This window comes from Pseudomonas sp. M47T1 (assembly GCF_000263855.1).
Taxonomy (GTDB): domain Bacteria; phylum Pseudomonadota; class Gammaproteobacteria; order Pseudomonadales; family Pseudomonadaceae; genus Aquipseudomonas.
Genome location: NZ_AJWX01000006.1, coordinates 111785 through 169455 on the forward strand (window position 1 = coordinate 111785; position 57671 = coordinate 169455).

Genomic DNA, 57671 nt, shown 5'->3' on the forward strand with positions numbered 1-57671 from the left:
CAGGCGGCGGGCGATTTCGGTCTTGCCGACGCCGGTAGGGCCGATCATCAGGATGTTCTTGGGGGTCACTTCAACACGCAGCTCGGCAGGCAGCTGCATCCGGCGCCAGCGGTTGCGCAGGGCGATGGCGACGGCGCGCTTGGCATCGTCCTGGCCGATGATGTGGCGGTTGAGTTCGTGGACGATCTCGCGGGGGGTCATGGACATGATATGTGGCGGTCCTCTAGCGGTGGTTCCAAGCGTGGAAAAGCCCGACAGCGATAGCCAGGCGCCAAAACAGCCTGTTACTCCGCGAGGTCCTGCTCCTCGATGGTCAGGTTGTGGTTGGTGAACACGCAGATGTCGCCAGCGATGCCCAGGGCGGTCTCGGCGATTTCGCGGGCCGACAGGTCGGTTTTCATCAGCAGGGCGCGGGCCGCGGCTTGCGCAAAGGCGCCACCGGAACCCATGGCAATCAGGCCGTCTTCGGGTTCCACCACGTCACCGTTGCCGGTGATGATCAAGGACGCGTCCTTGTTGGCCACGGCCAACATGGCTTCCAGGCGGCTGAGGGAGCGGTCGGTACGCCATTCTTTGGCCAGCTCGACGGCGGCGCGTACCAGATGGCCCTGGTGTTTCTCCAGTTGGCCTTCAAAACGCTCGAACAGCGTGAAGGCGTCGGCGGTGGCACCGGCGAAGCCGGCGATGACCTGGCCGTGGTACAGGCGACGCACTTTCTTGGCGTTGCCTTTCATCACGGTATTACCGAGGGAAACCTGGCCGTCGCCGCCCATGACGACTTTGCCGTGGCGGCGTACTGAAACGATGGTGGTCAAGGGGAGAGTCTCCACGCAGCGGGGCGAAAATGCCCTGATGGAAACTCATATGGGGGTGGGTGCAGGTATTTCAACCTTGGGGGATGAGCGGCATGTGTGGCAGGAGGGTATGTGGGAGCGGGCTCTGCCCGCGAAGGCCGCACCGCGAAGCGTCGGAGACTGCCCGGTGTCCTCTTCGCGGGCAGAGCCCGCTCCCACAGATATCAGTCGAGGATTATTGGCGGGTTTGGCGTTGCTGTAACAACAAGTTGCTGAAACCGCTGCCTGCCAGTTGTTTCTGCGCCACGGTCAGTTGTTCACGGTTGCTGAACGGACCTACCAGTACCCGGTACCAGGTATCGTCTTTCACCGTGCCCGACTCGACCGACACTGCTTGGCCCAGCAGGATGATCTGCGCACGCACGCGGTCGGCATCCGACTGCTTGCGGAACGAGCCGGCCTGCAGGAAGAACTGCGTGGTCGCCGCTGGCTTGATCACCGCAGGTGCCGGTGGCGGGGTCTGGCCCGACAAGGCAGCCTGGGCGCGCGCGGTATCGATCTTCGCCGCTTCAGCCGGGGTTACCGGCGGTTGCGCCGGCACCGGCGGGGTTTTCTCCGGCACGGCTTCAGGCGGCACGATCACTTCCGACTCGGGCAGCAGGGTATAGAAGTCATACTTGGGCTTGACCGGGGCCTGTGGGCTTGGCGGCGTCTTGTTGGCCTCGGCGATCTTGTCAGCCTTGGCCTGTTCGGGTTTAACCCGCTTGACGTCGTCGTGACCCGGCTCCAGCTTCATCAGGAAAACGATGAACGCGCCGACCGTCAGGCCGACGGCCATCCATACCCAACCCGGGATCGGCTTTTTCGCTGGAGCGGAGTTTCGGCTGGCGCCACGCTTGGGAGCAGGTTTTTTCTTGGCAACCAACTTACATTCGCTCCAGAGTTTCCAGGCCCAGCAATTCCAGGCCTTGCTTGAGGGTGCGACCGGTCAGGGCAGCCAGGCGCAAACGGCTTTGCTGCTGCTCGGGCGTTTCGGCGCCGAGAATCGGGCAGTTTTCGTAGAAGCTGGAGAACAGCCCCGCCACATCGTACAGGTAGGTGCAGAGTACGTGCGGGGTGCCTTTCTCGGCCACGTTATTGAGGATTTCGCCGAACTGCGCCAGTTTGGCGGCCAGTTCGTGTTCCTGCGCAGCGTCCAGCACGATCTGGCCCTCGACATCGGCAAAGCTCTTGCCCAGCTTGCGGAACACGCCGGCCACGCGGGTGTAGGCGTACAGCAGGTAGGGCGCAGTGTTGCCTTCGAAGTTGAGCATCAGCTCGAAGTTGAAGCTGTAGTCGCTGGTGCGGTGCTTGGACAGGTCGGCGTATTTCACCGAGTCGATGCCCACCACCTTGGCGATGGCGCGCAGTTCTTGCTCGGCCAGATCCGGGTTCTTTTCCTTGACCAGCGCGTAGGCGCGCTCCTGCGCTTCGGTCAGCAGGTCGATCAGCTTCACGGTGCCGCCGTCACGGGTCTTGAACGGACGGCCATCGGCGCCGTTCATGGTACCGAAACCCATGTGCTCCATGTCCATCGGGTGGCCGACGAAACCAGCCTTGCGGGCCACGGCGAACACTTGCTGGAAGTGCAGGGCCTGGCGCTGGTCGACGAAGTACAGGGCACGGTCGGCCTGCAGCGTGTTGCTGCGGTAGCGCACAGCGGCAAGGTCAGTGGTGGCGTACAGGTAGCCGCCGTCGGCCTTGACGATGATCACCGGCAGCGGCTCGCCTTCGGCGTTCTTGAACTCGTCGAGGAACACGCACTGGGCGCCATTGCTCTCAACCAGCAGGCCGGCGGCCTTGAGGTCGTTGACCACGTTGATCAGGTCGTCGTTGTAGGCGCTTTCGCCCATCACGTCGGCCATGGTCAACTTGACGTTCAGCAGTTCGTAGATCTTTTGGCAGTGCGACAGCGAGATGTCCTTGAACTTGGTCCACAGCGCCAGGCAGTCGGAGTCGCCAGCCTGCAGCTTGACCACCAGGCCGCGGGCGCGGTCGGCGAACTCCGGCGACTCGTCGAAACGTTGCTTGGCGGCGCGGTAGAAGTTTTCCAGGTCTGACAGTTCGTCGCTGGCGATGGGGTTTTCCTGCAGGTAGGCCATCAGCATGCCGAACTGCGTGCCCCAGTCGCCCACGTGGTTTTGGCGAATAACCGTGTCACCGAGGAATTCCAGCACGCGCGCCACGCCGTCACCGATGATGGTGGAGCGCAGGTGGCCAACGTGCATTTCCTTGGCAAGGTTGGGGGCCGAGAGGTCCACCACCACGCGCTGGGTGCTGCCGGCCTTGGTCACGCCCAGGTTGGCGTCGGCCAGGGCTGCGTCCAGGCGACCGGCCAGGGCCTGGGTGTTCTGGAAGAAATTGAGGAAGCCGGGGCCGGCGATCTCGACCTTGCTGATCTGCTCGTCGGCAGGCAGGGCGGCAATCAGCTTTTCGGCCAGGTCACGCGGCTTCATGCCGGCCGGCTTGGCCAGCATCATGGCGATGTTGCTGGCGAAGTCGCCGTTTTTCTTGTCGCGCGCGTTTTCCACCTGGATCGCTGGCGTCAGCCCTTCAGGCAACACACCTTCCGTGACGAGTTGGGTGAGGGCTTGTTGAATCAGCTGGCGAATGGTGTCTTTCATGGTCTTCTCGTTCGTCCGCGTGGGCGGGCGGCGCTTGGAAGCGCGGGTGGAAAAACTGGATATTATCCGGTGCGGGTGGGGCGTTGCCAACCTTTGCTGGTAATGCGGTGAATTCTTCGCGGGCACGGCCCGCTCCTACCGGGTGGCGCAGGCCTGCTGGAGCGGGCCGTGCTCGCGCTAGTAGAGGTCCACCGGGTCCACGTCCAGCGACCAGCGCACCTGGCGGCCGCTGGGCATTTGCTCCAGTTGCAGCATCCAGCTGCTGAGCAGCCGGTGCAGCGGCGCGCGGCTGGTGGCCTGCAACAAAAGTTGGGCCCGGTAACGGCCGGCGCGTCGCTCCATGGGCGCCGGTACCGGGCCGAGCAGTTCGATGCCTGAAAGCTGCAATTGTTCCAGCAGGCGCTCGGCTTCGCTGCACGCTTCGTCGAGAAACCCTTCGGCCTGCCCGGGCTTGTGCGCTTCGGCGCGCAACAGCGCCAGGTGCGCGAAGGGCGGCAGGCCGGCGGCGCGGCGCTCGCTGAGGGCCTGCTCGGCAAAGGCGAAATAGCCCTGCTCGGTGAGCTGTACCAGCAGCGGGTGGTCGGCCAGGTGCGTTTGAATAATGACCCGGCCTGGCTCCTCGGCGCGCCCGGCGCGGCCGGCAACCTGCACGATCAACTGCGCCATGCGCTCGCTGGCCCGGAAGTCGCCGGAAAACAGGCCGCCGTCGGCATCAAGGATGGACACCAGGGTCACGCGGGGGAAGTGATGGCCCTTGGCAAGCATCTGCGTGCCCACCAGGATGCACGGCTGCCCTTTCTGGATGGTGGCAAACAGCTGATTCATCGCGTCCTTGCGCGAAGTGCTGTCGCGGTCCACGCGCAATACTGGGTAGTCGGGGAACAGAATGCTCAAGCGCTCTTCCGCCCGCTCGGTGCCCGCGCCCACCGGGCGCAGGTCCACGGTGCCGCATTTGGGGCACTGGCGTGGCACGCGCTCGACGTGGCCGCAATGATGGCAGCGCAACTCGCCGGAGCGCTGATGCACCGTGGTGCGGGCGTCGCAGCGTGGGCATTCGGACAGCCAGCCGCAGTCATGGCATAGCAGCGTTGGCGCGAACCCGCGGCGGTTCAGGAACACCAGCACCTGTTGGCCATTGGCCAGGGTCTGGCCGATGGCCTGTTGCATCGGGCCGCTGATGCCGCTGTCCAGTGGCCGGCTCTTGACGTCCAGGCGCAGGAACTTGGGTGGTTTGGCGCCGCCGGCGCGGTGCTCCATTTTCAGCAGGCCGTAACGGCCGATATAAGCGTTGTGCAGGCTTTCCAGCGAAGGCGTGGCCGACCCCAGCAGGATGGGAATGTTTTCCTGGCGCGCCCGCACCAGCGCCAAATCGCGGGCGTGATAGCGCAGGCCTTCCTGCTGTTTATAGGAGCCGTCATGCTCTTCATCGATGATGATCAGCCCGGGGTTCTTCATCGGCGTGAACAGCGCCGAGCGCGTGCCTATGATGATGTCGGCCTCGCCATCACGGGCGGCCAGCCAGGCATCCAGGCGCTCGCGGTCATTGACCGCCGAGTGCAGCAGTGCGATGCGCGCGTTGAAGCGTTGCTCGAAGCGCGCCAGAGTCTGGGGGCCCAGGTTGATCTCGGGGATCAGTACCAGCGCCTGCTTGCCGGCTTCCAGGGTTTCGCGGATCAGTTGCAGATAGACTTCGGTCTTGCCGCTGCCCGTGACGCCGGCCAGCAGGAAGGCATGAAAATTGTCGAAACCGGCGCGCACGGCCTCGAAGGCGGCGCGCTGTTCGGTGTTCAGAGGCAGTTCCGGCTGGGCCAGCCAATGTTCGTGGCGCCCGCCCGGCGCATGCCTGCGCACTTCCACCTGCACCAGGGCCTTTTCCAGCAGCAGGTCGAGGCTGGTCTTGTTCAGCCCCAGCTTGCTCAGCAGTTGATGCGCCACGCCGTGCGGGTGCTGGGCCAGGGTGGCGAGGGCCTCGCGCTGTTTGGGCGCATTCTTGATGCGCGGGTCATCCTGACGGGCATTGGGTGCGGCCAGCCAGAAGCGCTCCTGGCGGGCCTCGGCCGGTTCGCCCTGGCGCAACAACACCGGTAGCGCCCAGTTGAGGGTGTCGCCAAGGCTGTGCTGATAATATTGCGCGGTCCACAGGCACAGCTTGAACAGCGCTGGGGGCAGCGGGCTGACCGGGTCCAGCAGGGCGACGGCTGGCTTGAGCTTGTCGGCCGGCACTTCGCTTTGCTCGGCCACTTCCACCAGAATGCCAATCATCTCCCGGCGGCCAAACGGCACGCGCAGGCGCATGCCTGGGCTGAAGGCGCTGGCCGGCATGCCTGCCGGGGCCCGGTAGTCGAACAGGCGTCGCAGCGGCGAGGGCAGGGCGAGGCGCAGGATGACGTCGGGCACGCGTGCTTCTCTGGGTAAGGAGTCTATGGGGGCTGGCTTGCCAGCAAGTTTTTGAGGCCGTTGAAAAGCTCGCTGGCAAGCCAGCTCCCACAGGTCTCATCAATCAATGAAGGGGCGCAGCCTAGCAGACGACAGCCGGTGCGAGCGATAACTTGCGTGTTTGACAGCGTCTGGTAACATACGCGGCCTAATTACGTGCGGTATTCAACAATGGTGTTGGATGGCGGCACGCAGCCTGAGGAAGTAGCCATGAAACCAGAAATTCATCCAGCATACGAAGCCGTTGACGCCACCTGCAGCTGCGGCAACGTCATCAAGACCCGTTCGACTCTGTGCAAGCCACTGAGCCTGGACGTTTGCTCCGAGTGCCACCCGTTCTACACCGGTAAGCAGAAAACTCTGGACACCGGCGGCCGTGTTGACCGCTTCCAGAAGCGTTTCGGCGGTTTCGGCGCTAAAAAGGCCTGATCGAACGATCGAGCTGGTAAAGAAAGGCGTCCTTCGGGGCGCCTTTTTTTTCCTGAAATTCAAGATGGTTCACAATAATATGGTTTAATTGTGCACATTAAATAAATTTATTGTGAGCAGTTACAGGCCCCGGATTCCGTGGCCCTGCGGCCAAAGTCCAATAGGCAGGCGCTTGGGGCAAGTGACCAGCCAGTCTTGTCGCCTGTTTGCAGGGCGAGTATCCTCGGCGCTTCAAAAAGTCCTAGCACAAGCGGAACGCCAAAATGTCAGATTTGAAAACTGCCGCTCTCGAGTACCATGCCCAGCCGCGTCCTGGGAAACTGAGTGTCGAGCTCACCAAACCTACCGCTACTGCCCGTGACTTGTCCCTGGCCTACAGCCCGGGTGTTGCCGAGCCGGTTCGTGAAATTGGTCGCGACCCCGAGCTGGCTTACAAGTACACCGGCAAGGGCAACTTGGTAGCAGTCATTTCCGATGGTACTGCCATCCTCGGTCTGGGTAATCTGGGCCCACTGGCTTCCAAGCCGGTGATGGAAGGCAAGGGCGTTCTGTTCAAGCGTTTCGCTGGCATTGACGTATTCGACATCGAAGTCGACTCCGAAAGCCCTCAGGCTTTCATCGACACCGTCAAGCGTATCTCCATCACCTTCGGTGGTATCAACCTGGAAGACATCAAGGCGCCAGAGTGCTTTGAAATCGAGCGCGCGCTGATCGAACAGTGCGACATCCCGGTGTTCCACGATGACCAGCACGGTACCGCCATCGTTACCGCAGCCGGCATGATCAACGCCCTGGAAATCGCCGGCAAGACCCTGGAAGACGCCAAGATCGTTTGCCTGGGTGCTGGTGCCGCCGCCATCTCCTGCATGAAACTGCTGGTGAGCATGGGCGCCAAGATCGAGAACATTTACATGATCGACCGTACCGGCGTGATCCACGCTGGCCGCGACGACCTGAACCAGTACAAGGCCGTGTTCGCCCACGCCACCGACAAGCGCACCCTGGACGACGCCGTTGAAGGCGCTGACGTATTCGTCGGCCTGTCCGGCCCGAACCTGCTGAGCGCCGAACAACTGAAGCGCATGGCGCCGAACCCGATCGTGTTCGCCTGCTCCAACCCGGACCCGGAAATTTCGCCAGAGTTGGCTCACGCCACTCGCAACGACGTGATCATGGCCACCGGCCGTTCCGACTACCCGAACCAGGTCAACAACGTACTGGGCTTCCCGTTCATCTTCCGTGGTGCCCTGGACGTTCGCGCCAAGCGCATCAACGAAGAAATGAAGATCGCCGCCGCCAACGCCCTGCGCGAACTGGCCAAGCTGCCGGTTCCTCAGGAAGTATGCGACGCCTACGGCGGCATCTCGCTGGAATTCGGCCGTGAGTACATCATTCCGAAGCCAATGGACCCACGTCTGATCACCCTGATCTCCGACGCCGTCGCCAAGGCCGCCATCGAGACGGGTGTTGCTACCCTGCCGTATCCGAAGAACTACCCGCTCAAGAGCGTGGATGACGTGTTCAACGGCTAAGTAGCCGCTCGCAATAAAAAAGCCCGACTCTAGGAGTCGGGCTTTTTTGTGGTTGCCGATTGTATCTGGCACACCGCAGCGTTTGTGACGCAGCCTGCGGCAGCTACGAAATCCCGGGGTGCCTACATCAGAACAGGTCGATTGGCGCCGACTCGTCCGCTGGCAGCGGGCTGCCTGGGGCGCTGCCGTTGCCCAGTTCATTGACCGATGGCGGCGTGTCTTCGCTTTTGAACAGTTCGAAGTAGGCGTTCGGCGTGCTCGGCGATGCCGCGCGGCCGCTGACCGGGTCCACGCGCAGGCTGACGATGCCTTCGGGCTCTGCCTGGGTGTGGGGCGGCTTGTCCTTCAGCGCGGCGCCCATGTAGTCCATCCAGATAGGCAGGGCCACGGTGCCACCGAACTCGCGACGGCCCAGGGTTTCCGGCTGGTCGAAACCGGTCCACACGGTGGTCATGTAGTCGGCGTTGTAGCCCGAGAACCAGGCGTCCTTGGAGTCGTTGGTGGTGCCTGTCTTGCCCGCCAGGTCGCTACGGCCAAGGGCCATGGCGCGACGGCCGGTGCCTTTCTTGATCACGTCCTCGAGCATGCTGTTGAGGATGAACGTGGTGCGACCGTCAACCACACGGGTAGCCACCGCCGGTGCCTGGGTCAGGGCCGGGCTGCTGGCGTCGGTGATCAGTGATTTTTCGGGTGCGGCCACGCCAGGTGCCGTAGCGGCAGCCGAAGTGTCGGCCGGCACGCTTGGCGGGTTGGCGACGAACAGGGTGTCGCCGTTACGGCTTTCGATCTTCTGGATCAGGTACGGCGAGATCTTGTAGCCGCCGTTGGCGAAGGTGCTCCAGCCGGTAGCGATCTCGATCGGCGTCAGGGTGGCGGTACCCAGGGCCAGCGACAGGTTGGGCGGCAAGTCCTGCTTGTTGAAGCCAAAGCGGGTGATGTAGTCGATGGTCGGGTTCACGCCCATCGCCTGCAACACGCGGATCGACACCAGGTTGCGCGACTTGTACAGCGCTTCCCGCAGGCGGATGGGGCCCAGGAAGGTGTTGGTGTCGTTCTTCGGCCGCCACACGTTGTCCAGGTTGGCGTCGGCAAACACGATGGGGGCGTCGTTCACCAGGCTGGCCGGGGTGTAGCCGTTGTCCAGGGCTGCGCAATAGATGAACGGCTTGAAGCTGGAGCCCGGCTGACGCTTGGCCTGCACGGCGCGGTTGTAGTTGCTCTGCTCGAATGCGAAGCCGCCCACCAGGGCGCGGATGGCGCCGTTTTGCGGGTCAAGCGACACCAGCGCGCTTTGCACGGTGGGTACCTGGCTGAACTTCAGCGTGCCATCGGGCTGCGGCTGCACGCGGATCAGGTCGCCCACCTGGGCCACATCCGAAGGCTGCGACGGTGCGCGGCCCAGGCTGTTGGTATTAAGGAAGGGGCGCGCCCACTTCATGGAGTCCCAGCCCACGTGCTGCTGTTCGCCGCTGCGGTTCAGCACGCTCAGGCCGGCCTTGTCCACCTGGGTGACAATTACAGGCTCCAGGCCGTTGAGCGGACGCTGCTTGGCCAGTTCCTGCAGCCATGCGTCGCGGGTCTTGCCCGGCAGGCGCGACTCGGGGCCACGGTAGCCGTGGCGCTGGTCGTATTCGATCAGGCCGGCGGAAACGGCGGCGTTGGCATCCTCCTGAAGGTTGCTGGGCACCGTGGTGGTTACGCGGAAGCCTTCGGTGTAGGCATCGCTGCCATAGCGGCCAACCATTTCGGCGCGGGCCATCTCGGCGATCCACGGCGCGTTCACTTCCGGGGTGGGCACGTGGTAGCTGGCGTTGATCGGCTCGGCCAGGGCTACCTGGTACTCGTCCTCGGTGATCTTGCCCAGCTTGTACATGCGGCCCAGGATCCAGTCGCGGCGCTCCTTGGCGCGTACCGGGTTGGCCAGCGGGTTGAAGCGCGAAGGTGCCTTGGGCAGGCCCGCGATCATGGCCATCTGCGCCAGGCTGATGTCGCGGATCGACTTGCCGTAGTACACCTGCGCGGCGGCGTCGATGCCGTAGGCGCGGTTGCCCAGGTAGATCTTGTTCACGTACAGCTCGAGGATTTCATCCTTGGTGAGCTGGCGTTCGATTTGCAGGGCAAGAAGAATCTCGGTGGCCTTGCGAGAGAAGCTACGCTCACTGCTCAGGAAGTAGTTTTTCGCCACCTGCATGGTGATGGTGCTACCGCCCGTCTGAATGTGGCCGCTGCTGAACAGTTGGCCGGCTGCGCGCATCAGGCTGCTGGGGTCGACGCCGTAGTGATTGGCGAAATTGTCGTCTTCTGCCGACAGCAGCGCCTGAATGAAATGAGGCGGGATTTCGGCGAATTTGATGGGAGAACGGCGCATCTCGCCGAATTCGGCAATCAGCTTGTTGTCGCTGCTGTAGACCCGCAGGGGGATCTGCAACTGCACGCTCTTCAGGGCATCAACAGACGGCAGGCTGGGGCTAAGATACAGGTACGCACCGCTCAGACCGAGCAGCAGGCCACAGAAAATAGCGACGAAGGACCACCAGAAAAACTTCAGCAGGCGTATCAAGGCTTTTGGATTTCCAGATAAAAGAATGGGTTACGCGCAAGGCACGGCGGCAAGGGCAAAGTGCTGGGCATTATAAGCATTTTTCGACACAGAGCGTTATTTGCGCTTCTGTCAAGACTGCTATTAAATGCTGAGCACTATAAGTGGTCCGTAAGTCACGGATAATGATAGGGAATCGGGCGTGCTTGGACTCTTCGGCAAGAAAGCTAATTCGCTTCTGGGGATCGACATCAGCTCGACATCGGTAAAGCTTCTGGAGCTCAGTCGCTCCGGCAACCGGTACAGGGTTGAAGCCTACGCGGTGGAGCCACTCCCGGCCAACGCGGTGGTTGAAAAAAATATCGCGGAACTGGAGGGCGTCGGCCAGGCACTCGCACGCGTGCTGATCAAGGCTCGCACCAGCGCCAAGACGGCCGCAGTGGCGGTTGCCGGCTCCGCCGTGATCACCAAGACCATCGAAATGGACGCTGCACTTTCCGAAGACGAAATGGAAAACCAGCTCAAGGTCGAGGCTGATCAATACATTCCCTATCCCCTTGAAGAAGTAGCCATCGACTTCGAGGTACAGGGCATTTCAGCGCGCAACCCCGAGCGGGTGGACGTGCTGCTGGCGGCTTGCCGCAAGGAAAACGTCGAAGTGCGCGAGGCGGCCCTGGCCCTGGCCGGCCTCGGTGCGCGCGTAGTCGACGTCGAGGCCTATGCCCTGGAACGTGCGTTCGGCCTGCTGGAGCCCACCCTGATGGACGGCGACGGCCCGCTGACCGTGGCGGTGGTGGATATCGGCGCCACCATGACCACGCTCAGCGTGCTGCATAACGGCCGCATCATCTATACCCGCGAACAGCTGTTTGGCGGCCGTCAGCTCACCGAGGAAATCCAGCGCCGCTACGGCTTGTCCATGGAAGAAGCCGGCCTTGCCAAGAAACAGGGTGGCCTGCCCGATGATTACGTGATGGAAGTGCTGCAGCCCTTCAAGGACGCCGTTGTGCAGCAAGTGTCGCGGTCCCTGCAGTTCTTCTTTGCCGCTGGCCAGCACAACGATGTGGACTACATCCTGCTGGCGGGCGGCACCGCGTCCATTTCCGGGCTGGACCAGCTTATCCAGCAGCGTCTCGGCACCCCGGCCATGGTTGCCAACCCCTTTGCCGACATGGCCCTGAGCAGCAAGGTCAACGCCGGTGCGCTGGCCAGTGACGCGCCAGCGCTGATGATTGCCTGTGGCCTGGCGTTGAGGAGCTTCGACTGATGGCGCGCATCAACCTGCTGCCGTGGCGCGAACAACTGCGCGAAGAGCGCAAGAAACGCTTCCTGCTGGCCCTGGCCGGTGTGGTAGTGGGAGGCATCGGCATTATCCTGCTGGCCGACCAGTACTACAGCCACGCCATCGACCAGCAGAACGCACGTAACGCCTACGTGCAGACCCAGATTGCCGCCCTGGACGAGCGCATCAAGCAGATCTCCGAGCTCAAGGCGCGGCGCAAGCAGCTCATCGAACGGATGAAGATCATTCAGGACCTGCAGTCCAACCGCCCCATCATCGGCCACCTGTTCGACCAACTGGCGCGGACCTTGCCCGATGGCGTGTATTTCACTGACGTGAAGATGACCGACAAGATCATTGCGGTCTCAGGCTCTGCCGAATCGAACAATCGTGTATCGGACCTGATGCGAAACATGGAAGCCTCCGCCTGGTTGGCAGCGCCAAGCCTTACCGAGGTCAAGGCCAAGCAGGGTACCGACCCGCAACAGGCGCAGCAGAGCAACAATTTCCAGCTATCGGTACGCCAGACCGTGCCTGGCACCGAGGAGAATCCGAAATGAATTTCTCCGAATGGCTGGAAGGCCTGCGCCAGATCAAGCTCAGTGAGCTGGACATCAACAACCTGGGCAGCTGGCCGGCGGCGATCAAGACCATTGCCGGGGTATTGCTGATGGTGTTGATCCTGGCCCTTGGCTACAACTTCCACATCAGCGACCTGGGCGACGAGCTGGACCGAGCCCGCGCCCAGGAACAGACCCTGAAGGATCAGTACGCCACCAAGGCGTTCCAGGCGGCGAACCTGGAGGCCTATACCCAGCAGATGAAGGACATGGAAATTTCCTTCGGGGCCATGCTGCGCCAGTTGCCCAGTGACACCGAAGTGCCTGGCCTGCTGGAAGACATCACTCGCACGGGACTGGGCAGTGGCCTGGAGTTCGAAGAGATCAAGCTGTTGCCGGAAGTCACCCAGCAGTTCTACGTGGAACTACCTATCCAGATCACCGTGACCGGCAACTACCACGACTTGGGTACCTTCGTCAGCGGCGTGTCCAGCCTGCCGCGCATCGTTACGCTGCATGATTTCGAGGTTAAACCGGTGGTTGACGGCAACACGACGCTGCTGCGCATGAATATCCTGGCCAAGACCTACCGCTATCACGACAGCGACAAAGGCAAGGGGCCGGGTGCCGCCGGGCAGGCCCAGGACAAAGGGGCCGCCAAATGAGGGCACTGTGCAGCCTTGTGCTGATCGCGTTCATGGCCTTGCTGTCCGGTTGCGGCAATGATGACTTCGCCGACCTCAAGGCCTATATGGCCGAAGTCAAGGCGCGCCCCAAGGGTGCCATCGAGCCCATTCCCAAGTTCGCCCCCTACGAGCCTTTCACGTATCAGGCGTCGGCGCTGCGCAGCCCCTTCCAGCCGCCGGTGAAGGTTGACCTGGCGCACCGCCAGAAGGGCGCCAAGCAGGTCAAGCCGGATCCCACCCGGGTCAAGCAGTTCCTGGAAGGCTTCAATATCGAACAGTTTGAAATGGTCGGCACGTTGGCCAACGACACCGGCAAGTTCGCGCTGATGCGCGGCGCCGGTGGGGTCTACCGAATGAAGGTGGGTGATTATCTGGGCCGTAACGAAGGGCGAATCGTGTCGATAACCGACTCGCAGGTCGACATCGTCGAGATAGTCCCCGATGGCGAAGGCGGTTGGCTGGAACGGCCGCGCTCCATCACTTTGAAAGAACGCTCATAACGGGCCTGGTCACGCACGCATAGTGGAACTCGATAATGAATAGGATGCTTTCAGCCCTTGGTCTCTCGCTATGGATGGCGTTGCTTTCGCCTGCCTTGATGGCGGCCACCCTGAAAACACTGGATGTAGCGGCGTTGCCAGGGGATCGGGTGGAGCTCAAGCTGACGTTCGACACCCCGGTGCCGGCGCCTCGTGGCTATACCACTGACCAGCCCGCGCGCATTGCCCTGGACCTGCCGGGCGTGAGCAACGGCCTGGCCACCAAGACCCGTGACCTGGGGGTGGGTAACGCCCGCAGCGTGACGGTGGTCGAGGCCAAGGACCGCACCCGGCTGATCATCAACCTCACCAACCTGGCGCCCTATGGCACGCGGGTGGAAGGCAACAACCTGTACGTGATGATCGGCCAGGGTGCCAACAGCCTGGTGGGCGGCAATGCACCGGCCACGGCCGCAGTTGCCGGCGCCGCGCCGCGTGCAGCCGTGGCCAGCGCTGCGCCGTCGCGCCCGGTCTACGCGCAAGCGGCGGGGCGTGCCATCCGCAACGTCGATTTCCAGCGCGGCGAGCAGGGTGAAGGCAATGTGGTCGTCGACCTGAGCGACCCGTCCATCAGCCCCGACATTCAGGAACAGGGCAACAAGATCGTCCTGACCTTCCCCAAGACCCAACTGCCTGACCCCTTGCGCGTGCGCCTGGACGTGAAGGACTTTGCCACGCCGGTGCAGTTCGTCAACTCCACGGCCTCCGCCGATACCGCCACCGTGACCATCGAGCCGGGCGGTACCTTCGACTACTCGGTGTTCCAGACCGACAACAAGCTCACCGTCAGCGTGCGCCAGGTTACAGCCGAGGACATTGCCCGCAAGAACGCGGACCGCTTTGTCTACACCGGGCAAAAGCTGTCGCTGAACTTCCAGGACATCGACGTGCGCTCGGTGCTGCAACTGATCGCCGACTTCACCAACCTCAACCTGGTGGCCAGTGACACGGTTCAGGGCGGCATCACCCTGCGCCTGCAGAACGTGCCATGGGACCAGGCGCTGGACCTGGTGCTCAAGACCAAGAACCTGGACAAGCGCAAGGTCGGCAACGTGCTGCTGGTAGCGCCGGCGGCGGAAATTGCCGCCCGCGAGCGCCAGGAGCTGGAATCGCAGAAACAGATCGAAGAGCTGGCGCCGCTGCGCCGCGAGCTGTTGCAGGTCAACTACGCCAAGGCTTCCGACATTGCCAAGCTGTTCCAGTCGGTGACCAATTCCAAGACCAAGACGGACGAACGTGGCTCCATCACCGTCGACGACCGTACCAACAATATTATTGCCTACCAAACCCAGGACCGTCTCGACGAGCTGCGCCGTATCGTTGCCCAGCTGGACATACCGGTACGCCAGGTAATGATCGAGGCGCGTATCGTCGAAGCCAACGTCAACTACGACAAGAGTTTGGGCGTGAGCTGGAGCGGCGCGACGAACGGTTCGGGCAGCAACCGCTGGACGGTTTCGGGTACCCAGACCACCAGCACCAACACCTTTGTTGACCTGGGTGCCACCAGTGCCACCTCCGGCATCGGCCTGGGCTATGTGTCCAACAACCTCACCCTGGACCTGCAGCTCAGCGCCATGGAGGCCACCGGCAACGGTGAGGTGGTGTCCCAGCCCAAGGTGGTGACCTCGGACAAGGAAACCGCGCGCATCATCAAGGGCACCGAGGTGCCGTACCAGGAGTCGTCGTCCAGCGGCGCCACGTCGGTGGCGTTCAAGGAGGCTTCGCTGTCGCTGGAGGTGACCCCGCAGATCACGCCCGACAACCGCATCATCATGGACGTGAAGGTCAACAAGGATGAGCCCGACTACGCCAACGAGCTCAACGATGTGCCGCCCATCAAGAAGAACGAGGTGAAAGCCAAGGTCCTCGTCAATGATGGCGAAACAGTGGTAATTGGCGGTGTTTTCTCCAATACGCAAACTAAAACGACGAGCAAGGTGCCCTTTTTGGGTGATGTGCCGTATCTTGGCCGCCTGTTTCGATCGGATACCGTGTCTGAGGCAAAAACCGAGCTGCTGGTGTTCCTCACTCCGCGTATCATGAATAACCAGGCGATTGCTGTGAGTCGTTGATTCTGTGCGAAATTTGATACTTGTTGGGCCAATGGGTGCCGGTAAGAGCACCATTGGCCGATTGCTGGCCAAAGAGCTCCGGTTGCCGTTCAAGGATTCCGACAAGGAAATTGAACTGCGCACCGGCGCGAACATTCCCTGGATATTCGATCAGGAAGGCGAAGCCGGTTTCCGTGACCGCGAGCAGGCCATGCTGGCCGAGCTGTGCGGCCATGACGGGCTGGTGCTGGCCACAGGTGGCGGCGCGGTCATGCGCGGTGAAAACCGCGTGGCCCTGCATGCCGGTGGTCGGGTGGTGTACCTGCATGCCTCGGTAGAGCAGCAGGTAGGCCGTACGGCCCGCGACCGCAACCGTCCGCTGCTGCGCACTGCCGACCCGGCGGGCACGCTGCGCGCGTTGCTGGCCGTGCGCGACCCGCTTTACCGCGAGATCGCCGACCTGATCGTGGAAACCGACGAGCGGCCGCCGCGCATGGTGGTGCTGGACATTCTCGAGCGCCTGGCGCAGTTGCCACCACGCTGACGCAATCGTCATTGAGCATGGACGCAAATAGGCTATTCTCGGCATCCCCCATGGCTTGCCAGCCAGGGGGCATGTCGACAAATAATAAATACTGAGACAGGGCGACGGGCCCGGCTTCATTGTGGGGAAACATGCAGACAATCAAGGTCGAACTGGGTGAGCGCAGCTACCCGATCTACATTGGCGAAGGCCTGCTGGGCCAGCCTGAACTGCTGGCACCGCACATTGCTGGCCGACAAGTGGCCATTGTCACCAACGAGACCGTCGGTCCCCTTTACCTGGAACAACTGAGCCGCGCCTTGGGTGCCTACTCGGTGATGTCGGTGGCGCTGCCTGACGGCGAAGCCCACAAAAACTGGGAAACCCTGCAGACCATCTTCGATGCGCTGCTGACCGCCCGTCATGACCGCCGTACCACGGTGATTGCCCTGGGCGGCGGCGTGGTCGGCGACATGGCCGGTTTTGCCGCCGCCTGCTACCAGCGCGGTGTCGATTTCATCCAGGTGCCTACCACGCTGCTGTCCCAGGTCGATTCGTCGGTGGGCGGCAAGACCGGCATCAATCACCCGCTGGGCAAGAACATGGTTGGCGCGTTCTACCAGCCCAACGCCGTGCTGATCGATACCGCCAGCCTCAAAACCCTGCCACCGCGCGAGCTGTCGGCCGGCCTGGCGGAAGTGATCAAGTACGGGCTGATCTGCGACGAGCCGTTCCTGGGCTGGCTGGAAGACAACATGGACGCCCTGCGCGCCCTGGACCAGGCCGCCCTCACGCATGCCATCAAGCGCTCGTGCGAGGCCAAGGCCGAAGTGGTGAATGCCGACGAGCGGGAAACCGGCGTGCGCGCCACCCTCAACCTGGGCCACACCTTTGGCCATGCCATTGAAACCCAGATGGGCTATGGTGTGTGGCTGCATGGCGAAGCCGTGGCAGCTGGCACGGTGATGGCTCTGGAAATGTCCATGCGCCTGGGCTGGATCAGCCAGCAGGCTCGTGATCGCGGCATTCGCCTGATGCAGCGCGCAGGTTTGCCGGTGGTGCCGCCGGCCGACATGACCCCTGAACAGTTTCTCCAGCACATGGCCGTTGACAAGAAAGTCATCGATGGCCGTATGCGCCTGGTGTTGTTGCGCCACCTCGGTGAAGCCGTGGTGACCGACGATTATCCGACTGAAGTTCTACAAGCCACGCTGGCGGCGGATTACCGCGCCATCGCGGCTTCGCTTTGAGGTTAAGAGAGTTCGATGACACTGCACGCCGATGAGGCCTTTCTGGGCCACTACCAACTGGACCATGACCCCTTTGCGGCCCGTGTGCCGGGCTTCAAGTTTTTCCCTGCCCAGCGCAAGCCGGTGCTGGGGCAGTTGCACCACCTGGCGCGCTACAGCCAGCTGTTGCTGGTAGTAACCGGCCCTGAAGGCAGCGGCAAGACCCTGCTGCGCCAGGCGCTGGTGGCCAGCACCAACAAGCAGTCGGTGCAGAGCGTGGTGGTTTCGGCGCGTGGCGCCGGTGACGTGACCAGCGTGCTGGCCCAGGTGGCGCAGGCGCTCAACGTTGCCAAGGCCGACACCCAGAACATTCTGGCACAGGTGGTGCAGCTTGCTCTCACCGGCCAGGAGGTCTACCTGCTGGTGGACGATGCGGAACAACTTGACGAATCCGCACTCGAAGCCCTGCTAACGTTGGCAGCCGGTACGCCGGAAGGTCGCCCGCACGTGTTCCTGTTCGGCGAAGTGTCGGTAATCGACGGGCTGGAGCACCTGAGCGGCGAGCAGGAGCTGTTCCACGTTATCGAGCTGCAACCGTATAGCGTCGAGGAAACCCGCGAATACCTGGCCCAGCGACTGGAAGGGGCAGGGCAGGGGATCCAACTGTTTACCAATGACCAGATTTCCGACATTCACGAAAACTCAGAAGGCTGGCCAGGCGCAATCAACCAGGTCGCCCGTGATGCAATGATCGAGGCCATGATCGCTAGCCGCTCGGCGGTTAAGCGTCCATCTATGGGGTTCAAAATGCCGAAAAAACACGTACTGGCACTGACCGGGGTTGTCGTCATCGCCGTGGCAGCGGCGGCATTGCTGCCGGGCCGCAAGACGGCCAACGCACCCACCGCGCCCGCCACCGAGCAAGCGCAGCTGCCATTGGGCCAGGGCACGCCAGGCAATGCCCAGCCGAACCAGGATGGCAGCAACGCCGCCATTGAGTTCGCCGGCAATTCCAAGCCCATGCCATTGCCGCTGGTCGGCCAATCGCAACCTGTGATGCGCGGCCCGCTGGCCGAGGCCGCCGGTGCAGGCGAGGGCGACGAAGGTACGCCGATTGCCAACGGTTCCACCCCGCCACCTACGGTGACCACGTCCGCGCCGCCACCTGGCGTGCCGGCAGGCCCTGCCGCCACACCTGTGCCGGTCCCTGCGCCGGCACCGGTTGCCGCCGCTCATCCAGCCCCAGCTCCTGCCCCAGCGCCGGTGCACAAGGCGCCGGTACAGGTGGCCAGCGTCGCCAAGCCAGAGCACAAGGCCGTTGAGAAGAAAGCCGAGCCAGTGGCTGCCGCCAAACCTGCCGTAGGCAGTGGCTGGTACAAGGGCCAGGCCGCCGGCAACTACGTGGTGCAGATCCTGGGCACCAGCAACGAAGCCACCGCGCAGAACTACGTGAAAGAGCAGGGCGGCGAGTACCGCTACTTCAAGAAAACCCTGCAAGGCAAGCCGCTTTACGTCATCACCTACGGCAGCTTCCCAAGCCGCGATGCAGCCGTTGCCGCCATCAAGAACTTGCCAGCGAAGGTCCAGGCTGGTAAACCTTGGCCTAGAAGTGTCGCCAGCGTCCAACAAGACCTGGCATCGACGCGCTGAATGCCTCCAGGTTGCAGCCCGATAGCGGTTGCAGCCTGGCCCGGTGGCACCACCCCGCCACCCTCGCTGAGCGTCTCCTGATACGACCCAAGCCTGCTGCGTAAAACGCGGCAGGCTTTTGTGTCCCAGACTGTCCATGGTTACCCCCCATTGCAGTCCAGGCTGATAAGCTTCAGACTCAAGCAACGTTGCTACCACAACCCTTTGCTTAAAACTTATAGAATTGCGACATGATTTTGCGCGGTATCGCCGCTCGAATTTGTGGGCGACCCTGTCGCTGTGTACAATGACCTCCCTTTTGCCCCTGCAAAGCTGGCGTACGTTCGGCGCGGTTGGTAAGCGGTTGAATTGAAAAGAAATTTGTCCCCTCAGGGGGCAGCCTGGTGAGAAAGTGTCTATGAAAACAGGTCTGTACCAACCCGATGAATTCAAGGACAACTGTGGCTTTGGGCTAATTGCCCATATGACTGGCGAGCCCAGTCACCACCTGTTGGAAACAGCCATCGAAGCGCTGACCTGCATGACCCACCGCGGTGGGATCAACGCGGATGGCAAGACCGGTGACGGTTGTGGCCTGCTGATGCAGAAGCCCGATCAGTTCCTGCGCGCCATCGCCCAGGAAACCTTCGGCGTCGAACTGCCAAAGCAATATGCCGTGGGCATGGTGTTCCTGAACAAGGACGACGCCCGCGCCGATGCTGCGCGCGAGAACATGAACCGCGAAATCCTGGCAGCCGGCCTGAACCTGATCGGCTGGCGCCAGGTGCCCATCGACACTAGCGTCCTGGGCCGCCTGGCCCTTGAGCGCCTGCCGAAAATCGAGCAGGTGTACATCGGCGGTGAAGGCCTGAGCGACCAGGAGTTCGCGATCAAGCTGTTCAGCGCCCGTCGTCGCTCGTCCGTGGCCAACGCCGCCGACACCGACCACTACATCTGCAGCTTTTCGCACAAGACCATCATCTACAAAGGCCTGATGATGCCGGCGGATTTCACCGCCTTCTTCCCGGACCTGAGCGACGAGCGCCTGAAGACTGCCATTGCGGTATTCCACCAGCGCTTCTCCACCAACACCCTGCCGAAGTGGCCACTGGCTCAGCCCTTCCGCTTCCTCGCCCACAACGGCGAGATCAACACCATCACCGGCAACCGCAACTGGGCCCAGGCCCGTCGCACCAAGTTCGCCAACGACCTGATTCCGGACCTGGAAGAGCTGGGCCCGCTGGTCAACCGCGTGGGTTCGGACTCCTCCAGCATGGACAACATGCTGGAACTGATGGTTACCGGCGGCATCGACCTGTTCCGTGGCGTGCGCATGCTGATTCCGCCAGCCTGGCAGAACGTGGAAACCATGGACCCCGACCTGCGGGCGTTCTATGAGTACAACTCCATGCACATGGAGCCGTGGGACGGCCCGGCCGGCGTAGTGCTGACCGAAGGGCGCCATGCTGTGTGCCTGCTGGACCGCAACGGCCTGCGCCCGGCGCGCTGGGTGACCACCAAGAACGGCTACATCACCCTGGCGTCGGAAATCGGCGTGTGGAACTACAAGCCTGAAGACGTCATTGCCAAGGGCCGCGTAGGCCCGGGCCAGATCTTTGCCGTGGACACCGAAACCGGCCAGATCCTGGACACCGACGCCATCGACAACCGCTTGAAGTCGCGTCACCCGTACAAGCAATGGCTGCGCAAGAGTGCCCTGCGCATCCAGGCCACCATGGAAGACAATGACCACGGTTCGGCTTTCTACAATGCCGAGCAGCTCAAGCAGTACATGAAGATGTACCAGGTTACGTTCGAAGAGCGTGACCAGGTGCTGCGCCCACTGGGCGAGCAGGGCTACGAGGCCGTGGGTTCCATGGGCGACGACACGCCAATGGCCGTGCTGAGCCAGCGCGTGCGTACCCCGTACGACTACTTCCGCCAGCAGTTCGCGCAGGTCACCAACCCGCCAATCGACCCGCTGCGCGAAGCGATCGTGATGTCGCTGGAAATCTGCCTGGGCGCCGAGCGCAACATCTTCCAGGAGTCGCCTGAGCACGCTTCGCGGGTTATCCTCAGCTCGCCGGTCATTTCCCCGGCCAAGTGGCGCTCGCTGATGAACCTGGACCTGCCAGGCTTCGAGCGGCAGATCATCGACCTGAACTACGACGAGAGCGTTGGCCTGGAAGCGGCCGTGCGCAACATCGCCGACCAGGCCGAAGAAGCCGTGCGCGCCGGTCACACCCAGATCGTGCTGAGCGACCGTCACATTGCCCCGGGCAAGCTGCCGGTTCACGCATCCCTGGCCACCGGCGCGGTGCACCACCGCCTGACCGAGAAAGGCCTGCGATGCGACAGCAACATCCTGGTCGAGACCGCCACTGCTCGCGACCCGCATCACTTCGCCGTGCTGATCGGCTTCGGCGCCTCGGCTGTCTACCCGTTCCTGGCCTACGAAGTGCTGGGCGACCTGATCCGTACCGGTGAAGTGCTGGGCGACCTCTACGAGGTGTTCAAGAACTACCGCAAGGGCATCACCAAGGGCCTGCTCAAGATCCTGTCGAAGATGGGCATCTCCACCGTGGCCTCGTACCGTGGTGCGCAGCTGTTCGAAGCCATTGGCCTGTCGGAAGAAGTGTGCAACCTGAGCTTCCGTGGCGTGCCAAGCCGCATCAAGGGCGCGCGTTTCGTCGACATCGAAGCCGAACAGAAGGCACTGGCCAATGAAGCCTGGAGCGCGCGCAAGCCAATCCAGCAAGGCGGCCTGCTGAAGTTCGTGCACGGTGGTGAATACCACGCCTACAACCCTGACGTGGTCAACACCCTGCAAGCCGCCGTGCAGCAGGGCGACTATGCCAAGTTCAAGGAATACACCGCGCTGGTGGACAACCGCCCGGTGTCGATGATCCGTGACCTGTTCAAGGTCAAGGAACTGGACACCCCGCTGGCCCTCGACGAGATCGAGCCGCTGCAAGCCATCCTGCAGCGTTTCGACTCGGCGGGTATCTCGCTGGGCGCGCTGTCGCCAGAAGCTCACGAAGCCCTGGCCGAGGCCATGAACCGCCTGGGCGCACGTTCCAACTCCGGCGAGGGCGGCGAAGACCCGGCCCGCTACGGCACCATCAAGAGCTCCAAGATCAAGCAAGTGGCTACCGGCCGTTTCGGTGTAACCCCCGAATACCTGGTCAACGCCGAAGTGCTGCAGATCAAGGTAGCCCAGGGCGCCAAGCCGGGCGAGGGCGGCCAGCTGCCAGGCGGCAAGGTCAACGGCCTGATCGCCAAGCTGCGCTATGCAGTGCCAGGCGTGACGCTGATCTCGCCACCGCCGCACCACGACATCTACTCCATCGAAGACTTGTCGCAGCTGATTTTCGACCTCAAGCAGGTCAACCCGGCTGCCCTGGTCTCGGTGAAACTGGTGGCGGAAGCCGGCGTGGGTACCATCGCCGCTGGCGTGGCCAAGGCCTACGCCGACCTGATCACCATTTCCGGCTATGACGGCGGTACCGGTGCTTCGCCGCTGACCTCCATCAAGTACGCGGGCGCACCGTGGGAGCTGGGCCTGGCCGAGACCCACCAGACCCTGCGCGGCAACGACCTGCGCGGCAAGGTGCGGGTACAGACCGACGGTGGCCTGAAAACCGGCCTGGACGTGATCAAGGCAGCCATCCTGGGCGCTGAAAGCTTCGGCTTCGGCACCGCGCCGATGATAGCCCTGGGCTGCAAATACCTGCGTATCTGCCACCTGAACAACTGCGCCACTGGTGTAGCCACTCAGAACGACAAGCTGCGCAAGGACCACTACATCGGCACCGTCGACATGGTCATCAATTTCTTCACCTACGTGGCAGAAGAGACCCGCGAGTGGCTGGCCAAGCTGGGCGTGCGCTCGCTGGGCGAACTGATCGGCCGTACTGACCTGCTGGAAGTGCTGGAAGGCCAGACCGCCAAGCAGAACCACCTGGACCTGACGCCGCTGCTGGGCAGCTCGCACATTCCGGCCGACAAGCCGCAATTCTGCGAAGTGGACCGCAACCCGCCGTTCGACAAGGGCCTGCTGGCCGAGCAAATGGTGGAATTGGCCAAAGGCGCCATCGCGGCCAAGTCCGGCGGCGACTACCGCCTGGACATCTGCAACTGCGACCGTTCCATCGGCGCACGTATCTCGGGTGAAATCGCCCGTGCTTACGGCAACCAGGGCATGGCCAACGCGCCGGTGACCTTCCGTTTCAACGGCACCGCCGGCCAGAGTTTTGGCGTGTGGAACGCCGGTGGTCTGAACATGTACCTGGAAGGCGACGCCAACGACTACGTGGGCAAGGGCATGACCGGCGGCAAGCTGGTGATCGTTCCGCCAAAAGGCAGCCCGTTCAAGACCCAGGACAGCGCCATCATCGGCAACACCTGCCTGTATGGCGCCACTGGCGGCAAACTGTTCGCCGCCGGTACCGCAGGCGAGCGTTTCGCCGTGCGTAACTCTGGTGCCCACACCGTGGTGGAAGGCACTGGCGATCACTGCTGCGAATACATGACCGGTGGTTTTGTCTGTGTACTGGGCAAGACCGGCTACAACTTCGGCTCCGGGATGACCGGTGGTTTCGCCTACGTGCTGGACCTGGACAACAGCTTCGTTGACCGCGTCAACCACGAACTGGTGGAAATCCAGCGCATCAGCGGCGAGGCGATGGAAGCCTACCGCAGCCACATTCAGCGCGTTCTGGCTGAGTACGTGGAAGAAACCGACAGCGAGTGGGGCCGTAACGTCTGGGAGAACCTGGACGACTACCTGCGTCGTTTCTGGTTGGTCAAGCCCAAGGCTGCGAGCCTGAAATCCCTGCTGACCAGCACCCGTGCCAACCCCCAGTAAAAGCAGCTGCAAGCTTTAAGCTGCAAGCTGCAAGCTGGGCAGTGTTGAGTGTTGCGGAACGTGATTGTCTTGCAGCTTGAAGCTTATGGCTTGAAGCTGCATTTAAGAGGTTTTAGAAATGGCTGAACGTCTGAATAATGACTTCCAGTTCATCGAGGTCGGGCGCAAGGATCCGAAGAAGAAACTGTTGCGTCAGCGCAAGAAAGAGTTCGTGGAAATCTACGAACCCTTCAAACCCCAGCAGTCGGCCGACCAGGCCCACCGCTGCCTGGGTTGCGGTAACCCGTACTGTGAATGGAAGTGCCCTGTGCACAACTTCATTCCCAACTGGCTGAAACTGGTGGCCGAGGGCAACATCCTCGCCGCCGCCGAGCTGTCGCACCAGACCAACACCCTGCCCGAAGTGTGTGGCCGGGTGTGCCCGCAAGACCGTCTGTGCGAGGGTGCCTGCACCCTTAACGACGGCTTCGGCGCGGTGACCATCGGTTCGGTGGAGAAGTACATCACCGACACCGCGTTCGCCATGGGCTGGCGCCCGGACATGTCCAAAGTCCAGCCAACCGGCAAGCGCGTCGCCATCATCGGCGCCGGCCCGGCCGGCCTTGGCTGCGCCGACGTGCTGGTGCGTGGCGGTGTGACCCCGGTGGTGTTCGACAAGAACCCGGAAATCGGTGGCCTGCTGACCTTCGGCATCCCCGAGTTCAAGCTGGAAAAGAGCGTGCTGAGCCATCGTCGCGAAGTCTTCACCGGCATGGGCATCGAGTTCCGGCTGAACACCGAGGTGGGCAAGGACGTCACCATGGAGCAACTGCTCGAAGAATACGATGCCGTATTCATGGGCATGGGCACCTACACCTACATGAAGGGCGGCTTCCCGGGCGAAGACCTGCCGGGCGTGCACGATGCGCTCGATTTCCTGATCGCCAACGTCAACCGCAACCTGGGCTTTGAAAAGTCGCCGGAAGATTTCGTCGACATGAAAGGCAAGAAGGTCGTGGTACTGGGCGGTGGCGACACGGCGATGGACTGCAACCGCACCTCCATCCGCCAGGGCGCCAAGGCGGTTACCTGTGCCTACCGCCGTGACGAAGCGAACATGCCGGGTTCGCGCAAAGAGGTGAAGAACGCCAAGGAAGAAGGCGTGAAATTCCTCTACAACCGCCAGCCTATCGCCATTGTTGGTGAAGACAAGGTTGAAGGCGTCAAGGTCGTCGAAACTCGCCTGGGCGAGCCCGATGCCCGTGGCCGTCGCAGCCCCGAGCCTATTCCGGGTTCCGAAGAGATCATCCCGGCAGATGCCGTGGTCATCGCGTTCGGTTTCCGCCCAAGCCCGGCGCCATGGTTCGAGCAGTTCAGCATCCAGACCGACAGCCAGGGCCGCGTTGTTGCGCCGGAACAAGGCAAGTTCAAGCACCAGACCAGCAACCCGAAGATCTTCGCCGGGGGCGACATGGTGCGCGGTTCCGACCTGGTGGTAACGGCCATCTTCGAAGGCCGCAACGCCGCCGAAGGGATCCTGGACTACCTGGAAGTGTGACCGCTGTAGCCGCTGCCGCCAGGCTGCGGCTACAGGGTGAGTCAAATCGCCCCAATAGATAAAAGGCACGGCGCACGCCGTGCCTTTTGCGTTCCAGTCTGGGAAAATGCCGGTACTTATCTGCCGGATGCGCCCATGACTGCCCTGAAGAACGACCGTTTCCTCCGTGCCCTGCTCAAGCAACCCGTCGACGTCACCCCCGTGTGGATGATGCGTCAGGCCGGTCGCTACCTGCCTGAATACCGCGCCAGCCGCGCCAAGGCCGGTGATTTCATGAGCCTGTGCATGAACCCGGCGTTCGCCTGCGAAGTCACCCTGCAGCCGCTTGAGCGTTACCCGCTCGACGCCGCCATCCTGTTTTCCGACATCCTCACCATCCCCGACGCCATGGGCCAAGGCCTGTACTTCGAGACTGGCGAAGGCCCACGCTTCAGGAAAGTGGTCAGCACCCTGGCCGACATCCAAGCGCTGCCCGTCCCCGATCCGCAAAAGGACCTGGGCTATGTGATGGACGCGGTCAGTACCATCCGCCGCGAGCTCAACGGCCGCGTGCCGCTGATCGGCTTCTCGGGCAGCCCCTGGACCCTGGCCACCTACATGGTTGAAGGCGGCTCCTCGAAAGACTTCCGCAAGACCAAGGCCATGCTCTACGACAACCCCCAGGCCATGCACCTGCTGCTGGACAAACTGGCCCAATCGGTCACCAGCTACCTCAATGGCCAGATCCTGGCCGGCGCCCAGGCGGTGCAGATCTTCGACACCTGGGGCGGCAACCTGTCGGCTGCGGCCTACCAGGAGTTCTCCCTGGCCTACATGAAGAAAATCGTCAGCGGCCTGATTCGCGAGCACGAAGGCCGCAAGGTGCCGGTCATCCTGTTTACCAAGAACGGCGGCCTGTGGCTGGAAAGCATCGCCGACGCCGGTGCCGACGCCCTGGGCCTGGACTGGACGTGCGATTTGGGCGAAGCCCGTCGCCGCGTGGGCAGCAAGGTGGCCCTGCAAGGCAACATGGACCCTACCGTGCTGTACGCCAAGCCCGAAGCCATCCGCGCCGAAGTGGCACGCATCCTGGCCAGCTACGGCAATGGCACCGGCCACGTGTTCAACCTGGGCCATGGCATCACGCCGGAAGTGGACCCGGAGCACGCCGGTGCGTTCATCAACGCGGTGCACGAGTTCTCGGCGCAGTACCACCAGTAAAGCGTTTCGCTTGAACCAAAAACGCCCGGCCCGTGCCGGGCGTTTTAGTACGCGGGTCATAAAAACTAATGATCAAGAAGTATTTTCATCCTCATTTGCGGTAGCATGCCGGTCTCGCAAGAAGGGTGGCCTAATCATGGCATCTACACACTACACTCCAGCCCAGCTAGCCCTGCACTGGCTGTCCGCGGCGTTCATCATCTGGGCGCTGGTGATGGGCTTTTCGGTAATGCTGCTCGACGTGACGCCCACGTTCAAGGCCACCATTGCCGGCGTCAACGTATCCCTGTCGATTCTGTTCATCCCCGTGTTCGCCGTGCGCACCTGGCTGCGCCTGCGCCACTTGCGCGACCACGGGCACCGGCCGGGCGAGCGGCTGGCGGGAGTTATCCACAACGTCATCTATGCCGTCACCGCCTTGGTTCTGGTGACGGGCGTGCTGATGATGGACCGGCCCATCCAGGTGTTTGGCTGGGTGACCCTGCCGCAGCCGATTACGGACCCGGTGTGGGACCATCGTTTCCATACCCTGCATGCCGGGTGCAATGGGTTGCTTGGGATGCTGGTGGCGCTGCATGTGCTGGCGGTGGTGAAGCATGAGGTGGTGGGCAAGCCGGTGTTGCGGCGGATGTGGGTGGCGCGCTGACAGGGTGTGCCGCCGCCGCTAGCGCAGCGCCTCCCCGGCATGGCTGCGCTGATCAAGGATGTACAGCGCCGCGCAGCCTGGCTCCAGTAGCAGATAGGCCGCCAGGGCAAAGTGGCTGAGGTCGGAATCCTCAGTGGCGTTGGCGTTCAGGCACGCCAGGCTCTTGAGCATGTTGTTGGCGGCGCGCATGCGCACGTCGGTGAACTCCAGCAGGTCGGCCATGGGGGCTTGGGCGTCGAGGTGGAGGATGGGGTGCGAGGTGAAGTTGCTGGCAACCGAAACGAAACGTGACATCGTAAAATTCCTTTTTGAGTGAATGGCGCCACTGTCCGCTGCTAAAACGAATCGGGTGGCAACTGCATGCGGGTTAGCAGACCGGTCACACTCATCCCGGCGCACCCACAGGTGCCCCGCACACAGTCGCCATAGAAGGTCTAAACGCTTCCAGTAAGCGAGCTGCGAAAGATAAATGTGATTTGGACTGCTAAATCCAAGCCGCAAAAAGCGCGACGCTGCGGACTATGCGGCTACGCTTCCCCCTCAACAACCCCACTTCCGGCCTTTGGGAAATGTCCTTCAAGACTTTCGGATTCTATAAAGATTTTGTAGGACCAACCCGCCTCCAAGCGTGAGCAGATGTAACCCCCCGCACTTTGTGAACGCCTGCTGCCGCAGGTTGCGCTGTTTTCAGTGCACGCGAAGGCACCCCCAGTCTGGCGGCAGCGGTGGGATGGATGGCATCGGCGAGCGGACGGGGGGGGGCAGAAACGAGAAGGCCCTGCAATGCAGGGCCATGACATACCTAGTCTCTTCACCGTTTCTTCAGCCCGGGAGTGGAGGTGCTAGGGCAGTAATGCAAGGCTACTGAGTCCCGTCAGGATAGTCAAACTCTCAAATAATTTGAAACAGCTTCACTCTAGCATTAGGCATAGCGTGCGTATGATTATTGTAATTATCAATATTGAAGCGCTTAGGAGTTTTGGTGGTCAATGGCATGGCAAATATTAGAAGCAAGGCTGTCAACGCCGAGGACGTCTCGGTATTTGAACTGTCATGATGGTGAGGTTGGCCATGCTGTTGAGGCATATACTCACAACATGAGACTGGCTGAATCTTTAGTGTGTATATTTCACGTGCTGGAAGTTGCTGTTCGGAACGGTATTCAGAAAGAAATGATCTTTGAGTATAAGCGCTCGAATTGGTACGAAGAGTGGGCAGATCTCGATATGCCGGCTTTTCAGGCGTTATACCGTAAAATTGGTGAGGCAAAACGGGATTTGGGACGTCGTCGTCGGAGTTTTGGTCACGATGATATCGTCGCAGAATTGAGTTTCGGATTTTGGACTACGCTGTTCAATCGTTCATCAATAACGCATATTTCCAAACCGCTGATGAGGGTGTTTCATTATTGTCCGAGTCACCGTCGTCGCCCTGATGTTATTCGATCTCGCTTAAATGCGGCTAGAACTTTTCGTAATCGTTGCTTCCATCACGAGCCGTTGCTGTGGAATCCACTACACGCTCTGCATGAGGATATTTTGGAATTAATTGGGTGGATTGACCCAGCATTGAGGAGGTGGACGGAGCAGCACGACCGATTCCCGTCGGTGGTCGGTGATTGGATGGCGTGGCGCGAAAAAAGATCTCAAGCAATGGGCGAGCGCCCCTCGGTTGCTCAGTCCAGACCTTGAAAATGGCAAAGGCGCCATACGCGCCTTTGCAATGAAGCCGGGCTGGTAGTCGCAGCACTCGCTTAGCACGTCCGAAGGTGATCTTCGAAAGGGGTCGAAAGCCAACCGATGTTGCCGGTTGCCGCTACCTCAAGGCCGGCGAGCCTTGCGCATCCGCAGTACTGAGTCGATATCGCCGTGACACCCAGTACCCCTGCTCTGTAAGAGCCCGAGGCCGAACCTTAGCAAGGGGGGCAGTACCGTTCAAGTGACTTTGCCCAACGGCGCCAACCTGGCCAACCGCGCCGCCACCATCAACGCCACCACCAACAACCCACCAATAAACACCCCAACCCCATTCCACCCTGCATAATTCCAGGCCACCCCACCCAAGGTGCCCGCCACGCTCGACCCCACGTAATAACTGAACAGGTACAGCGAAGAAGCCTGGCCCTTGGCCTTGGTCGCCCGCCGGCCAATCCAGCTGCTGGCCACCGAGTGGGCGCCGAAGAAGCCGAAGGTGAACATCAGCATGCCGACAATGATCACCGGCAACGGGCTGAGCAGGGTGGCCAGCAGGCCGGCGAACATCAGGGTGATGCTCATCCAGAACACTTTGCGGCGGCCGTGCTGGTCGGCCAGGGCGCCGACCTTGGCCGAGCTGTAGATGCCGGCCAGGTACACCACCGACAACAGGCCCACCAGGGCCTGGCTCATGTGGTATGGGCCGGCCAGCAGGCGGTAGCCGATGTAGTTGAACAGGGTGACGAAGGCGCCCATCAGCAGGAAGGCTTCCAGGAACAGCCACGGCAGGCCGGCGTCCTTGAAGTGCATGGTGAAGCCTTCCAGCAGGCCGCGCGGGTTCATTTTGCGCGGGCGGAAGTTACGCGACTCAGGCAGGATTTTCACGAACACCAGCGCCGCGATGAGCGCCAGGCCACCGATGACCATCATTGCCGTGTGCCAGCTGACGAAGTCGATCAGCACGCCGCTGATCAAGCGCCCACTCATGCCGCCAATGGCGTTGCCACCGATGTACAGGCCCATGGCCAGGCCGATGTGCTGCGGGTGAATCTCTTCGCTCAGGTAGGTCATGGCCACGGCGGCCAGGCCGCTCAGGGACAGGCCGGTCAGCGCGCGCATCACCAGCACGCCCTGCCAGGTGGGCATCATGGCGCTTGCCAGGGTACACAGGGCGGCGGCGAACAAGGCGAAGACCATCACCGGCTTGCGGCCGATGGCGTCGCTGATGGGGCCGGTAATCAGCAGCCCGATGGCCAGCATGCCGGTGGACACCGACAGGATCAGGCTGCTCTGGGCGGCGTTGATGGCGAACTCCTTGGACAGGATCGGCATCATCGGTTGTACGCAGTACAGCAACGCGAAGGTGGCGAATCCGCCGGAGAACAGCGCCAGCACGGTGCGCATGAACAGCGGCGTGCCTTTCTCGATGTAGGCTTCGCTCAGGTGCGAGGCAACGTCGGCAAGGGTGGTAGAGGGGATTTCCTGGTGCTGAGGTGCAGCGGCAGTTTTCACGCAAGGCCTCGGAAGGGCAATTGAAAGAGTCAGTACAAAAAGCTTATAGCGGGCTAATCATTCTTTCCAATATATTGTTCGACCTGTTTGATAGCTTTAACGACCTAATCGAGGCCGCCATGGAACTGCGACATTTGCGTTATTTCATTGCTGTGGCCGAAGAGCTGCATTTTGGCCGCGCCGCAGAGCTGCTGGGCATTTCCCAACCACCCTTGAGCCAGCAGATCCAGGCACTGGAACAAGAAGTGGGGGCTCGGTTGTTCGAGCGCACCAACCGTCGGGTGGCGCTGAGTGAGGCCGGGCGGCTGTTTCTGGAGGAAGCACGCCTGGTGTTGGCGCAAGTGGACAAGGCGGCGAATGTCGCCCGCCGCGCGCAGTTGGGTGAGCTGGGTGAAATGAAGATCGGCTTTACCTCGTCGGCGCCGTTCAATTGCGGTATTCCCAAGGCCATTTACGCGTTCCGCCAGGCCTTCCCGGCGGTGCACCTCAACCTTGAGGAAATGAGCAGCAAGGGCGTGGCCGACGCGCTGGTGGATGAAACCATCGAGGTGGGCCTGATTCGCCCGTTGCCGCTGCCCGACTCGCTGACGTGGGTGGAGCTGTTCAGCGAGCCGCTGGTGGCGGTGCTCAATGCTGACCATCCGCTGGCCCAGGGCAGCGACGCCGGGTTGTACATGCGTGAACTGGCCCAGGAACCCTTCGTGTTCTTCCCGCGCAGTTACGGCAGCGGCCTGTATGCCCAGTTGATCAGCCTGGCAACCCAGGCGGGGTTCAGCCCGCACTTCGCCCAGGAAGCCGGGGAGGCCATGACCATCATCGGCCTGGTGTCGGCCGGTCTGGGCGTTTCGGTATTGCCCGCCTCTTACCAGTCGATGCGCATCGACGGCGTGGTGTATCGCAAGCTGCTCGACCCGGAGGCCATCACCTCGGTATGGCTGGTGCAGCGCAAGGCTAACACCTCGGCCATGGCCAAGGCGTTCGTGGATATCGTCACGCGGCAGTCAAGTGTTTGAAAATGGTCGAAACGGTACGTTCAAGTTGTAGTCCCCCAGGCCGATGACTACAGGGCGAGTTATCCCCCTGGAGCCCCCAATGAACGTTCGTCAGCTGCGCATCTCGACCCGTGCTTTCCTCAGTTTTGGCCTGATCAGTCTGCTCATGCTCGGTTTCGGTATTTTCTCGATGAACCAGATCACGCACATGCGCGAGGCGGTCATCCATACCGAGGAAGTGTCACACGCCGGTACGCGCTGGCTGGGCAGCATCCGCGATAACTCGCTGGGCATTCGCGTACTCACCTTCCGTTTGATGCTCAATCGTGACCCGGCGCAAGTGCGCCCGGTGCTGGACCGCATGACCTTCCTGCGCGGCGAGCTCGACAAGGCCATCCAGGGTTATGCGCCGATCGTGCCTGAGGCTGCGCGCTCGCAATTCGCGCAGTTGCAAAGCGTGGTTTCCCGCTACCAGGAGCAATTGTCGCGCTACCAGGCGTTGTCTGACCAAGGTGACACCCAGGGCATGATGGCGCTGCTCAACGGTCAGATCCAGGACTTGTCCAACCAGACCGGCGACCTGTTCAACGAGCTGGTGAAAATCAACCTGCAGGAGTCGGCGCTGTATACCGCGGCGGCCAAGGGCAGCTACGACACCGCCATCCAGACCACCATCGCGGTGCTGGTCATTGTGTTCCTGCTGACCGTTGCGCTGGCCTGGCTGCTGACCCGCAGCATTGTCAAACCGCTGGAAGAAGCGGTGGTGGCGGCCGGTCGTATCGCCAAGGGCGACCTCACCGGGCGCATCAACGTCGAAGGCCAGGACGAGGCCGCCGAATTGCTGCATTCGCTGGTGAACATGCAGAAGAGCCTGATCGACACCCTGCGCCTGATCGGTGACTCGTCGCACCAACTGGCGGCAGCGTCGGAAGAAATGACTGCCATCACCAACCAGACCTCCGGCGACCTGAATAACCAGAATGCCGAGATCCAGCAGGCCGCCACTGCGGTCAACGAAATGACCGCGGCGGTGGAGGAAGTGGCGCGCAATGCCGTGTCCACGGCCGATGCCTCCAACGACTCCACCAAGGCCGCACAGCTGGGACGCCAGCGTGTCGACAGCACTATCATTGCCATTCAGCGGATGGGCGAGCGGGTAGAGGACGCCTCCGAGCAGGTCAAAGAACTGGCGGCCCATTCCCAGGACATCGGCAAGATCCTCGACGTGATTCGTGGCGTGGCCGAACAGACCAACCTGCTGGCCCTCAACGCGGCCATCGAAGCGGCCCGTGCCGGCGAGGCGGGGCGTGGTTTCGCGGTGGTGGCCGACGAGGTACGAGCGCTGGCCGGGCGTACCCAGACCTCCACCCAGGAAATCGAACTGATGGTCGCGGCCATCCAGCAAGGCACGGCCAAGGTGGTCGAAACCATGCAGGCCAACAACGATCAGGCGCTGACCACGCTGGACGCCGCCAAGACGGCTGGCACCGCGCTGGATGAAATCAGCGCGGCGATTTCCCTGATCCACGAGCGCAACATGGTCATTGCCAGCGCCTCGGAAGAACAGGCCCAGGTGGCCCGCGAAATCGACCGCAACCTGGTCAACATCCGCGACCTGTCGATCCAGACCTCAGAAGGCGCCGGGCAGATCGATGAGGCGAGCCAGTCGCTGTCAGGCCTGTCCCATGACCTGAAGAACATGGTGGGCCGCTTTCAGCTTTGACCCGGAGCCGCCGCCAGGCTGCGAAGGCCCGCCCCGCAGCGCCTGCGGCATTACCTCCCGCAAGTATTACTGTGCCTTGCCCTGCAGCTCGGCCAAATCGTGTTCGTCCTGGGCGTCGCTGGCGTCGCCCTGCAGTTTGCGCAGGATGCTACGGTCGAGCAGGATCACCCAGCGGTTGTAGTTGCGGTTGATCTTGCCGTCCTTGTAGCCCAGGTCCTGGCTGTCGCGGTAGCTGATGCGGTAGTGCCCGGCGGCGTAGGCGATGTCGACCTTGGCGGTGTATTTGGCGCGTACGTTCACCTGGGCGTGGATGACGTCGCTGTCAACGCTTTCCACGGTCCACTTGCGCGCGGCCAGGGTGCTGAGGACCGCTTGCTTCACCTGTTCCTTGCTGGCGGTGACGCCGGCAGGCACGGTGCGGTCGGGGGTGATGATCTTGCGGCTGGTGCAGGCAGTGACACTGGCAAGCATCAGGGCAACAAGTAGCAGGCGTAGCATGGAAGACATTCCATTTTCTCCAGGGTTATGAAATCAGGCCCAGCGGCGCAATACCAACGAGGTGTTGACGCCGCCGAAGGCAAAGTTGTTGTTCATCACGTACTGATTGTTCATGTGGCGGAACTCGCCACGCAGGTAATCCAGCTCACCGCACAGCGGGTCGATGACGTCCAGGTTCAGGGTGGGCACGTACTGGTCGCGGTTCATCATTTCGATGCTGAACCAGGACTCCAGCGCCCCGCAGGCGCCCAGGGTGTGGCCCAGGAAGCTCTTCTGCGAACTGATGGGCATGCGCGCGCCGAACAGGCTGCTGGTGGCCAGGGTTTCGGCGATATCGCCTTGCTCGGTGGCGGTACCGTGGCCGTTGACGTAGCCAATGGCATCAGGCGCCAGGCCGGCGTCTTCCAGGGCCAACTCCATGGCCCGGCGCATGGTGGCCTGCTCCGGGCGCGTGGTGTGCTGGCCATCGGCGTTGCTGCCGAAGCCGACAATCTCGGCATGGATGTGCGCGCCGCGCGCCAAGGCATGCTCCAGTTCTTCGAGCACCAGCATGCCGGCGCCTTCACCAATCACCAGGCCGTCGCGGCCGCTGTCGTAAGGGCGCGGGCTAGTCTGCGGGGCATCGTTTTTCAGGCTGGTGGCGTACAGGGCATCGAAGACCATGGCTTCGGTGGGGCACAGTTCTTCAGCGCCGCCGGCCAGCATCAACGGCAGGCGGCCGAACTTGATGGCCTCGTAGGCATAGCCGATGCCCTGGCTGCCGCTGGTACAGGCGCTGGAGGTGGGAATCAGGCGCCCGGTAAGGCCGAAGAAGATGCTGATATTGGCGGCGGTGGTGTGCGGCATCATGCGCACGTAGGAGTTGGCGTTGAGGCCCTCGGCCACCGAGTTGAGCAGCATGTTGCCGAATGCCTTGATCTCGTCGGTGCTGCCGGTGGATGAGCCGCAGGCCACACCCATGCGCCCGTCGCGAATGATCGGGTCGTTGAGCAAGCCGGCGTCGATCAGGGCCTGCTCGGCGGCGGCCACCGATAGGCGGGAGACCCGGCCCATGCTGCGCAATTGCTTGCGAGTCCAGTGCGCGGGCACCTTGAAGTTATCGATGGGGCCGGCCAGGCGGGTGTTCAGTTCTTCGAACCGGTCCCATTCGTCCATGCGCCGAATGCCGCTGCGCCCGGCACTGAATTGCGTGGCGATGCTGGCCCAATCACTGCCCAGCGAGGTGATACCGGCCATGCCGGTGACGACGACGCGCTTCATCAGCACAGTCCCCCGTTCACGGCCAGCACCTGGCGGGTGATGTAGCCGGCCTCGGCCGACATCAGGAAGTTGACCGCGCCCGCCACTTCTTCGACGGTGCCCAGGCGCTGCGCCGGGATCATCTTCATCAGCTCCTCCACCGGTACGTTTTCGTCGAGCATGGCGGTGTCGATCAGGCCGGGGGCCACGCAGTTGACGGTGATCTTGCGCTTGCCCAATTCGATAGCCAGGGCCTTGGCGGCGCCTATCACGCCGGCCTTGGAGGCGCTGTAGTTGACCTGCCCGCGGTTGCCAATCATGCCCGACACCGACGTGATGCAGACAATGCGCCCCGGGGCGCGGCGGCGGATCATCGGCATCATTACCGGGTGCAGCACGTTGTAGAAGCCGTCCAGGTTGGTGCGCATCACCAGGTCCCAGTCCTCCTCGCTCAGGGCCGGAAAGGCGCCGTCGCGGGTCAGCCCGGCGTTACACACCACGCCGTAGTAGGCGCCGTGGGTTTCCACGTCATCCAATAGCACGTGCGCGCAGGCGGCGCGGTCGGCCACGTCGAATTGCAGCACGCGGGCCTGACGGCCCATGGCCTGGACTTCGGCCTGCACGGCGTCGGCCTCGCTGCGGCCGCTGCGGCAATGCAGCACCAGGTCAAAGCCGGCCTGGGCCAGGCGCAGGGCAATGGCGCGGCCGATGCCGCGGCTCGAACCGGTGACCAGAATGGATTCAGACATGTGAAGGCTCCTGTGGCGCGCCCAGGTACTGCGCGGCCTGGGGTGGGCGATAAACGTTCAGGCGGGCACTGGCCTGGATGCCGGGGCCGCTAAGGTGGCATTCGAATACACCCATGCCGCTCTCGTCTTCCAGCGAGCGCAGGGCGTGTATATGCAGGGTGCTGCCCAAGGGGAAATGCTCGACATTGCATTCGTACTTGCGGCTGCCCAGCAGGAAGCCGAGTTCCACCGGCTGGCCGTTCTGGCGCGCCCGGCAGCCGGCGTAGGCGGCGACCGTCTGGGCCATCAGTTCCACACCCACCCAGGCGGGCAGGCTGCCGTCCTCGCGGCTGAACAGGCCACCGGCGCGCACACTGACGTGGGTATGGATGTTGTCTTCGTCGAACGATTCGACGTGGTCGATCAAAATCATGTCGCCGGCATGGGGCAACAGCTCGGCGACGGGCCAGGCAATCATGGGGCGTCTCCAATTATCAGGCTGACGTTGTTGCCGCCGAAGGCAAACGAGTTGCTCATCAGGTGGCGGCTGCCAGTGGCGGCCAGTGGCTGGCCGGGCACTACCCAGTCCAGCGTCGGCAAGGAGGCATCGGCCTCGCCGTCCCACACGTGGGGAGGCACGGCGTTCTCGGCCAGGCTCAGGCAGCAGAACGCCGCCTCCAGTGCGCCGGCGGCCCCCAGGGTGTGGCCGCTGAGCGGTTTGGTCGACGAGCACGGCAGCCCCGCCGGGAACACCTGGGCCACTGCCAGGCTTTCCATGGCATCGTTGTGTTGCGTGGCGGTGCCGTGCAGGTTTAGGTAGTTCACCTGGTGGGCCTGGAGGCCGGCCTGGCGCAGGGCCTTGTTCATGGCGTCGATGGCCCCGCGCCCAGACGGCTCGGGGGCGGAAATATGGTGCGCATCGCTGCTGGCGCCGGCACCCAGCAACGCCAGGGGCCGGGCCTGCTCGCCGAGGTTTTCCCGGGTCATCAGGAACAGCACCGCTGCTTCGCCAATATTGATGCCCTGGCGGTTGCGCGAGAACGGGTTGCAGCGTTCCTGCGCCACCGCCTCCAGCGCGCTGAAGCCGTTCAGGGTCAGCTTGCACAGGCTGTCCACGCCGCCGCAGATCACCGCGTCGCACAGGCCCAGGTCCAGCAGGCGGCGCGCGCTCATCAGGGCGCGGGCGCTGGAGGTGCAGGCAGTGGAGATGACATAGGCCGGCCCCGACAGCTGCAGCCACTGCACCAGGAAGTCCGCCGGGGCGTTCAGCTCCTGCTGCCCGTAGCGATAGTCGGGCGGGAACTGGCCATCGCGCAGGTAGGCGGCGATATGCCCGCTGGCTTCGTCGATGCCCGAGGTACTGGTGCCCAGCACCACGGCCACGCGGTCGGCGCCATGGCGCTGGATGGCTGCCTGTAATTGCGGCTCGATCTGCAGGGCGGCGTCCAGTAGCAGTTGGTTGTTGCGACTACGGTGGTTGGCCAGGTGTTCAGGTATTTCCGGCAGGTCACCGGGCACGGCGCCCACGGGCGGGTTGCGTTCTGGCACCCAGCCAGGCTGCGGGCGCATGCCCGGGCTTGCGCCAGCGAACAGGGCGCGGGCCACCTCGGCCTGGCCCCGGCCCAGGGCACAGGTAAGGCCCAGGGCATTGAGGTAGGCAGTCATGGCGAGACCTCGACGGGCAAGGGGCTGATTTCATAGCGCAGGCCCTGGGCCAAGGTCAGGGTCAGGTCATCGCCGGCGCGGTAGCGCACCGCCCAGCGCTCGCCCAACTGGCGGGTCTGGCCAGCGGTGGTCGCTGATGGATACATCGACGACAACTGCTGCTGGTTGGTGAGGGCAAACAGCAAGGCCGCAAACAGCTCGCGCGCCGCCGGGTTGGGCGGCAACAGGCCGTCGGCCTGCCATTGGCCGTTGACCAGCAACTGGCGGGCGACGGGAATACCCAGCGGGTCGATCATGGACCAGCGCAGCCCGGCATCCTGCTGCTGGATGACCAGCAGCCAGTCCTGGCGCTCGCTGCCTTGCAGCCGCTGCACATGCAACTGCATCGGCAACGCCAGCTCCGGCAAGCGCGCAGGCAGCGGCGGACGGGCGGCGCACGCACTGAGCAGCAGGGCACAGGCCAGCCACAGCAGGCGTTTCATGGCTGGCCACCGAGGGGCTTGCGTGCCACCACGTTCACCAGTGTTTCTTCACGCTGGCCGAAGGGTTTGGGCTTGCGCAGGCGCAGGCGTTCCAGCAGGCCGAAGTCCTTGGCGCGGCTCCACCACAGGTACGGGTAGGAAACGTTCTGCGGGCCGAACTCGAAGCCTTGCTGACGAATCATCTGCAAGTAACCCGCGGCGCTTTTCTGCACGTGCATGGGGTGGCGGAACAGCCAGCGGATAACCCAGGTGTCGATGTACGCCTCGGTGGATTCGGCGAACAACAGGTAGCCGCCCGGCTTCAGTACGCGATAGAACTCGGCCAGTGCCTGTCCTTGTTCCACCAGGTGGTGGAAGGTCTGGTGACAAAACAGCAGGTCCACGCTGGCGTCGGCGTGGGGCAGGCTGGCGCAGTCGGCGCCCTGTACCTGGGCATTGAGCCCCAGGCGCGCCGCTTCCAGGCGAGTAAGGTCGACGCTATGTGGGTCGGCGTCGCTGCCCAGCAGTTGACCGGGGGCAAACACCTTGTTCAGGTACTGGAACGACTTGCCTTGCCCGCAGCCGGCGTCCAGCACTACCGGGGCGAGGGGCAGCGGTTCACTGAACAGGCTGCGCAGGTCGTTGATCGCCACGCGCAGCACATGGTGCTGCCAGGTGTGGCTGCGCAGGAACCAGAAGCCGAAGCGGGTTTCTTCGACATAGCTGTCGCTCAGGTACGGGCCGTTCATGCTGGCACCCGCGCGCAGACTTCGGCCAGCATGCGCAAGCGCCGCTTGGGTTCGGCCACGAAGGGGTTGCGCTCATCCCAGGCGTAGCCGGCCAGGATAGAACTGATCATGCGGCGGATTTCTGCCGAGCTGCCGGGGTGGTAGATCACGTCCTGGAAGCTGCCGTCATACCAGCCTTCCACGTAGGCACGGAAGGTGTCCACGCCGCGCTTTAGTGGCTCGGCGAACTGGGTTTGCCAGTCCACGGCCTCGCCGTTCAGTTGGCGGTCGAGCAGCCCGGCGGCCATGCTCGCCGAACGCATGGCGATGGTCACGCCGGACGAAAACACCGGGTCGAGGAATTCCGCCGCATTGCCCAGCAGCGCGAAGCCGGGGCCATGCAGCACCTTGACGTTGGCCGAATAGCCGCCAATGGTGCGCGCCGGGGTGTCCCATTCGGCGAACTGCAATACCCGCGAAAGACTCGGGGTCTGCGCCACGAATTCCTTCAGGCAGGCGTCCAGGTTGTCCTGGCCCTTGAAGTGCTCGGCAGCGGCCACCACGCCAAGGGAGCAACGGCCGTTGCTGAACGGAATGGTCCAGAACCACACGTCCCGATGAGTGGGGTGGGTGGTGATCAGGATCTTGTCGCGGTCAAACGCCTGGCAGTCGATACGGTCTTCGATGTGGGTGAAGATGGCCTGGCGCACCGGGAAATTGGACGGTGCTTCCAGGTCCAGCAGGCGTGGCAGCACGCGGCCATAGCCGCTGGCGTCGAGCACAAAGCGGGCAGCCACGCTGTACTCGCTGCCGTCCAGGCGGCGAACCTGCAAGCGCCGGTGCGCGCCGCTGAAGTCGACGCTGACGATTTCTTCTTCGTAGCGAATTTCCACGCCTTGCTGCTCGGCCTGGTCGGCCAGCAGCTTGTCAAAGTCGGCGCGCTGCACCTGGTAGGTGCTGGGCTTGCCCTGGGTGAAGGTATCGCCGAAGTCGAAGGCGCTGTATTCCTCGCCCCAGGCGAAGGCCGCGCCGTTCTTGCGCTGGAAGCCTGCAGCCTGAACGGCTTCGAGCATGCCGGCTTCTTCGATGAAGTCGATGCAATGCGACAGCAGGCTTTCGCCAATGGAAAAGCGCGGAAAGCGCTGGCGTTCGATGATCAGTACATCATGGCCGCGGCGCTTTAGCAGGGCGGCAGCGATGGCACCCGATGGCCCCGCGCCAATCACCACCACCTGGCGTTGTTCCATCTCAGTGTTCGGCATGATGCCTCCTTGCAGGTTGAGCAGTATTCAGGGGAATCGAGGGTAGGCCGGCCAGCGCTGGCAGCAGCGTGGCTATCGGCATCCAGCCCAGGCTTTGCAGGGCGCACTGAACATCGATCTGGACGATACGCAAGGCCATGATCAGCGGCATGGCCACGCCGTTTTGCACGGTTTTCATCCAGACCGGGTTTAGCGGCAGGCGCGGCTCTACCTTGAGGCGTTTCGTGCACAGCAGGTAGGGCAGGCCGAAAATCAGTGTTTTGAATTTGAAATGTTCGGCGGCCAGCAGCAATGTCATGAACATCAGGGCGTCAATCATGGGCAGGCGCAGGGTATGCAGCAGCCAGAAACACGCGACCATCATGCCGCCGCCTTATGCGGGTGTTCACCGGCCCAGGGTGCCAGCAGGAAGCTGAAGCCCAGGCCCAGGCTCACCGACAGGCCGAAGTTGCTCACCGCCGGTGTGCTGGACACGGCCAGCAGGCCGAACGACAGCCAGGTGGTGGCCGCCGCCAGCAGGGTGCCCAGCAGGCTGACGGCAGCCCCGCCAATGCGTTCGCGCATGAGGATGGCGTAGTCGACGCTGATGGCGGTAACCAGCAGCAGGCCGAACAGGCTGAACAAGGTCAGTGGCTGCCCCAGCCAGCCCAGGCTTGCCAAGCTGCACAGCGCGGCCAGCAGCGGCAGGGCGACAATGCGCAAGGCGCCGCGCCAGCCAAATGGCAACACCAGCAACAGCACGATCAGGGCGCAGGACAGCAGCTTTAGCTCGGCGGCGCTGACTTGGGTAGCCGCGAATACCTGGTTCAGGGCGCCCAGACGGTCTACCAGTTTCACCCCCGGCAGGTCCTGTGCCACCGACTGCAATAAGGCACTGTTGGCCAGCCCTTGCAGGCTGACCATGGCAGCCACGCCGTGGCCATCACTGCCCAGCCACAACGGCCGCCAAGGCTCGCTCAACGGCCCTTGCAGTGCTTGTTCGATGGTCTGGTCGGGCAAGGCCAGCAGGGTTGCCAGCTCGCCGCGCAAGGCCGCTTCGGGCACGCCCAGCGCCAGCAGCGGTTGCCAACGCTCGGGCAGGCGCGCCAGGGCGTCGCGCACTTGCGCCTGTTGCTCGGCCGTGGCCAGCAGCTGCGCCAGGCCCAGGTAGCCCTGCAGTTTGCCCTTGGCGACCAGCACGTCAAGGCGCAGGTCCAGGGCCTTTTCCCGTACCAGCAACTGTTGCGGGTCAGCGGCCTGCACCAGGAAGAACTGGCTGGTGGGCTGGTAACCGGTGATGCGCGCCACGGCCTGGGCCTGTTCCAATAATTGTGGCGGTGCGCCAACCCACTGGCGAATGTCATTCTTGACCGTCAGGTGCCACAGGCCACCGGCGCAGAATGCCAGCAGCAGGGCCAGCAGCCACGCGCTGGCGACCCGGGCCAGTAGCGCCTGGCGCACGTCCACCAAGCGCTGGGCCATGCTCAGCGGCCATTGCGCCGGTTGCAGTTGCACGCCCTTGAGTAACGCCGGCAGCAGGCACACCGCGGTCAGGTAGGCACCCAGCAACCCGGCGGCGGAGAAGCAGGCGATCTGGGTCAGCGCCGGAAACGGCGTGGCGGCCAGGGCCAGGTAGCCGATGCAACTGGTGGCCAGGCTCAGGCTCAGCCCCGGCAGGGTCAGGCGCAGGGCCTGCCAGCTGTGCCAGGGGCGCAGGCTCCAGCCTTTGGACAGGTAGTGCAGCGGGTAGTCCACGGCAACGCCGATCAGGCTGGAACCCAGCACCAATGTCATCACGTGCATGTGCCCGAACAGCGCGATGCAGCAGGTGGCGCCGAACAGCATGCCCACCAGCACCGGCAGGAACGCCAGCAGCACTCGCCAGCGGCGGAAGGCCAGCAACAATAGCAAGAGAATACCCAGCGTGGCGCCGCCGCCCACCCAGGCTATTTCCCGGCTGGCTTCGCGCTGGCCATTGGCGGCATACAGCAAGCCGCTGGCCGCCAATAGCTGACCGTGCGCGGCCGCGCTTTGGGTTCGGGCGCCGCTCAGCAGGTCATCAACCTTGAGCGGCAGTTGCATGTCGAAGGCATCGCCCAGGGTTCGGGCGCGTAGCAGCACCCAGTAATTGCCGTCCGCTTGGGCCAGCAGCGCACCGCTGCCAATGTCCAACTGCACCGCGCCGTGGTGCGGCTGGCTGTTCTGAATGCGTGCGGTAAGGCCCAACCAGTCGTCCTGGCTGGGCACCAGGCTGAAGCCGGTGAACGGGTCGAACAGGGCGCTTAGCCGTTGCTGGATGAAGGCGTCGGGGTGATTGATCAGTTGGTCGCGGTCGGCACTGGCCAGCATCGACAGCCGCCCTTGCAGCAGTTGTTTGCGCAATGCGGGCAGGTCGGCCTGCAGGGTCCACTGCACCTTCTCGAACAGCCCGCTCGCCTGCCACTGCCCGGCCAGGGATTGCGCCAGAGCGATGGCCTGATGTTTGTCAGAATGGCCAACCAGCACCAGTAATTCGCGGTTCAGCGGTTCTTGCACGCGCTGTTCGGCACGCTGCTCCAGGGCGTCGGGCGCGCCGCCGGGTACCAGCTCCATCAGGTTGGCAGACAGCGGCGAGGCGCCATGCCATTGCCAGGCCGCGAGGGTCATGACCGCCAGCAGCAACAACAGGAACAGCCGTGGCAGGTGCCGTTCACTGAACAAAATCGTGTTGCTCCGAATCGCTCAAGGCCATGGCACTGATGCTGTGGGGCATGCGCAGCACGGTGCTGTCGCCTTGGGTTTCACTCAGCTCGATGCGCTCGACGTAATGGCCGCCGCTGATCTGGATCTGCGTGAAGATTTGCTTGAGCAACAGCGAACGTGGGGTCAGGCGCAGTTGCCAATGGTCGCTGGCGCCGCTGAGCTGAAGTTCGAAGTCACGCTCCAGGGCGCTGGTGTCGCCTTGCAGCACGGCGAAGAACAGCCGGTTCTGCTCACTGCCGGCATTGCGCTCGGGCAGCATCTGCCAGCCGGTGGCGTCGCGCCGGGCAATTCCCTGTGCGGTGATGCGGTAATCCTGTTGCAGCGGTGTCTTGAGCAGCCACAGCAGGCCGAAGTCCCTTGCCAGCACGAAGGTGCCCTGGCTGGTCAACGGCATGGGCAGGGCGCGCAGGTGTTTTTCCTGAATGAACGGGCCGTGCACCACCGCAGGGTTGGCCATTTGCGCGCTCAGTTCGTGCAGGTCGAACGCCTGGGCCCCGCACGCCAGCAGCATCAGCGCCAGGGCCGTGATCAGTCGGCGCATGGCAGGCTCCGGTTCACGGCGTCGATAAACACCTGCGGCGAGGCCAGTTGCATCTCGCGGCTGGCGATTTCGACCGCCACCTGTACCGAGCTTGCGCGGGTCAGGCGTTCGCCGCTGGCCGCGTCGCTGATCAGGTAGTTGATCTTCAGGCGGTTCTCCCACTCCACCAGGCTGGCGCGCACGCTCAGGCGCTGGCCGAAGGTGGCACCGCGCACATAGCGTAGTTGCAGGTCGATTACCGGCCACGCATAGCCGGATTCGAGCATGTGCGTGTAGTTGTGGCCAATGTGGTCCAGCAGGGCGCAGCGCGCCACTTCCAGGTACTTGACGTAATGGCCGTGCCAGACGACGTTCATGGTGTCGATGTCAAAGAATGGCACCAGGACTTCGGTATCGGCGTGAATGGCACCCTGACTACGCATGCAGCCTCCAGTGTTGCTCGGCGATACGCGTCAGGCACAGGCGCAGTTCGCCTTCCAGGGCGCGGTCTTCCAGCACCGGAGGGAAGTCTTCGGCCAATTGCCGGTGCATGGCGGCCAGGGGCGCGGGCAGCGGCCGCGCACCCTCGCCACGGCCGCGCAGCCAAACGCCTTGCTGGGCGGCCAGCAGTGTGGCGGCGGCCACCTGCTCGGTCAGTTCCAGCACGCGCAGGGCATCGCGGGCAGCAATGGTGCCCATGCTCACCTTGTCCTGGTTGTGGCATTCGGTGGAGCGCGAGAACACGCTGGCCGGCATGGTGTTTTTCAGGGCTTCGGCGGTCCAGGCGCTGGCGCCGATCTGCACGGCCTTGAAGCCATGGTTGAGCATGGCCCGTTCGGCGCTGGCGCCGGACAGGTTGCTGGGCAGGCCATGGTTGTAGCGGGTGTCCACCAGCAGGGCCAACTGCCGGTCCAGCAGGTCGGCGACGTTGGCCACCAGGTTCTTCAGGCTGTCCATGGCGAAGGCAATGTGACCACCGTAGAAGTGCCCGCCATGCAGCACGCGCTCGGCCTCGGCGTCGATGATGGGGTTGTCGTTGGCGCTGTTCAGCTCGGTCTCGATAAAACCGCGCAGCCAGCCCAGGCTGTCCGCCAGCACGCCCAACACATGGGGGGCGCAGCGCAGCGAGTAGCGGTCCTGCAGGCGGTGCAGCGGCGCGGTGGGGGCGTCGATGGCCAGGTCCTGGCGCAGCCAGGCGGCCACCTGCATCTGCCCCGGGTGCGGCTTGGCGGCAAACAGGCGCTCGTCGAAGTGCTCGGGGTTGCCTTGCAGGGCAACCACATTGAGCGCGGTTATGCGCGTGGCCAGCTTCAGCAGGTACTCGGCGCGGCCAAACGCCTGACAGGCCAGGCCGGTCATCACGGCGGTGCCGTTCATCAGTGCCAGGGCTTCCTTTGGGCGCAGCACCAGGGGTTCCCAGCCCAGTTGGCGGTGCACCTCCAGGGCGCTGAGGCGTTCGCCCTGCCACAGCACTTCGCGTTCGCCGCACAGGGTGGCTGCCACGTAGGACAGCGGCGTCAGGTCGCCGCTGGCGCCCACCGAGCCTTCCTCTGGAATCAGTGGCAATACGTCGTGGGCCAGGAACGCGTGCAGGCGTTCCAGCAACTCTATGCGTACCCCCGACACGCCGTGGCACAACGACTGCAAGCGCGCCGCCAGCACGGCGCGGGTGGCCTGCGGGCCCAGCAGTTTACCCAGGCCGCAGCCATGGAAGGTGTACAAATGGCGAGGCAGGGCCTCCACGTGTTCCAGGGGCACGGCCACCACGCACGAGTCGCCGTAGCCGGTGGTGACGCCGTAGATCACGCCTTCCTTGTCCAGTAGCGAGTCAAGGAAGCGTGCGCCATTGGCGATGCGCTCGCGGTACGCGGCGTCGGCCTGCAGGCGGCTTTTCACCTGGCGGTTGGCCACGGCCAGCAGGGCTTCGATACTCAGGGGGGTGGCACCAAAGGTTACCGGCTCAAGCACGGGAGTCGTCATCGGTCTTCCAGAATGGGTAGAAATTGAACCATTGCCACGGGGCTTGCAGGCAGTAGTGGCCGAGCCGGTCGGCGTAGCGGGCAGCCCAGTGGGCAATAACCTGGTCGCGGTCGCTGCGGCGCCATTGAATGGTGTCGGCGAAAGGTTCCAATACCACGCGATAGCGGCCTTCGCTTTTGAGGCAGAACATCAGGTTGAGCGGGCACTTGAGCAGGCCCGCCAGCAGCCACGGGCCCTGGGGGAAGGCGGCCGGGTGGCCGAGGAAATTCACCCGCACGTGGCGGCCACCGTGCAGCGGCACCCGGTCGCCGGCAATGGCCAGCCACTCGCCGCGGTCCAGGCGCTGGCTCAGTTGCAGCATGATGGCCGGGTCCAGCTCGCTGACCTGGATCAGCCGCAGGTTGGTAGCCCCGGCTTCGCCCAGCAGGCGGTTGAAGCGTTCGGCATGCTTGGTGTGCACCAGCACGTTCATGGTGACTTGCTCGCCCAGCTCGGCCAGGGCCCGGCACACTTCCAGGTTGCCCAGGTGGGCGCCCACCAGCATCTGGCCGCGTGCGCCGCGCAATTGGGCGCGCAGGTTGCCCGGGTCGACAATCTCGATGTGGTTGATGTCGAGTTTGCCGTTCCATACGTCGAGCTTGTCCAACAGGGCGTCGGCAAAGGCCATGAACTGGCGGAACACTCGCCAATGCCCGGGCTTGAGCTGCGGCCTGGCCGACCAGGTGGCCAGGTGTTGCTGGTACTGCCAGGCACTGCGCCGGGCGCTGCGGCCGAACAGGAAGAAATAGAACACGATGCCGTACAGGATCGGGCTCAGCACGCGCCGGCCCAGTACGCGGATGCCGAAGGCGGTCAGTTTCATCAGCCAGAAGCTGCCGCGCTCCTGGTGGGCAGCCCAGTGTTGCCGTTCACTCACGCCAGCCACCGTCGCCAGAGGATCAGCGGCCAGCGCAGCAACATGCCGAAGAACAGCTTGGCGTGCATTTTCGAAATTAACGCGTTGTCGTGGAACAGGCGGAAGTGCGACAGCCCGTCCTGGGGGTAATGCACCTTGGTGGGCAACCAGCGCATGGCCTGATTTTGCCAGGCCAGGCGCACGAGGATTTCGGGGTCGAAATCCATCCGCCGGCCCAGGCGCACACGGTCGATCAGGCGCAGGGTGGGTGGCAATGGGTAAATGCGAAATCCGCACATGGAGTCGGGGATGGCCAGCGACAGGCTGTTGATCCACACCCACACGTGGGTCAGGTAACGGGCGTACAGGCGCCCCTTGGGCACGCTGGCGTCATATTGCGGGTAGCCGCACACCAAGGCTTCGGGGTGCTGGCGCGATTGTTCGATGAAGCGGGCGATGTCCTGCAGGTCGTGCTGGCCGTCGGCGTCCACCTGCAACGCATGGCTGAAACCCAGGCGAGCAGCCTCACGCAAGCCTGCCATCACGGCGCCGCCCTTGCCCTGGTTGGCCGGCAGGCGCACCAGCCACACCTGGGGTTCGGCGGCCAGATGCTCCAGCACCTGAGCGCAGGCCGGACTGCTGGCGTCGTCCACCAGCACGCAAGGCAGGCCTGCGCCCAGCAGTTCGGCGACCACGGCCGGTACTGCGCGCTCGTGGTTGTACACCGGAATTACCGCGCAAGGCTTATGCATGGGCGGCCTCCAGCAGTATGCGGCCGCTTGAGCAGGGGTTGCCGCCATGGCGGTAGCTGAAGTGCAGCTTGCCGCGTTCGTTGTCCAAGCGCAGGGTAAGGTCCAGCAGGTCGCCGGGACGCACCAGTTGCTGGAACTTCAAGACTTCCATGCCAGCAAAACGCGGTGGCAAGGCCAGCCATTGCTGCCCCAGTGCCAGCGCCCAGTCCACCTGGACCACGCCGGGCAATACCGGGGCGCTGGGGAAATGGCCGCTGAAGAAGGCCAGGTCCACGGGCACGGCCAATTGCAGTTGCCACTCATCGCCCTCCTGGCGGCAGGCCAGCAACTCCGGCGCCTTGGGCCGGGGTGCCAGCAGCAGGTTGTTCACCTCGGCCTGGGGCAGTTTGCCCTGGCTGTTGAATGGCAGCTCGCGCAGCAGTCGCCAGCGGCGTGGCAAGGCAATGGCTTCGCAGTGGCCGGCAAGGTGCTGACGCAGCTGTTCGGTCAGCGCCCGCCGGCCGCCGCTGTGCAACGCTTGCAGGCCTTCGGGGCTGAGCACCAGCAGGGCGCCGAGGCTGGCCCGGGCCTGCTGGATCATGCCCAGGCGTACGTCCTGTACCCAGGGATGCTCAAGCAGAGCCTGTTCGAGCATGGGCAGCGACACGCGTTTTTCTTCCAGCTTGACGATACGGTCCAACCGACCCAGCAGGTTGAAACGGCCATCGGCGGCAAACTCGACGGCGTCGGCGGTTTGTTCCACATGGCCTGGGGCAAGGTAGGGCGACTCGATGCACAAAGCCCCTTCGGCATTCTGGCTCAGGCGCACGTCGGCGAAGGCTTGCCACAGGCTGTCCTGCTGGCGCCAGGCGATGCCGCCGGTTTCCGAGCTGCCAAGGATCTCGGTAGGGCGCTGGCCGATGCGCTCGGCCAACAGTGCTGCGGCGTCTGCCGGCAGGGCGCCGCCGGACGAGAACACCCGCTTGACGGCGCTCATGGCCTGCCAGTCGAGGTTTTCGCCCATGCGCTTGAGCAGCGCGGGGCTGGCCACCCAGGCAAACGCCGGGTACTCGCGGCTGTGGCGTTGCATGTCTTCGGCAAACGGCAATTGCCGGCGCAGGAACGGCCGGCCCGCACACAGCGGCCACAGCACACGGAACAGCAGGCCGTAGATGTGCTGGGTGGCCACGCTGCCAATGATGCAGGCATTGCCCAGGTCCGCCGACCACAGGGTGTGCAGCGCCTGCACTTCGTTGGCCAGTTGCCGGAGTGTCTTGTCGATACCCTTGGGTGCGCCAGTGGAGCCGGAGGTGCACAGCTTCAGTTGCAGGCGGTCCAGGTCCAGCGGGGCGCCAGGCAATGGTTCGGCGTATAGCTCGCCCAGCCCTGGTCGCTCGTCGGTCAGCCACAGGTCCACCTCGGCCGACCAGCGCTGGCGCGTCTGCGCCTGCAAGTCGGCGGGCAGCAGCACGCTGGCGCCTGCGCGCCAGGCGCCCAACAGCGCGATAGCCAGTTCGCCGGCGTCCTCCAGGTACACCGCCACGCGCTTGATGCCGCGCGCTTGCAGGCCTGCGGCCAGGGCCAGCGCGCTTTTGCGCAATTGCTCAAGGCTCATGGCCGGGGCGAAGGTCACTTCGCGGTTTGGCTCGGGCTCGAGCAGCAGGTGCTCTAGGGGTATCCAGCTCATGCGCGGCCTCTTACGCGTTGTCGAATCAACCATTCGGCGGCGAACAGCAGGCCCATCAACCCGTAGGCGATCAGGCCGGTGTAAAGCGTCCACCAACTCAGGGGCGCCCACAGGGTCAGGGCGGCAGCGATCAGGCCGTTGCCCAGGAAGAACAGGCTCCAGGCCTGGGTGACCTTGCGGGTGTAGGCAATGGCCACGTCCGGCAGCGTCGGCTCGCTGAGCCGTGCCAGGCGCTCGGCCATGGGCATGCCGTGGCGCAGGCTCAGGCCGAACAGCGCCAGCAACAGGCTGCTGATGAGCACGGGGTACCAGCGCAGCAGGTGCGGGTTGTCGAACAGCGCCAGCACCAGGCAGAAGCCGAGGACCAGCGCGGCCATCCACAGGTTGCCGGCTCGCCGTTCACCGGTCAGGGCGCGGCCCAGCCACAGGCAGCCCAGCAACAGGCCGAACTGCCAGGGTGCGAAGTGCTCCATGCCGAAATACACCGCGAAGGGGTACACCAGGCCGGCCACAACCAGCACCAGGCCAATCAGCTGTTTCATGCGGCGGCGTTGACCAGGCGGTACACGGCTTCGACCACGTCATCGACGGTGCGCACGGCCTTGAATTCATCGGCGGCGATTTTCTTGCCGGTCTTGCGCTTGATGTGATCGATCAGGTCCACGGCGTCGATGCTGTCGATTTCCAGGTCCTGGTACAGGTTGGCCTGAAGGGTGACGCGCTCGGGTTCCAGTTCGAACAGCTCGACCAGGGCATCGCGCAGGGTGTTGAAAATGTCTTCACGGGTTTGCATGGTACTGCCTCACGCGGCCTTTTTTGCCGTGACGAAAGCCGCAAGGCTGGTCACGCTGCTGAAATGATTGCGGGTGTCCTTGGCGTCGGCGTCGATCTTGATGCCGAAACGCTTCTGGATGGCCAAGCCCAGTTCCAGGGCGTCGACCGAGTCCAGGCCCAGGCCTTCGCCGAACAGAGTCTGGTCGTCGCCGATGTCCTGGGCGCTGATGTCTTCGAGCCCCAGGGCGTCGATGATCAACAGCTTGATTTCATGGTTAAGCTCGGGGTGCAGAGCGCTCATTGAGGGCGAGCTCCTTGATGAAGTAATGGTGCAGATGATCGTTGAGTGCGCGCGAAGCCTTGGGTGCAGGGCCTTGCGCGGCGAACGCCTGTGGTTCTATATCGGCACCTACGCGCAAACTGAAATGCACGCGGCGCGATGGGATCCGGTACCAGGGCTCGGCCTTGGTCAGAGTGGCGGGGTTGACCGTGATCACCACCGGGGTAATCACCTGGGCCCCGCGCAATGCAATGGCCGCGGCGCCGCGATGAAAACTGGGCGGCTGGCCCGGGCAGGTGCGGGTGCCCTCGGGAAAGATGATCAGGGTCTGGCCCTGTTCCAGCGCGCCCACGGCGGTGTCGAGCATGCCCATGCTGCCGTCGTTGCTGATATAGCCGGTGCCGCGTACGGCGCCCCGGGTGAACGGGTTTTGCCAAAGGCTCTGCTTGACTACGCAGTTGGCGTCGCGCACCAGGCCTATCAGGAACACCACGTCGATCAGCGAGGGGTGGTTGGCGATGATCATCTGCCCCGGCCGGCCCAAGCGCTCTGCGCCACTTACCTCATAGGTCAGCACGCCGGCGCGGGCCATGAAGCGGATGAACAGCCAGAAAAGCTGGCTGACGGTGCGGCGAGCGCGGCGGTGGTGGGCCTCGGAGCTGCCCGGCAGCAGGGCCAGCAAGGGCAAAATAAACACGCGCAGGCACAGGCCGCCCAGCCCGAACAGGGCGAAGCTGGTGGCCGTGGCAATCAGGCGCCACAGCCAGGTAGTGCGAGCCTTGCTCAGCGGTTGCGTTGCCAGTTCCATGCGCGGCGTTTCCATACGTGGTGGCAGTGAGATTGCTGTGTGGTCAGGGCGCGCAGCAGGTTCAGCGCATGGGGCCATTGGCAGGTCGCTGCATCCTGGGCGGCGGGCGCAAGCGCCAGGCTCCAGTCGTCGCCCGGCGTAATGACCAGGCCTACGGCGTAAGGAAAGGGGACGTCAGTGATCCATTGCGAATAGGCCGCAGGCGGCTGTTCCTCGCAGATCACCAGCAGCACGGCCTCGGCGCCATCCCCCAGCAATGCCGCCGCTTCCAGCAAGCCATGTTCCAGCCCGTCACCGGCGGCGGCGAGTGCCGTCATTTCACTGGTTTCGGCGCGCAGTATCGACCACAGGCCAATGACCGCGTTGTGCACGGACAGGCTGAACTGGGTAGGCGACAGTGGCTCGCGCGCGGCCAGGTCACCCAGTATGTTGAAGGTAAGCGGCGTTTCGCCGTGGCGGGACATAAACACCAGCGGCATGGCCGGGCGGTCGTCGGCCAGCGGCCAACCCACGTGAAAGGCCATGCGGGCCAGCCTGCCAAGACGGCGCCGTTGCATGGCTGGCAGGAATGACACGTCGGGAGCGGCATCGCCACAGTCGAGCGGGCAGGGCGCCCGGCTCCATTTCAGCCAGTCGTCGCCCGTGGTCAGCCCTGGAGCCCAGGCCCGCCATTGTGCGATGTTGAAGTTGATCACTGTACGGTTTTCCTGCCCTTGCGGGCTTCCATTCCATGGGAATCGACTCGCGTCTGCGGCTCGCCATGTAACGGCGTAGTATCGGAGTGGCGCGCATTATCCGGATGAGGGCTGTTAGTAGCAAACATTGGTTACATCGCGGCTACAAAACATTACAGACGGTCGTGTAGGTATCAATCAGTCACGGCGACACGACCATTCGGCAATGATATCAAAAAGCCTGCTTTCAAGCTGGCCAGGCTGGCCCGTCGGGTGGGCAACAATAGCCTCGGCGGCTGATCAGGCATAGTTGGCCACTTCCGAAAAACCGGTAGGACTCCTCTGATCCAAAGGTGCTGGCTTATGAGCTGGCTGGCCATCTACACTGGCTCATTCACTGGTACACGGAGGTCTACCCATGCGGCGCGTGGTGTTCAATCAGAAAGGTGGCGTGGGCAAATCGAGCATTGCCTGCAATCTGGCGGCAGTCAGCGCGCAGGAGGGCTTTCGCACCCTGTTGATCGATCTGGATGCGCAAGCCAACTCGACCCAGTACCTCACCGGGCTGACGGGCGAAGACATTCCCATGGGCATCGCCGATTTCTTCAAGCAGACCCTGTCCTCCGGGCCGTTTGCCAAGAAGAACACCGTGGACATCTACGAAACGCCTTTCGATAACCTGCATGTGGTCACGGCCACCGCAGAGCTTGCCGATCTGCAGCCCAAGCTTGAGGCCAAGCACAAGATCAACAAGCTGCGAAAGCTGCTGGATGAGTTGGCCGAAGACTACGACCGCATCTACATCGACACGCCGCCAGCGCTGAATTTCTACGCGGTATCGGCGTTGATCGCCGCCGACCGCGTGCTGATCCCCTTCGACTGCGACAGCTTCTCGCGCCAGGCGCTATATGGCCTGATTGCCGAGATCGGCGAACTGCGTGACGACCACAATGAAGACCTGGAAGTGGAAGGCATTGTCGTCAACCAGTTCCAGGCCCGGGCCAGTTTGCCCCAGCAGATGCTCGACGAACTGATCGCCGAAGGCCTGCCAGTGCTGCCGGTGTACCTCAACAGCTCGGTGCGCATGCGCGAGTCGCACCAGGCGAGCATGCCGCTGATCCATCTAGACCCGCGGCACAAGCTGACCCAGCAGTTCGTGGAACTGCATCACCTGCTGGAACACAACGCTGTCTAAATCCCCTGGGACGTGAGCCATGCCACCAACTGCGGCAGTGGAAACGCGCCGCTCTGGCGTGCCACTTCGCGGCCGTTTCTGAACAGGATCAGGCTGGGAATGGAGCGAATGCCCAACTGCCCGGCCAGTTGCTGGTTGGCTTCGCTGTCCAGCTTGGCCAGGCGGCAACGCCCGCTCAATTGCGTGGCGGCCTGCTGGAAGATCGGTGCGAATGACTTGCAGGGCCCGCACCACTCGGCCCACACGTCCACCAGCAGCGGCAGGTCGCCCTTGATCTGGCTGGCGTAGGCGCCCTGGCCGAGATCGAACGGCTTGGCCAGGATCACTGCACTTTTGCAGCGGCCACATTTGGGCGAGTCGCCCAGGCGTTCGGCGGGTATACGGTTGAGGCCGTTGCAGTGGGGGCAGGGGATAACCAAGGGTTCGGACATGTCGGTTCCTGGATTGGGTAGTGTCCTCATTCTACTCTCAACCTCAAAGTGGCTGCCGCAGGCGGTGCAACTGTGCCGGTGCATCCCTGCGTTGTTGTACCTGCCCTCGGGCCGGGCCGGGCGATAGCCTGGGCTTCACTGAAAGCAGGAGCAACGTCGAGGCTGCGTCTTGCGACGCGGTTTGCCAGGCAGTGCACTGCGCCGGTAACGCGGCCTTCGGCCGCTGCTACGAGGAACAGCTTATTTCCAGATGCTTGCCCCACTCCGGCGGCCGCTGTGCATACGCCTGCATGCCCGGTTGTTCGTCGAACGGCCGGGTGAGCACGTTGTGCAGCCGGCGCACTTCTTCGTAGTCACCTTGTTGCGCTGCATCGATGGCGTTTTGCGCCAGGTAGTTGCGCAACAGGTACAACGGGTTCACCGCGTGCATGCGCGCGGTGCGTTCCGGGTCGTCGCCCTGGACGGCCAGGCGTTGCAGGTAGCGGGCGGACCAATGGTCAAAGCCGTCGCGGTCGATGAAGTCATCGCGCAATGTCGCCACGGCCTGGGCCGCGGGTTGGTCGCCCAGGCGGCGCAAGAACAGGTTGTAGTCCACGCTGCTGTTCTGCATCAACCGCAGCAGGTCTTCGATAAGCGCCTTGTCGCTGTCTTCGCCCTGGGCCAGGCCCAGGCGGCGACGCATCAAGTCCAGGTAATGGGCTTCGTACAGTGGCAGGAACAACTCCAGAGTTTCACGCAGCGCTTGCACGTTGATGAACGGCGTCAGCGCCTGGGCCAGGGCACTGAGGTTCCAGTGGGCAATGGGCACCTGGTTGCTGAAGCTGTAGCGACCCTGGTCGTCGGAGTGGTTGCAGATGAAGTTGGCGTCGAAGTCGTCGAGGAAGGCGAACGGGCCGAAGTCGAAGGTAATGCCCAGGATCGACATGTTGTCGGTGTTCATTACCCCGTGGCAGAAACCGTAGGCCTGCCACTTGGCGATTAGCTCGGCGTTGCGCTCGACGATGGCGCGGAACATCGCCAAGTACGGTTCGGGCTGTTCCAGGCACTCGGGAAAGTGCATGGCCAGCACGTGCTCGCCCAGCACCTTGGCCTGTTCCGGCTGCTTGGTGTAGTAGAAATACTCGAAGTGCCCGAAGCGAATGTGGCTGGGCGCCAGGCGCAGCACCATGGCCGCTCGCTCTTGGGTTTCACGCCATACGGGAGTGTCGGAGCCGATCACGCACAGCGCGCGGCTGGTGGGAATGCCCAGGGCGTGCAGGGCTTCGCTGGCCAGGAACTCGCGGATCGAGGAGCGCAGTACCGCGCGGCCATCGCCCATGCGCGAGTACGGCGTCAGGCCGGCGCCCTTGAGGTGCAGGTCCCAGTGCTCGCCGGCGTCGTTGTACACCTCGCCCAGCAGCAACCCGCGACCATCGCCCAGGCGTGGGCTGTAGCCGCCGAATTGATGCCCGGAATACACCATGGCCCGCGGCTGCGCCTCGGCCCACAGCTTGTGGCCACTGAACAGTTGGGCAAACACTGGCGAATGGGCCTCGGTAGGCTCAAGGTCCAGCAACGCCATGGCGCCGTCGCTGGCCACCACAAGGCGCGGGTTGTCGATGGGGTCGGGCAGCACCGAGGTTGAGAACGCGTCGCCCAGACGGGCGAAGCGGTTGTCGAAGGTCAGTTCGTCGAGGGCTTTCAACGGCCATCTCCAGCAGAATGTCCAAGCATTCTGCTGGGGTATGCTGGCGGCGTCCAGTCAGTCCAGATGAGTGTCGGGCGGTTCGGGCCGGGTTTTCACCTGGGGGTCGGGGTTGGGCAACAGGGCCTTGTCGACGTTTTCGATGGGCACCATCTTGTATTCCTGGCCCTGGGTGTTCTTCAGGTACACCTCCATCTGCCGGAAGGAGATGTTGATGTTGTGCTTCTTGAACTCGCGGTTGATGTAGCGGTTCATTTCGTCGAGCACCGGGTTGCGGTCGCCCAGGTCGCGTACATGCATGCGCAGTTCGTGGTCCAGGGTACTTTCACCGAAGTTCAGGAAGTACACGCTGGGGCCCGGCTCCTTGAGCACCCGCGGGTTCTCCTGTGCGCCCTTGAGCAGCAGCGACTTGACCAGGTCCAGGTCAGAGCCGTAGTCCACGCCCAGTTTCAGGGTGACCCGGGTGATGGTGTCGGTCAGCGACCAGTTGATCAGTTGCCCGGTGATGAACGTCTTGTTCGGAACAATGATGTCCTTGCGGTCGAAGTCGGTGATGGTGGTGGCGCGGATGCGGATCTTGCTCACCGTGCCCGACAGGCTGCCGATGGTGATGGTGTCACCGATGCGCACCGGGCGCTCGAACAGGATCATGATGCCGGAGATGAAGTTGGCGAAGATCTCCTGCATGCCGAAACCCAGGCCTACCGACAGCGCCGCTACCAGCCACTGCAACTTGTCCCAGCTGACGCCCAGGGTCGACAGCGCCGAGACGAAGCCGATGCCGATGATCACGTAGGACAGCAATGTGGTGGTGGCGTAGGCGCTGCCCTGGGCCAGGTTGAGCCGCGACAGCACCAGCACTTCCAGCAGGCCTGGCAGGTTACCCGCCAGGGCCACGGTGATGCCGACAATGATCAGTGCGCCTAACAGGTCGCCCAGGCTGATCGGCACCATGCTCATAGTGGCGCCGGTGCCGCTGGTGTATTCGTAGAGGGTGATGTTGTCCAGGTAGGCGAACACACTGATCAGGTCCGACCACACCCAGTACAAACCGGCGATGAACACGCCCATCAGGGCCAGGCGAATCAGGCGCAGGGACTGCTGGTTGACCTGTTCGATGTCCAGGGTCGGTTCTTCTATGGGAATTTCGCCGTCGCCGCTTTCCTTGGCGGCCTGACGCTTGCTCAGCGCGCGTTGGTAGGCCAGGCGCCGGGCTGCCACGCTGAGGCCGCGCACGAACGCCGCCTCGATCACCAGCCACAGCATCAGCAGGTACAGGGTGTCGATCAGCCGGTCGGTGAGCTTCAGCGCGGTGTAGTAGTAGCCAAAGCATACGGCCACGAACAGCGCCACCGGCAAGGCGGTGAATGCCACGCCCACGGCCTTGCGGAACAACGAGGTGTTGCCGTGGGTGGGGCTGCTGAGCAGCAGGCGGCTGAGCAACCAGGCCATGAGGGCGTAGCAGGTGAGCACCACGGCAATGCCGATTACGTCGTCGGCCAGTGCCGAGGGCTGCAACTCGGCCACGGCCACCACGGCCACCAGGGCCATGACCACGATGCCCAAGCGTCGTACCCAGTTGCGCAGGAACTCGACCTGGGGTTTCTGCCAGCGGAAATGCACCTCGGCCACGCCGCCCGGGGCTAGCATTCGGTAGGCGGTGTAGAACACCAGCCAGGCCTGGGCCATTTGCAGCAGGGCCGAACCCAGGCTGGCGTTCTGGCCGCGGGCGTCGATCTGTAGTGCCAGGCCGCACAAGGCCAGGCCCAGGCCCACCGGAATAGCGAGCAAAACGTTCACCAGCAAGGCCTGAGGGGTGTGCCACTGGCTGTCACGCTTGAAGTGGCCAATATCCTTGTGCACGCGGTTGAGGCGGTCGTGCAAGTAGCTGCGGCGCCACAACAGCACGCCAATCAGCAACAGCAAAGGCACGAAGAACAGCGGACGCTGTACCAGGCCGTCAGCCAGTTCGCTCAGGCTTGAGGCCCACGGCAGCGTGGTGACCTGCTTGCTCAGGTGCGAGGGCGCGCTTTCCAGCCAGTCCGGGTCCAGCGGCTTGTTGCTGGGGATCCAGAACATCTGCTCGTCCAGGGTTGCGCGCAGGCCTTGGGCGGTGGTCAGCAACTGTTTCTGGTTCAGTTGCAGGGTGATCGACTCGTTGAGTAATGCACTCAACTCACGGTTCAGGCGCTCCAGCAAATCGCTGCGGGTAACCGCCAGGTCCAGCAGTTGCTTGCGCAGTTGCGGGGTGACCTGCTCGGGTGGTTGCGCGGCAATCAGGCCGTCGACATAGGCCGTGGGGCTGCTGAGCGCTTCGCGCTGCTGGTTGACCTCGAACTGGTACAAGCGGATGTCGGCGATCTCGTCCGCCAGGTTGCGGTCCACCTTCAGGTGCGGCAGGGCCTGCTTCTGCTTGTAGAGGATCTTGGACAGCAGCAGGCTGCCCTTGAGTACGTTGATCTGCTCGTCCAGGGCTTGGTCGCTCTGGGTCACGTTGTCCAGTTGCTGCTGGGTGTGCAGGTTCTGCTGGGTCAGGTCATTGAGCCGGTCGGTACTTTTCAGCAGGTAGTCGGACAGCTTCAGGTTGCTGGCGCTCTCGGTGGCCAGCACGCTGCTGCCACCGGCTTTCTGGGCTTCCAGGGACTGCTGGGTAACGGTCTCCTGGGACTGGGCCAGGCGCTTTTCGTTGATCAGCGACTGCAGGTCCTGCACTTCCTGGCTGACCCGGGCGATTTTCTCCGTCACCAGGTCATGCTGGCTGTTGCCCAGGTCCTGCAGCAAGGTGTTGCCGGCCAGTTCCTGGCGGCGCAGCGTCACCAGGGCATTGATCGACGCCTGCTCGGCCAGCAGTTGGTTGCGCTGGTCGGCAGAGATGACCTTGCCGTTGTCCTTGCCGCTCTTGAGAATGCCGTTGATCTGACTGATGCGCGCCTGGCTGTTGCTGATCTCTGTCTGCGCCCGTTCAGGGCGGGTCTGGGCGGTGATGCTCAGGCTGTTGGCTTCGGTCAGCTGCTTTTGCAGGTCGCCTTGCTGGGCACCGCGGTCATTGAGCAGTTGCTCCAGCTGTGGCACCGACAGGTTGGCATAGCGCTGGGCTACCGGGATGACTCGCGTGGCCTTGAGCTTGGTCAGCTCGCGCTGGTTTTCGGCAATGACCTGGGGCGCTTCGGCCAGCTGCTTCTTCAGGGTAGGCAGTTGGTTGCTACTGTCGTCGCGGTTGGCGAGGAAGGCCAGCGTCTGTTCCAGTACCTGCTGTAGTGCCTTCTGATCGGCGTCGGACAGCTTGCGGTCGGCGATCTTGTCGATGCTTTGCTGTACCGACTCGCTGGTGGGTGGGTCGGCTGCCTGGACGGCAGTGACAGTCAGGCACAGCCCAAGCAGGGCTGCGGAGAAGAATGAGCGCAGTGAGGGCATAGTGAAAGTCGTTACAGCTCGAAGAGAAATGGCAGTTTAGAGGAACAACCCGGGACCCGGGGCAGTTCCTTCGGGCAATTTGACGCCTACTTTCTGGATCTTGTTCCCGTCCATGACCGCGACAGTCCAGATTGTGTTGTTCCACACCACGTGGTCGCCCACCACCGGCGCACCGCCAACCTTCTGCATGATGAAGCGGCTGAGCGGCATTTGCGGGTCCTGGCCGTCGA

At 63.3% G+C, this 57671-nt stretch carries 51 protein-coding genes (2 of these 51 running past the window's edge); 18 read left to right on the plus strand and 33 right to left on the minus strand.

Annotation, left to right across the window (positions count from 1 at the left end):
- From hslU to PMM47T1_RS09430, 5 genes are all read right to left on the minus strand, one after another.
- Nucleotides 1-207, minus strand: partial view of an ATP-dependent protease ATPase subunit HslU gene (gene hslU, locus PMM47T1_RS09410; protein WP_008368012.1) — the start only. The gene continues 1131 nt to the left of window position 1, outside the view; the window shows 207 of its 1338 coding nt (coding positions 1-207); its start codon is at nt 205-207; its stop codon lies beyond the left edge, outside the window.
- Between the two features lie 77 nt (nt 208-284).
- On the minus strand, nt 285-815 hold the full coding sequence (gene hslV / locus PMM47T1_RS09415) for an ATP-dependent protease subunit HslV (RefSeq protein ID WP_008368013.1): 531 nt from the start codon (nt 813-815) through the stop codon (nt 285-287).
- A 214-nt stretch (nt 816-1029) separates the two neighbouring features.
- Nucleotides 1030-1719: an SPOR domain-containing protein gene (locus PMM47T1_RS09420; protein WP_008368015.1), complete on the minus strand. Its 690-nt coding sequence runs from the start codon at nt 1717-1719 to the stop codon at nt 1030-1032.
- Nucleotide 1720: 1 nt separating this feature from the next.
- Nucleotides 1721-3457 (minus strand): arginine--tRNA ligase, encoded by a 1737-nt coding sequence (gene argS / locus PMM47T1_RS09425; protein WP_008368017.1) that lies wholly within the window; start codon nt 3455-3457, stop codon nt 1721-1723.
- Nucleotides 3458-3634: 177 nt separating this feature from the next.
- Nucleotides 3635-5854, minus strand: coding sequence for a primosomal protein N' (locus PMM47T1_RS09430; RefSeq protein ID WP_008368019.1), 2220 nt, complete (start codon nt 5852-5854; stop codon nt 3635-3637).
- Nucleotides 5855-6103: 249 nt separating this feature from the next.
- On the opposite strand from PMM47T1_RS09430, the gene rpmE reads away from it, so the two are divergent.
- Nucleotides 6104-6322 (plus strand): 50S ribosomal protein L31, encoded by a 219-nt coding sequence (gene rpmE / locus PMM47T1_RS09435; RefSeq protein WP_008368021.1) that lies wholly within the window; start codon nt 6104-6106, stop codon nt 6320-6322.
- A gap of 263 nt (nt 6323-6585) precedes the next feature.
- A complete protein-coding gene (locus tag PMM47T1_RS09440) occupies nt 6586-7854 on the plus strand; it encodes a malic enzyme-like NAD(P)-binding protein (RefSeq protein WP_008368024.1) in 1269 nt (422 codons plus the stop codon).
- Nucleotides 7855-7981: 127 nt separating this feature from the next.
- Here PMM47T1_RS09440 and PMM47T1_RS09445 read toward each other — a convergent pair whose 3' ends face one another.
- A complete protein-coding gene (locus tag PMM47T1_RS09445; protein ID WP_008368025.1) occupies nt 7982-10414 on the minus strand; it encodes a penicillin-binding protein 1A in 2433 nt (810 codons plus the stop codon).
- Nucleotides 10415-10595: 181 nt separating this feature from the next.
- On the opposite strand from PMM47T1_RS09445, the gene PMM47T1_RS09450 reads away from it, so the two are divergent.
- The 12 genes from PMM47T1_RS09450 (at nt 10596) to PMM47T1_RS09505 (ending at nt 27145) form a co-directional block, all read left to right on the plus strand.
- Nucleotides 10596-11660, plus strand: a complete 1065-nt coding sequence (locus PMM47T1_RS09450) for a pilus assembly protein PilM (protein ID WP_008368026.1) — start codon at nt 10596-10598, stop codon at nt 11658-11660.
- A complete protein-coding gene (locus PMM47T1_RS09455; protein ID WP_008368028.1) occupies nt 11660-12235 on the plus strand; it encodes a PilN domain-containing protein in 576 nt (191 codons plus the stop codon). The genes PMM47T1_RS09450 and PMM47T1_RS09455 overlap by 1 nt, the downstream gene beginning before the upstream one ends.
- Nucleotides 12232-12900 (plus strand): type 4a pilus biogenesis protein PilO, encoded by a 669-nt coding sequence (pilO, locus tag PMM47T1_RS09460; protein WP_008368030.1) that lies wholly within the window; start codon nt 12232-12234, stop codon nt 12898-12900. Before PMM47T1_RS09455 ends, pilO begins: the two co-directional genes overlap by 4 nt.
- The gene (pilP, locus tag PMM47T1_RS09465; RefSeq protein WP_008368032.1) at nt 12897-13421 is read left to right on the plus strand and encodes a type 4a pilus biogenesis lipoprotein PilP; all 525 of its coding nucleotides are present in this window, start codon (nt 12897-12899) and stop codon (nt 13419-13421) included. Before pilO ends, pilP begins: the two co-directional genes overlap by 4 nt.
- Nucleotides 13422-13456: 35 nt before the next feature.
- Nucleotides 13457-15535, plus strand: a complete 2079-nt coding sequence (gene pilQ, locus PMM47T1_RS09470) for a type IV pilus secretin PilQ (RefSeq protein WP_008368034.1) — start codon at nt 13457-13459, stop codon at nt 15533-15535.
- A 4-nt stretch (nt 15536-15539) separates the two neighbouring features.
- Nucleotides 15540-16058 carry a shikimate kinase AroK gene (gene aroK / locus PMM47T1_RS09475; protein WP_008368036.1) on the plus strand — a complete coding sequence of 173 codons (519 nt, stop codon included), beginning with the start codon at nt 15540-15542 and terminating at the stop codon, nt 16056-16058.
- A 131-nt stretch (nt 16059-16189) separates the two neighbouring features.
- A complete protein-coding gene (gene aroB / locus PMM47T1_RS09480) occupies nt 16190-17287 on the plus strand; it encodes a 3-dehydroquinate synthase (protein WP_008368039.1) in 1098 nt (365 codons plus the stop codon).
- Between the two features lie 15 nt (nt 17288-17302).
- Nucleotides 17303-18916, plus strand: coding sequence for an SPOR domain-containing protein (locus tag PMM47T1_RS09485; RefSeq protein ID WP_008368041.1), 1614 nt, complete (start codon nt 17303-17305; stop codon nt 18914-18916).
- Between the two features lie 397 nt (nt 18917-19313).
- On the plus strand, nt 19314-23762 hold the full coding sequence (gltB, locus tag PMM47T1_RS09490; protein WP_008368043.1) for a glutamate synthase large subunit: 4449 nt from the start codon (nt 19314-19316) through the stop codon (nt 23760-23762).
- Between the two features lie 118 nt (nt 23763-23880).
- Nucleotides 23881-25299: an FAD-dependent oxidoreductase gene (locus tag PMM47T1_RS09495; protein ID WP_008368046.1), complete on the plus strand. Its 1419-nt coding sequence runs from the start codon at nt 23881-23883 to the stop codon at nt 25297-25299.
- A 135-nt stretch (nt 25300-25434) separates the two neighbouring features.
- Nucleotides 25435-26499, plus strand: a complete 1065-nt coding sequence (gene hemE, locus PMM47T1_RS09500; protein WP_008368049.1) for a uroporphyrinogen decarboxylase — start codon at nt 25435-25437, stop codon at nt 26497-26499.
- A gap of 136 nt (nt 26500-26635) precedes the next feature.
- Nucleotides 26636-27145, plus strand: coding sequence for a cytochrome b (locus PMM47T1_RS09505; protein ID WP_008368052.1), 510 nt, complete (start codon nt 26636-26638; stop codon nt 27143-27145).
- Nucleotides 27146-27163: 18 nt separating this feature from the next.
- Here PMM47T1_RS09505 and PMM47T1_RS09510 read toward each other — a convergent pair whose 3' ends face one another.
- Nucleotides 27164-27439: a hypothetical protein gene (locus tag PMM47T1_RS09510; RefSeq protein WP_008368054.1), complete on the minus strand. Its 276-nt coding sequence runs from the start codon at nt 27437-27439 to the stop codon at nt 27164-27166.
- An 803-nt stretch (nt 27440-28242) separates the two neighbouring features.
- Here PMM47T1_RS09510 and PMM47T1_RS29015 point away from each other — a divergent pair.
- Complete coding sequence (locus PMM47T1_RS29015; RefSeq protein ID WP_238536610.1) at nt 28243-28836, plus strand: hypothetical protein; 594 nt, start codon at nt 28243-28245, stop codon at nt 28834-28836.
- A gap of 243 nt (nt 28837-29079) precedes the next feature.
- Here PMM47T1_RS29015 and PMM47T1_RS09515 read toward each other — a convergent pair whose 3' ends face one another.
- Nucleotides 29080-30351, minus strand: coding sequence for an MFS transporter (locus tag PMM47T1_RS09515; protein WP_008368058.1), 1272 nt, complete (start codon nt 30349-30351; stop codon nt 29080-29082).
- 119 nt (nt 30352-30470) lie between these two features.
- Here PMM47T1_RS09515 and PMM47T1_RS09520 point away from each other — a divergent pair, with 119 nt between their 5' ends.
- Nucleotides 30471-31364: a LysR family transcriptional regulator gene (locus tag PMM47T1_RS09520; RefSeq protein WP_008368061.1), complete on the plus strand. Its 894-nt coding sequence runs from the start codon at nt 30471-30473 to the stop codon at nt 31362-31364.
- A gap of 79 nt (nt 31365-31443) precedes the next feature.
- Entirely contained in the window at nt 31444-33066 is a 1623-nt protein-coding gene (locus PMM47T1_RS09525) for a methyl-accepting chemotaxis protein (RefSeq protein ID WP_008368063.1), read from the plus strand.
- Between the two features lie 66 nt (nt 33067-33132).
- Here the strand turns inward: PMM47T1_RS09525 and PMM47T1_RS09530 are convergent, their stop codons facing one another.
- From PMM47T1_RS09530 to PMM47T1_RS09630, 21 genes are read right to left on the minus strand one after another with little or no spacing between them, the layout of a single operon-like run.
- A complete protein-coding gene (locus tag PMM47T1_RS09530; protein WP_043300891.1) occupies nt 33133-33573 on the minus strand; it encodes a hypothetical protein in 441 nt (146 codons plus the stop codon).
- A 24-nt stretch (nt 33574-33597) separates the two neighbouring features.
- Nucleotides 33598-34824 (minus strand): beta-ketoacyl-ACP synthase, encoded by a 1227-nt coding sequence (locus PMM47T1_RS09535; RefSeq protein ID WP_008368067.1) that lies wholly within the window; start codon nt 34822-34824, stop codon nt 33598-33600.
- Entirely contained in the window at nt 34824-35552 is a 729-nt protein-coding gene (gene fabG, locus PMM47T1_RS09540) for a 3-oxoacyl-ACP reductase FabG (protein ID WP_008368069.1), read from the minus strand. The genes PMM47T1_RS09535 and fabG overlap by 1 nt, the downstream gene beginning before the upstream one ends.
- On the minus strand, nt 35545-36009 hold the full coding sequence (locus tag PMM47T1_RS09545) for an ApeP family dehydratase (protein WP_008368070.1): 465 nt from the start codon (nt 36007-36009) through the stop codon (nt 35545-35547). The genes fabG and PMM47T1_RS09545 overlap by 8 nt, the downstream gene beginning before the upstream one ends.
- Nucleotides 36006-37196 (minus strand): beta-ketoacyl-[acyl-carrier-protein] synthase family protein, encoded by a 1191-nt coding sequence (locus PMM47T1_RS09550; protein WP_008368072.1) that lies wholly within the window; start codon nt 37194-37196, stop codon nt 36006-36008. Before PMM47T1_RS09550 ends, PMM47T1_RS09545 begins: the two co-directional genes overlap by 4 nt.
- Nucleotides 37193-37678 carry a hypothetical protein gene (locus PMM47T1_RS09555; protein WP_008368073.1) on the minus strand — a complete coding sequence of 162 codons (486 nt, stop codon included), beginning with the start codon at nt 37676-37678 and terminating at the stop codon, nt 37193-37195. The genes PMM47T1_RS09550 and PMM47T1_RS09555 overlap by 4 nt, the downstream gene beginning before the upstream one ends.
- Nucleotides 37675-38406 carry a class I SAM-dependent methyltransferase gene (locus PMM47T1_RS09560; RefSeq protein ID WP_008368076.1) on the minus strand — a complete coding sequence of 244 codons (732 nt, stop codon included), beginning with the start codon at nt 38404-38406 and terminating at the stop codon, nt 37675-37677. The genes PMM47T1_RS09555 and PMM47T1_RS09560 overlap by 4 nt, the downstream gene beginning before the upstream one ends.
- Nucleotides 38403-39647 (minus strand): NAD(P)/FAD-dependent oxidoreductase, encoded by a 1245-nt coding sequence (locus tag PMM47T1_RS09565; protein WP_008368078.1) that lies wholly within the window; start codon nt 39645-39647, stop codon nt 38403-38405. The genes PMM47T1_RS09560 and PMM47T1_RS09565 overlap by 4 nt, the downstream gene beginning before the upstream one ends.
- Nucleotides 39634-40011: a hypothetical protein gene (locus PMM47T1_RS09570; RefSeq protein ID WP_043300892.1), complete on the minus strand. Its 378-nt coding sequence runs from the start codon at nt 40009-40011 to the stop codon at nt 39634-39636. The genes PMM47T1_RS09565 and PMM47T1_RS09570 overlap by 14 nt, the downstream gene beginning before the upstream one ends.
- Nucleotides 40008-42272: an MMPL family transporter gene (locus tag PMM47T1_RS09575; RefSeq protein ID WP_443216088.1), complete on the minus strand. Its 2265-nt coding sequence runs from the start codon at nt 42270-42272 to the stop codon at nt 40008-40010. The genes PMM47T1_RS09570 and PMM47T1_RS09575 overlap by 4 nt, the downstream gene beginning before the upstream one ends.
- Nucleotides 42273-42315: 43 nt before the next feature.
- Complete coding sequence (locus PMM47T1_RS09580; RefSeq protein ID WP_008368084.1) at nt 42316-42909, minus strand: outer membrane lipoprotein carrier protein LolA; 594 nt, start codon at nt 42907-42909, stop codon at nt 42316-42318.
- On the minus strand, nt 42897-43331 hold the full coding sequence (locus tag PMM47T1_RS09585) for an acyl-CoA thioesterase (RefSeq protein WP_008368086.1): 435 nt from the start codon (nt 43329-43331) through the stop codon (nt 42897-42899). The genes PMM47T1_RS09580 and PMM47T1_RS09585 overlap by 13 nt, the downstream gene beginning before the upstream one ends.
- The gene (locus tag PMM47T1_RS09590; protein ID WP_043300893.1) at nt 43324-44868 is read right to left on the minus strand and encodes an HAL/PAL/TAL family ammonia-lyase; all 1545 of its coding nucleotides are present in this window, start codon (nt 44866-44868) and stop codon (nt 43324-43326) included. Before PMM47T1_RS09590 ends, PMM47T1_RS09585 begins: the two co-directional genes overlap by 8 nt.
- Nucleotides 44849-45784, minus strand: coding sequence for an LpxL/LpxP family acyltransferase (locus tag PMM47T1_RS09595; RefSeq protein WP_008368091.1), 936 nt, complete (start codon nt 45782-45784; stop codon nt 44849-44851). The genes PMM47T1_RS09590 and PMM47T1_RS09595 overlap by 20 nt, the downstream gene beginning before the upstream one ends.
- On the minus strand, nt 45781-46515 hold the full coding sequence (locus PMM47T1_RS09600) for a glycosyltransferase family 2 protein (protein WP_008368093.1): 735 nt from the start codon (nt 46513-46515) through the stop codon (nt 45781-45783). The genes PMM47T1_RS09595 and PMM47T1_RS09600 overlap by 4 nt, the downstream gene beginning before the upstream one ends.
- Nucleotides 46508-48181, minus strand: a complete 1674-nt coding sequence (locus PMM47T1_RS09605; RefSeq protein ID WP_008368095.1) for an acyl-CoA synthetase family protein — start codon at nt 48179-48181, stop codon at nt 46508-46510. The genes PMM47T1_RS09600 and PMM47T1_RS09605 overlap by 8 nt, the downstream gene beginning before the upstream one ends.
- Entirely contained in the window at nt 48178-48723 is a 546-nt protein-coding gene (locus PMM47T1_RS09610; RefSeq protein ID WP_008368096.1) for a membrane protein, read from the minus strand. The genes PMM47T1_RS09605 and PMM47T1_RS09610 overlap by 4 nt, the downstream gene beginning before the upstream one ends.
- Nucleotides 48720-48974, minus strand: coding sequence for an acyl carrier protein (locus tag PMM47T1_RS09615; RefSeq protein ID WP_008368098.1), 255 nt, complete (start codon nt 48972-48974; stop codon nt 48720-48722). The genes PMM47T1_RS09610 and PMM47T1_RS09615 overlap by 4 nt, the downstream gene beginning before the upstream one ends.
- Nucleotides 48975-48983: 9 nt before the next feature.
- Nucleotides 48984-49256 carry a phosphopantetheine-binding protein gene (locus PMM47T1_RS09620; RefSeq protein ID WP_008368101.1) on the minus strand — a complete coding sequence of 91 codons (273 nt, stop codon included), beginning with the start codon at nt 49254-49256 and terminating at the stop codon, nt 48984-48986.
- A complete protein-coding gene (locus tag PMM47T1_RS09625) occupies nt 49231-50043 on the minus strand; it encodes a lysophospholipid acyltransferase family protein (protein ID WP_008368102.1) in 813 nt (270 codons plus the stop codon). Before PMM47T1_RS09625 ends, PMM47T1_RS09620 begins: the two co-directional genes overlap by 26 nt.
- A complete protein-coding gene (locus PMM47T1_RS09630) occupies nt 50019-50738 on the minus strand; it encodes a beta-ketoacyl synthase chain length factor (RefSeq protein WP_008368104.1) in 720 nt (239 codons plus the stop codon). The genes PMM47T1_RS09625 and PMM47T1_RS09630 overlap by 25 nt, the downstream gene beginning before the upstream one ends.
- Before the next feature lie 397 nt (nt 50739-51135).
- Here PMM47T1_RS09630 and PMM47T1_RS09635 point away from each other — a divergent pair, with 397 nt between their 5' ends.
- Nucleotides 51136-51912 carry a ParA family protein gene (locus PMM47T1_RS09635; RefSeq protein ID WP_008368106.1) on the plus strand — a complete coding sequence of 259 codons (777 nt, stop codon included), beginning with the start codon at nt 51136-51138 and terminating at the stop codon, nt 51910-51912.
- Here the strand turns inward: PMM47T1_RS09635 and trxC are convergent.
- The 4 genes from trxC to PMM47T1_RS09655 form a co-directional block, all read right to left on the minus strand.
- Nucleotides 51909-52343, minus strand: a complete 435-nt coding sequence (gene trxC, locus PMM47T1_RS09640) for a thioredoxin TrxC (protein WP_008368108.1) — start codon at nt 52341-52343, stop codon at nt 51909-51911. The genes PMM47T1_RS09635 and trxC overlap by 4 nt on opposite strands.
- A 226-nt stretch (nt 52344-52569) precedes the next feature.
- Nucleotides 52570-54027 (minus strand): protein adenylyltransferase SelO, encoded by a 1458-nt coding sequence (gene selO / locus PMM47T1_RS09645; RefSeq protein ID WP_008368110.1) that lies wholly within the window; start codon nt 54025-54027, stop codon nt 52570-52572.
- 57 nt (nt 54028-54084) lie between these two features.
- On the minus strand, nt 54085-57441 hold the full coding sequence (gene mscK / locus PMM47T1_RS09650; RefSeq protein ID WP_008368112.1) for a mechanosensitive channel MscK: 3357 nt from the start codon (nt 57439-57441) through the stop codon (nt 54085-54087).
- A gap of 36 nt (nt 57442-57477) precedes the next feature.
- Nucleotides 57478-57671 carry the final stretch of a potassium/proton antiporter gene (locus PMM47T1_RS09655; RefSeq protein WP_008368114.1) on the minus strand. 1549 nt of this gene lie beyond the right edge of the window, so only the last 194 of its 1743 coding nucleotides appear in the window; its start codon lies off the right edge, out of view; the stop codon is at nt 57478-57480.

Coding starts and splice junctions, on each gene's coding strand:
- PMM47T1_RS09605 (WP_008368095.1), bottom strand. CDS start 48,181: ATGAGCTGGATACCCCTAGAGCACCTGCTGCTCGAGCCCGAGCCAAAC.
- PMM47T1_RS09615 (WP_008368098.1), bottom strand. CDS start 48,974: ATGCAAACCCGTGAAGACATTTTCAACACCCTGCGCGATGCCCTGGTC.
- PMM47T1_RS09565 (WP_008368078.1), bottom strand. CDS start 39,647: ATGCCGAACACTGAGATGGAACAACGCCAGGTGGTGGTGATTGGCGCG.
- PMM47T1_RS09580 (WP_008368084.1), bottom strand. CDS start 42,909: ATGCGCCGACTGATCACGGCCCTGGCGCTGATGCTGCTGGCGTGCGGG.
- mscK (WP_008368112.1), bottom strand. CDS start 57,441: ATGCCCTCACTGCGCTCATTCTTCTCCGCAGCCCTGCTTGGGCTGTGC.
- PMM47T1_RS09570 (WP_043300892.1), bottom strand. CDS start 40,011: ATGATGGTCGCGTGTTTCTGGCTGCTGCATACCCTGCGCCTGCCCATG.
- argS (WP_008368017.1), bottom strand. CDS start 3,457: ATGAAAGACACCATTCGCCAGCTGATTCAACAAGCCCTCACCCAACTC.
- PMM47T1_RS09575 (WP_443216088.1), bottom strand. CDS start 42,272: ATGACCCTCGCGGCCTGGCAATGGCATGGCGCCTCGCCGCTGTCTGCC.
- PMM47T1_RS09495 (WP_008368046.1), top strand. CDS start 23,881: ATGGCTGAACGTCTGAATAATGACTTCCAGTTCATCGAGGTCGGGCGC.
- rpmE (WP_008368021.1), top strand. CDS start 6,104: ATGAAACCAGAAATTCATCCAGCATACGAAGCCGTTGACGCCACCTGC.
- pilO (WP_008368030.1), top strand. CDS start 12,232: ATGAATTTCTCCGAATGGCTGGAAGGCCTGCGCCAGATCAAGCTCAGT.
- pilP (WP_008368032.1), top strand. CDS start 12,897: ATGAGGGCACTGTGCAGCCTTGTGCTGATCGCGTTCATGGCCTTGCTG.
- PMM47T1_RS09585 (WP_008368086.1), bottom strand. CDS start 43,331: ATGCGTAGTCAGGGTGCCATTCACGCCGATACCGAAGTCCTGGTGCCA.
- PMM47T1_RS09520 (WP_008368061.1), top strand. CDS start 30,471: ATGGAACTGCGACATTTGCGTTATTTCATTGCTGTGGCCGAAGAGCTG.
- PMM47T1_RS09510 (WP_008368054.1), bottom strand. CDS start 27,439: ATGTCACGTTTCGTTTCGGTTGCCAGCAACTTCACCTCGCACCCCATC.
- PMM47T1_RS09455 (WP_008368028.1), top strand. CDS start 11,660: ATGGCGCGCATCAACCTGCTGCCGTGGCGCGAACAACTGCGCGAAGAG.
- PMM47T1_RS09440 (WP_008368024.1), top strand. CDS start 6,586: ATGTCAGATTTGAAAACTGCCGCTCTCGAGTACCATGCCCAGCCGCGT.
- PMM47T1_RS09590 (WP_043300893.1), bottom strand. CDS start 44,868: ATGACGACTCCCGTGCTTGAGCCGGTAACCTTTGGTGCCACCCCCCTG.
- PMM47T1_RS09610 (WP_008368096.1), bottom strand. CDS start 48,723: ATGAAACAGCTGATTGGCCTGGTGCTGGTTGTGGCCGGCCTGGTGTAC.
- pilQ (WP_008368034.1), top strand. CDS start 13,457: ATGAATAGGATGCTTTCAGCCCTTGGTCTCTCGCTATGGATGGCGTTG.
- fabG (WP_008368069.1), bottom strand. CDS start 35,552: ATGTCTGAATCCATTCTGGTCACCGGTTCGAGCCGCGGCATCGGCCGC.
- PMM47T1_RS29015 (WP_238536610.1), top strand. CDS start 28,243: ATGAGACTGGCTGAATCTTTAGTGTGTATATTTCACGTGCTGGAAGTT.
- gltB (WP_008368043.1), top strand. CDS start 19,314: ATGAAAACAGGTCTGTACCAACCCGATGAATTCAAGGACAACTGTGGC.
- PMM47T1_RS09600 (WP_008368093.1), bottom strand. CDS start 46,515: ATGCATAAGCCTTGCGCGGTAATTCCGGTGTACAACCACGAGCGCGCA.
- PMM47T1_RS09505 (WP_008368052.1), top strand. CDS start 26,636: ATGGCATCTACACACTACACTCCAGCCCAGCTAGCCCTGCACTGGCTG.
- hemE (WP_008368049.1), top strand. CDS start 25,435: ATGACTGCCCTGAAGAACGACCGTTTCCTCCGTGCCCTGCTCAAGCAA.
- PMM47T1_RS09635 (WP_008368106.1), top strand. CDS start 51,136: ATGCGGCGCGTGGTGTTCAATCAGAAAGGTGGCGTGGGCAAATCGAGC.
- PMM47T1_RS09550 (WP_008368072.1), bottom strand. CDS start 37,196: ATGACTGCCTACCTCAATGCCCTGGGCCTTACCTGTGCCCTGGGCCGG.
- PMM47T1_RS09620 (WP_008368101.1), bottom strand. CDS start 49,256: ATGAGCGCTCTGCACCCCGAGCTTAACCATGAAATCAAGCTGTTGATC.
- PMM47T1_RS09625 (WP_008368102.1), bottom strand. CDS start 50,043: ATGGAACTGGCAACGCAACCGCTGAGCAAGGCTCGCACTACCTGGCTG.
- PMM47T1_RS09525 (WP_008368063.1), top strand. CDS start 31,444: ATGAACGTTCGTCAGCTGCGCATCTCGACCCGTGCTTTCCTCAGTTTT.
- aroB (WP_008368039.1), top strand. CDS start 16,190: ATGCAGACAATCAAGGTCGAACTGGGTGAGCGCAGCTACCCGATCTAC.
- PMM47T1_RS09545 (WP_008368070.1), bottom strand. CDS start 36,009: ATGATTGCCTGGCCCGTCGCCGAGCTGTTGCCCCATGCCGGCGACATG.
- PMM47T1_RS09555 (WP_008368073.1), bottom strand. CDS start 37,678: ATGAAACGCCTGCTGTGGCTGGCCTGTGCCCTGCTGCTCAGTGCGTGC.
- PMM47T1_RS09560 (WP_008368076.1), bottom strand. CDS start 38,406: ATGAACGGCCCGTACCTGAGCGACAGCTATGTCGAAGAAACCCGCTTC.
- PMM47T1_RS09485 (WP_008368041.1), top strand. CDS start 17,303: ATGACACTGCACGCCGATGAGGCCTTTCTGGGCCACTACCAACTGGAC.
- PMM47T1_RS09535 (WP_008368067.1), bottom strand. CDS start 34,824: ATGAAGCGCGTCGTCGTCACCGGCATGGCCGGTATCACCTCGCTGGGC.
- PMM47T1_RS09530 (WP_043300891.1), bottom strand. CDS start 33,573: ATGTCTTCCATGCTACGCCTGCTACTTGTTGCCCTGATGCTTGCCAGT.
- trxC (WP_008368108.1), bottom strand. CDS start 52,343: ATGTCCGAACCCTTGGTTATCCCCTGCCCCCACTGCAACGGCCTCAAC.